The sequence below is a fragment of the Dapis hubbardiae BLCC-M172 genome (assembly GCF_050016015.1).
Classification (GTDB): domain Bacteria; phylum Cyanobacteriota; class Cyanobacteriia; order Cyanobacteriales; family Microcoleaceae; genus Trichodesmium.
Genome location: NZ_JBNHEQ010000158.1, coordinates 39996 through 95643, shown reverse-complemented (window position 1 = coordinate 95643; position 55648 = coordinate 39996). Strand labels below are relative to the sequence as shown.

Annotated in this window: 42 protein-coding genes; 6 read left to right on the top strand and 36 right to left on the bottom strand. The window is 38.1% G+C overall.

What is annotated here, in order from left to right; all coding sequences use genetic code 11:
- Positions 1-183: hypothetical protein (locus ACP6PK_RS14030; protein ID WP_426560130.1), on the top strand; the 183-nt coding region annotated here is incomplete at its 5' end.
- A 57-nt stretch (positions 184-240) separates the two neighbouring features.
- On the opposite strand, the gene chlP is transcribed toward ACP6PK_RS14030, so the two are convergent.
- From chlP to ACP6PK_RS13965, 13 genes are all read right to left on the bottom strand, one after another.
- Positions 241-1461, bottom strand: a complete 1221-nt coding sequence (gene chlP, locus ACP6PK_RS14025; RefSeq protein WP_426560129.1) for a geranylgeranyl reductase — start codon at positions 1459-1461, stop codon at positions 241-243.
- A gap of 795 nt (positions 1462-2256) precedes the next feature.
- A complete protein-coding gene (locus tag ACP6PK_RS14020) occupies positions 2257-3420 on the bottom strand; it encodes a SpoIIE family protein phosphatase (RefSeq protein WP_426560128.1) in 1164 nt (387 codons plus the stop codon).
- Positions 3421-3948 (bottom strand): PAS domain-containing protein, encoded by a 528-nt coding sequence (locus ACP6PK_RS14015; protein WP_371357642.1) that lies wholly within the window; start codon positions 3946-3948, stop codon positions 3421-3423.
- Positions 3949-4304: 356 nt separating this feature from the next.
- Entirely contained in the window at positions 4305-4571 is a 267-nt protein-coding gene (locus ACP6PK_RS14010) for a (2Fe-2S) ferredoxin domain-containing protein (protein ID WP_094677739.1), read from the bottom strand.
- A gap of 586 nt (positions 4572-5157) precedes the next feature.
- Positions 5158-6585 carry a Ni/Fe hydrogenase subunit alpha gene (locus tag ACP6PK_RS14005; protein WP_426560127.1) on the bottom strand — a complete coding sequence of 476 codons (1428 nt, stop codon included), beginning with the start codon at positions 6583-6585 and terminating at the stop codon, positions 5158-5160.
- Between the two features lie 491 nt (positions 6586-7076).
- Entirely contained in the window at positions 7077-7616 is a 540-nt protein-coding gene (locus ACP6PK_RS14000; RefSeq protein ID WP_426560126.1) for a thermonuclease family protein, read from the bottom strand.
- A gap of 535 nt (positions 7617-8151) precedes the next feature.
- Entirely contained in the window at positions 8152-8703 is a 552-nt protein-coding gene (locus ACP6PK_RS13995) for an NADH-quinone oxidoreductase subunit B family protein (protein ID WP_426560125.1), read from the bottom strand.
- Positions 8704-8951: 248 nt separating this feature from the next.
- Entirely contained in the window at positions 8952-9668 is a 717-nt protein-coding gene (gene hoxU / locus ACP6PK_RS13990) for a bidirectional hydrogenase complex protein HoxU (RefSeq protein WP_426560124.1), read from the bottom strand.
- Positions 9669-9940: 272 nt separating this feature from the next.
- On the bottom strand, positions 9941-11566 hold the full coding sequence (locus ACP6PK_RS13985) for a NuoF family protein (protein ID WP_426560123.1): 1626 nt from the start codon (positions 11564-11566) through the stop codon (positions 9941-9943).
- A gap of 679 nt (positions 11567-12245) precedes the next feature.
- Positions 12246-12776 carry a bidirectional hydrogenase complex protein HoxE gene (hoxE, locus tag ACP6PK_RS13980; protein ID WP_094677727.1) on the bottom strand — a complete coding sequence of 177 codons (531 nt, stop codon included), beginning with the start codon at positions 12774-12776 and terminating at the stop codon, positions 12246-12248.
- Positions 12777-13411: 635 nt separating this feature from the next.
- Positions 13412-13846 (bottom strand): hypothetical protein, encoded by a 435-nt coding sequence (locus ACP6PK_RS13975; protein WP_094677725.1) that lies wholly within the window; start codon positions 13844-13846, stop codon positions 13412-13414.
- Positions 13836-14162, bottom strand: a complete 327-nt coding sequence (locus ACP6PK_RS13970) for a 2Fe-2S iron-sulfur cluster-binding protein (RefSeq protein WP_426560122.1) — start codon at positions 14160-14162, stop codon at positions 13836-13838. Before ACP6PK_RS13970 ends, ACP6PK_RS13975 begins: the two co-directional genes overlap by 11 nt.
- 295 nt (positions 14163-14457) lie before the next feature.
- Positions 14458-15009: a DUF1499 domain-containing protein gene (locus ACP6PK_RS13965; protein ID WP_426560121.1), complete on the bottom strand. Its 552-nt coding sequence runs from the start codon at positions 15007-15009 to the stop codon at positions 14458-14460.
- Positions 15010-15100: 91 nt separating this feature from the next.
- Here ACP6PK_RS13965 and ACP6PK_RS13960 point away from each other — a divergent pair, with 91 nt between their 5' ends.
- The gene (locus ACP6PK_RS13960; RefSeq protein WP_094677741.1) at positions 15101-15490 is read left to right on the top strand and encodes a nuclear transport factor 2 family protein; all 390 of its coding nucleotides are present in this window, start codon (positions 15101-15103) and stop codon (positions 15488-15490) included.
- Between the two features lie 400 nt (positions 15491-15890).
- Here ACP6PK_RS13960 and ACP6PK_RS13955 read toward each other — a convergent pair whose 3' ends face one another.
- A complete protein-coding gene (locus ACP6PK_RS13955; protein ID WP_246844561.1) occupies positions 15891-16160 on the bottom strand; it encodes a cupin domain-containing protein in 270 nt (89 codons plus the stop codon).
- 139 nt (positions 16161-16299) lie between these two features.
- Between ACP6PK_RS13955 and ACP6PK_RS13950 the strand changes: the two genes are divergently transcribed.
- Positions 16300-17184 (top strand): alpha/beta fold hydrolase, encoded by an 885-nt coding sequence (locus ACP6PK_RS13950; RefSeq protein ID WP_426560120.1) that lies wholly within the window; start codon positions 16300-16302, stop codon positions 17182-17184.
- Between the two features lie 587 nt (positions 17185-17771).
- Here the strand turns inward: ACP6PK_RS13950 and ACP6PK_RS13945 are convergent.
- From ACP6PK_RS13945 to ACP6PK_RS13860, 18 genes are all read right to left on the bottom strand, one after another.
- Complete coding sequence (locus tag ACP6PK_RS13945) at positions 17772-18509, bottom strand: alpha/beta hydrolase (RefSeq protein ID WP_426560119.1); 738 nt, start codon at positions 18507-18509, stop codon at positions 17772-17774.
- Positions 18510-18595: 86 nt separating this feature from the next.
- Positions 18596-18862, bottom strand: coding sequence for a hypothetical protein (locus ACP6PK_RS13940; protein ID WP_426560118.1), 267 nt, complete (start codon positions 18860-18862; stop codon positions 18596-18598).
- A 209-nt stretch (positions 18863-19071) separates the two neighbouring features.
- Positions 19072-20244 (bottom strand): FAD-dependent oxidoreductase, encoded by a 1173-nt coding sequence (locus tag ACP6PK_RS13935; protein WP_426560117.1) that lies wholly within the window; start codon positions 20242-20244, stop codon positions 19072-19074.
- Between the two features lie 32 nt (positions 20245-20276).
- Positions 20277-21473, bottom strand: a complete 1197-nt coding sequence (locus ACP6PK_RS13930; protein WP_426560116.1) for an FAD-dependent monooxygenase — start codon at positions 21471-21473, stop codon at positions 20277-20279.
- A 31-nt stretch (positions 21474-21504) separates the two neighbouring features.
- On the bottom strand, positions 21505-22707 hold the full coding sequence (locus tag ACP6PK_RS13925; RefSeq protein ID WP_426560115.1) for an FAD-dependent oxidoreductase: 1203 nt from the start codon (positions 22705-22707) through the stop codon (positions 21505-21507).
- 31 nt (positions 22708-22738) lie between these two features.
- Complete coding sequence (locus ACP6PK_RS13920) at positions 22739-23866, bottom strand: FAD-dependent oxidoreductase (RefSeq protein ID WP_426560114.1); 1128 nt, start codon at positions 23864-23866, stop codon at positions 22739-22741.
- A gap of 13 nt (positions 23867-23879) precedes the next feature.
- Positions 23880-24149, bottom strand: coding sequence for a hypothetical protein (locus tag ACP6PK_RS13915; protein WP_426560113.1), 270 nt, complete (start codon positions 24147-24149; stop codon positions 23880-23882).
- A gap of 193 nt (positions 24150-24342) precedes the next feature.
- The gene (locus tag ACP6PK_RS13910; protein WP_426560112.1) at positions 24343-25449 is read right to left on the bottom strand and encodes a class I SAM-dependent methyltransferase; all 1107 of its coding nucleotides are present in this window, start codon (positions 25447-25449) and stop codon (positions 24343-24345) included.
- 217 nt (positions 25450-25666) lie between these two features.
- A complete protein-coding gene (locus ACP6PK_RS13905) occupies positions 25667-32647 on the bottom strand; it encodes a translocation/assembly module TamB domain-containing protein (RefSeq protein WP_426560111.1) in 6981 nt (2326 codons plus the stop codon).
- A 212-nt stretch (positions 32648-32859) separates the two neighbouring features.
- Positions 32860-33003: a hypothetical protein gene (locus tag ACP6PK_RS13900; RefSeq protein ID WP_426560110.1), complete on the bottom strand. Its 144-nt coding sequence runs from the start codon at positions 33001-33003 to the stop codon at positions 32860-32862.
- A gap of 266 nt (positions 33004-33269) precedes the next feature.
- Entirely contained in the window at positions 33270-34418 is a 1149-nt protein-coding gene (locus tag ACP6PK_RS13895) for a mechanosensitive ion channel family protein (RefSeq protein ID WP_426560109.1), read from the bottom strand.
- Between the two features lie 270 nt (positions 34419-34688).
- A complete protein-coding gene (locus tag ACP6PK_RS13890; RefSeq protein WP_426560108.1) occupies positions 34689-35087 on the bottom strand; it encodes a VOC family protein in 399 nt (132 codons plus the stop codon).
- 24 nt (positions 35088-35111) lie between these two features.
- Positions 35112-35840 carry an SDR family oxidoreductase gene (locus ACP6PK_RS13885; protein WP_426560107.1) on the bottom strand — a complete coding sequence of 243 codons (729 nt, stop codon included), beginning with the start codon at positions 35838-35840 and terminating at the stop codon, positions 35112-35114.
- An 855-nt stretch (positions 35841-36695) separates the two neighbouring features.
- Positions 36696-38093 carry an alpha-amylase family glycosyl hydrolase gene (locus tag ACP6PK_RS13880; RefSeq protein WP_426560106.1) on the bottom strand — a complete coding sequence of 466 codons (1398 nt, stop codon included), beginning with the start codon at positions 38091-38093 and terminating at the stop codon, positions 36696-36698.
- Positions 38094-38275: 182 nt separating this feature from the next.
- Complete coding sequence (locus ACP6PK_RS13875) at positions 38276-40477, bottom strand: DUF3604 domain-containing protein (RefSeq protein ID WP_426560105.1); 2202 nt, start codon at positions 40475-40477, stop codon at positions 38276-38278.
- Between the two features lie 528 nt (positions 40478-41005).
- Positions 41006-41995, bottom strand: coding sequence for a HupE/UreJ family protein (locus tag ACP6PK_RS13870; protein ID WP_426560104.1), 990 nt, complete (start codon positions 41993-41995; stop codon positions 41006-41008).
- A gap of 194 nt (positions 41996-42189) precedes the next feature.
- Positions 42190-43140, bottom strand: coding sequence for a peptidyl-prolyl cis-trans isomerase (locus ACP6PK_RS13865; RefSeq protein WP_426560103.1), 951 nt, complete (start codon positions 43138-43140; stop codon positions 42190-42192).
- 209 nt (positions 43141-43349) lie between these two features.
- Positions 43350-44363, bottom strand: coding sequence for a cation diffusion facilitator family transporter (locus ACP6PK_RS13860; RefSeq protein WP_426560102.1), 1014 nt, complete (start codon positions 44361-44363; stop codon positions 43350-43352).
- A 307-nt stretch (positions 44364-44670) separates the two neighbouring features.
- Here ACP6PK_RS13860 and ACP6PK_RS13855 point away from each other — a divergent pair, with 307 nt between their 5' ends.
- Entirely contained in the window at positions 44671-45666 is a 996-nt protein-coding gene (locus ACP6PK_RS13855; RefSeq protein ID WP_426560101.1) for a helix-turn-helix domain-containing protein, read from the top strand.
- A gap of 463 nt (positions 45667-46129) precedes the next feature.
- Here the strand turns inward: ACP6PK_RS13855 and ACP6PK_RS13850 are convergent, their stop codons facing one another.
- Entirely contained in the window at positions 46130-47743 is a 1614-nt protein-coding gene (locus ACP6PK_RS13850; protein WP_426560100.1) for a DUF3352 domain-containing protein, read from the bottom strand.
- 734 nt (positions 47744-48477) lie between these two features.
- On the opposite strand from ACP6PK_RS13850, the gene thyD reads away from it, so the two are divergent.
- Positions 48478-49401 (top strand): thylakoid membrane protein ThyD, encoded by a 924-nt coding sequence (thyD, locus tag ACP6PK_RS13845; RefSeq protein ID WP_426560099.1) that lies wholly within the window; start codon positions 48478-48480, stop codon positions 49399-49401.
- Between the two features lie 98 nt (positions 49402-49499).
- On the opposite strand, the gene ACP6PK_RS13840 is transcribed toward thyD, so the two are convergent.
- From ACP6PK_RS13840 to ACP6PK_RS13830, 3 genes are all read right to left on the bottom strand, one after another.
- Positions 49500-49727: a hypothetical protein gene (locus tag ACP6PK_RS13840; RefSeq protein ID WP_094672803.1), complete on the bottom strand. Its 228-nt coding sequence runs from the start codon at positions 49725-49727 to the stop codon at positions 49500-49502.
- A 766-nt stretch (positions 49728-50493) separates the two neighbouring features.
- A complete protein-coding gene (locus tag ACP6PK_RS13835) occupies positions 50494-50916 on the bottom strand; it encodes a tetratricopeptide repeat protein (protein ID WP_426560098.1) in 423 nt (140 codons plus the stop codon).
- A 668-nt stretch (positions 50917-51584) separates the two neighbouring features.
- Positions 51585-51941, bottom strand: a complete 357-nt coding sequence (locus tag ACP6PK_RS13830; protein WP_426560097.1) for a HesB/IscA family protein — start codon at positions 51939-51941, stop codon at positions 51585-51587.
- A 726-nt stretch (positions 51942-52667) separates the two neighbouring features.
- Between ACP6PK_RS13830 and ACP6PK_RS13825 the strand changes: the two genes are divergently transcribed.
- Complete coding sequence (locus ACP6PK_RS13825; RefSeq protein WP_426560096.1) at positions 52668-54302, top strand: DUF6930 domain-containing protein; 1635 nt, start codon at positions 52668-52670, stop codon at positions 54300-54302.
- Positions 54303-55648 lie beyond the last annotated feature (1346 nt).

Below are 55648 nucleotides of genomic sequence, written 5' to 3'. Positions count from 1 at the left end.
CTTGGGTTTGGAGACCATCCTTGGGTTTGGAGACCATCCTTGGGTTTGGAGACCAGCCTTGGGTTTGGAGACCAGCCTTGGGTTTGGAGACCAGCCTTGGGTTTGGAGACCATTCTTGGGTTTGGAGACCATCCTTGGGTTTGGAGACCATCCTTGGGTTTGGAGACCAAACCCCTACTATAATTACGGCTTAAAAGAGGAGCATTCCGTCAGGAAATGCTAAAAGCTGATAGCTACTAATTAAGGTGCTAAAGCATGACCCCGGAGCATACTACCAATAGTTTTAGCAGTAATCTTCATTTGAACTAAAGGATTAGCAGGTACGACAGTCTTGTACAAATAACTATCAAAAGTTAATTTCTGTACATCCCGGTCAGCACACATTTCTACAAATGCTTCGCGAGTAGCATCAGAACGATAGAATACTGTCTGTAAAATATCCAAGACTTTGTAAGTCATGCCATACTTTTTATCCCACCGCTTCAGATAAAGTTTCAAATCTGCTTCAGTCGGGATAATAGCACCATTATTAGAAGTCTCGACAATAGTTTCGGCACACATCCGAGCAGACTTAGCTGCAAAATAGATACCTTCACCAGAAGACTTAGTAACAGTACCCGCAGCATCTCCTACTAAAGCAACTCTACCACGAACCCGACGAGGGCGAGGATGTTCGGGAATGGGATGAGCTTCTACCTTGATAATTTCCCCACCTTCAAGACGTTTAGCAGCACGAGCGCGAATACCTGCTTGTAACTGTTTAATTCTGGCCTGGTTAGGTTTCATTGTACCAGTACCCACAGCAACATGGTCATATTTAGGGAATACCCAAGCGTAGAAGTCTGGGGACACATCATCCCCCACATACATTTCTGCTAGGTCTTCATAATATGCCATGAGATGGTCAGGGAGACGAATACGTTCTTGGAAGGCGATCGCGTAATTATAATCTCCAGCATCAATAGCTTTAGCTACACGGGAATTTGCCCCATCTGCTCCAATAACTAAATCTACTTTTAAGGTTTTGGCTGTTCCTTGGACTTCTCCTTCTGAATGGTCAGAGTAATGGATAGTATAGGGGTCTCTATCATTAGTAGGGATATCCAGTTTATAAACTGTACCATTAATTAGGTTAGCTCCTAAAGAAGCTGCGCGGTCTCTCAGGAAGCCATCTAATACTTCCCGACGGCACATACCTATATATTCATGTTCTTTTTCTATATGGATATCTACCTCAACATTGGAGGGAGATATCATTTTCATTTTTCTAACCCGGCGATCGATAATTTCTGATGGTAGGTCAAATTCGCTGACCATACATAGGGGAATAGCTCCACCACAAGGTTTGGCGTTATCTAATTTACGTTCAAATAAATAAGTTTCAATGCCTGCTTTTACTAAAGTCTCGGCAGCAGAGGAACCTGCTGGACCTGAACCAACAACAGCAACCCTTAAAGTCAAAGGTCTTCTCCTTAATCTTTTTTCTATATACAAGTATGGGATGGTATCACGGACTGAGGTTTCGTGGGTGGTTTTGTCGGGGTATGTGAAGAAAATGCAATAGACCTTAATATTTTGATACTAAATTAGCAGGAGTCAGGAGTCAGGAGTCAGGAGTCAGGAGAAAATCATGGTGGTTAATAGGAGTCAAGTAATGGCGAGAAAATCTTGTAGTATTGTCCGGTTTGTCTTGTCCGGTTGAATAGTTATTTAATGCTATAGGAGAATCTATTAAGGTTTGTTAGTCCACTACAACTTTTGCTCATGATGAATCTTAGACTAGAAAAATGTTTTTCCAACTGTTCCCTATTCCCTATTAGACATCTCCAATAATAAAAGTAAAATCAATTATCATACATAAATTATCAATTATTTATTCTTCTTCCCTGCTCCCTGATCTCTACTCTGTCTTTTCTGGAGAGTTATATTCCCTATTCCCTGCTATATAACGTAAGCATTCAGCTATTAGCTGTCAGCCATCAGCAATAAGACTAGGATGAGTGTAGTTAAGATTAATTCTGGCTCAATAGAACTCTGGTCTTACAGCCGTTTTCCTGCACAGTAGACCACAGTAGGGGCGTTTGCGGAGCATGACCTTAGGAAATGGCATTACTCCTTACAGGGTTTTGGTTATGACGGTGTGGTTGATCAATCAGCAAAAGCGCTGTAAGGGCTGGGGTTTAAATAAAGCTTTTATGTAAAATGAAAAGCAATAGTTGATAGCTAACGGCTGACGGCTGAATGGTTACTATATAACTAACAATATTCTATATTTGCTTCTTTCTGTTTTTCCCGCAAATATTGAACTAAATCTTCTATCAAATTGCGACGAATGGAAATATTTTTTGGTAATAAAGGGTTTTGATAAAATTCATTAATTTTCTGCCCTACCAAAAATAAAATAGAATCAGCTTCCAATATTTCTTTTGCCAACATTACAGCGCCATTTTTATCTGAAGGCAACCTACCAATATCGCAATGACACTTTTGCAAAATTTCTGTACATTTGGAAATAGTTAAAATTCCTTCCGTTACTAAATCTATTCCACTTAACTTACCGATAGGTGGCATTTCTTTTGTCATTGTAGTAACATCCATTTCAATAGTTTCCCCCAGAAAACTTGCCACAATATTTCCTGTTGTGCCGCCACAAACTACTCTCCGACCACGAAAATCTAATAATTTTTCTACATATTCAAAATCTCTATTTTCATCTAGAGGCGGACCTGTAAATATCATTACTGGATTTCTCTTCCTGACATAAATTCCAACAAAAGAGGCATCATCCCCAATTTTGCCTCCATAGAGATTATGAGTTTTTTTAATTACATTTTGAACAATATTTCTCGCAGTATGAGTATGATTAATAAATAAACCTTCGATATGTTTCGCTATATTATCCCAACCCCAACCAAAATTTAAACTAACTCCCAAACCTGCATATAAAACTCCATCACTAATAGCTCCCAAAAAATCACCTTTTTCTAACTTCCCTTGAGAAAAAGTTATTTTCTTATCTAATATTTTTTCTGTTCTAGCCTCTAATTTAATTAACTTACCTTTTTTTAAATAGAAAACGGGAGGATTATCAAAATTTATAACTAAAAATTTATTATTCTTGGGATTAATTTGAATAACTGTAAAAGTCGCATAGGCAATTTTTCTAACTTGACAAATAGGCAAAGTTCCGATGACAGTTTCTATCACTTCTTCCAAGGAAATATCTTCGGTATTCAACATATTAATCAAAATTTCTGTAGTTAAAGTAGCCAAAATATTCGCTTTAACTCCACTACCCAAACCATCAGACAAGACAACAATATTTTTATTCTCTGCTTTGCGAAATTTAACTTGGTCTCCACATAATTCTTCGCCTTTTTTATTTAAACTAAGGTTGTAAATGTCTAAAAAATTTTCCATCTAGACAGTCTCCTGATTTACCATTTTGATTATTTTTAATAAACTAACCTTCGTTTCTGCAGTTGTTTCTCCTAATAATCCGGCTATTTCTTGCACTACTTTCATTTGATGGTCTACTACTTCATTGACTTTACTAACTGTTTCGTTTCTTAAATTAATCATTTCTTGTTTTCGTTGCCATTCATGGGTAATATCAACCATGATACAAGCAATTAAATTTTGGTCGCGAATCGGAAATATGACTTCTTTGACATACAAAATATCAGTTTCTGAATTTTTATGATGTTCCAGGTCATATCTTTTTTCTCTACCCCGAATTACTTCATCTTTTTCCCACACTTTTTGGAAATCTTTTAAATCTTCTAAAATGGTAGATGCAGGTTGACCAATGGTCTCATTTTGGTTAACATTAAACATCTTACAAAATGCGGGATTAACCAAAGTAATATTCATCTGAGTGTCAACAACAATTAAACCATTAGGGTCATATTCCCAGATAATTTGCCAGATATTTTTTTCGTTAGTCAAAATAATTTACTCCCCTGATTTATTAGTTATCAGTTGATTGTTTGTTATAATAGTATAGCAAGTAACATGGAATAGTTGGGAAAATATTTCCGCTGTCTAAATTTATCATCAGTCCTTGATTTTTCTATTTCATTAAACTTCCTTCACTACAACTTTTTAAACAGTTAGTTATTAGTTAACTGTTTTATTAATACTAGGTAAAATTTCGTCTTTGAATTTTTGTTCGATATTGTCAGAATTAATTTTAAGAAATAGTTGATTTTTGTATTTCATCAAAATTCCATCACTACAACTTTCTCAAAAAAAGTAACCTTTTAATTCTATTGTGTCTTCTCAGTTATCAGTTTTATCAGTTATTAGTTGACTGTTTTGATAATACTAGGTAAGATTTCTTCTTGGAATTTTTGTTCGATATTTTCAGAATTAATTTTGAGAAATACTTGATTTTTGTATTTCATCACAATTCCATCACTACAACTTTCTAAACAAAAGGAACCTTTTAATTCTATTGTGTCTTCTAGTTTATATTCACTTATCATACTTTGGAGTTTTGGCAATACTTCATAAACTCCTAGTTGATGACAAGCAGAACCCATACAAAGGTATAAGTTTTCTTTTTTCATCGTTCTTTTTTTTGTAGGCGATGGAGAACAGGAGAGATTTTTCATACTTGTATTTTTTCTTCTAGTAGAGAGCCTAAAAATAGTTAGCAATTAAAGATTCAAGAGGATAAAGACAAAAATTTAACAGCTCATACTAAATCCGATTTTCATAGAAGATTTATTCAAATGATGATTTTTTTATTCCTGACAGTCAAACTATTTAAATTTGCCGATCCTAGCTCTCAATAAAAAAGAAAAAGGAAGATATTTTTGGAGATGGGGAGTGATAATTTTTTACTTATACTTAGAGGGTGAATCTCATATAGCAATCCTATTTTATTTGTGTATAAAAACCTTAATTTTTTGGGTTTATTCAAATTTGAGATGCACCCTACTTAGACTTCTATAACTTTCATTTTCTATTGATATAGCAATTCCCATACTCGTGAGGTACGAAATTTTTTGGCTTTGGTAACCAGAAAATTTATAGGAGTATGAAGATAAGAAAAATAACTTTACTTCATAACTGTGGGAATTGCTATAACTTTCTTCTCTTCTCCTTCTTCCTTCTTCCTTCTTCCTTCTTCCTTCTTCCTTCTTACTTCTTTTAATTCCGATAAACCTCATCTAAAAGATTCCCATTTGCTGAAATTAATTGAATATGTAATGGCATTTGACCTGCTGCATGAGTCGAACAACTTAAACAAGGATCGTAAGCACGAATACCAGCTTCAACTCTGTTCAACATTCCCTCTGGAATTTGATTATTGTGAATATAATGTTTAGCTATTTGAGTGACAGTTTGATTCATTGCCAGATTATTTTGACCAGTGGCAATAATCATATTTACTTTCTGAATAATGCCATTTTCATCTACTTTATAATGATGGAATAAAGTACCCCTTGGCGCTTCACTAACTCCCACTCCTTCTAAACAGTTAATACCAGCAGTAGCGCGGGTGCGTGGGGAAACAATATCAGGGTCGTCTATCAGTTGTTCAATTTTTTCTAAACAAGCAAGAATTTCTATCAAACGAGCAGAATGATAGAAGAAAGAAGAAGTCGGAACGCCACCTGCCCGCTCTCGAAGTTCTTTTAATTCTTGGTCTGCTTTTTCTGTACCAACTTGTGAACAAACATTTAAGCGAGCAAGAGGTCCGACTCGATAAATACCATTAGGATAACCCATTGGTTTGTAATAAGGAAATTTCAAATAAGACCAAGTTTCTACTGCTTCTCCTAAAAATTCCTCATAATTATCTTCGCTCAAATTATCAGCAACAATATTACCTTCACCATCAGTAAACCGTAACTTTCCGCCGTAATGTTCCCAGTCACCATTTGCTCCAACTAATCCCAGAAATAATGATGGAAACTTACCAAAAACTTCAGCTTCAGTTTTCAATTGTTCATCTAATAAATCGTTAAACAAATTAAGAGCAATATTGATAGTTTCAAAAGATTCTGGCAGACGATTTTTTATCCATTCTCGTCCTTCTTCAGAAAGTGGAGTTCGGACACCACCTGGTACTGCCCAAGCAGCATGAATTTTTCTAGCTCCTAACAATTCAATCACAGTTTGACCGAACTGCCGGAGTCTAATTCCTGCCCTTGCTAAATCAGGATTTTCTACCATTAAACCAAAGACATTTCGTGTGGCAGGGTCGCTATCCCAACCTAATAGAAAATCAGGACTACTAAGATGGAAAAAACTTAAAGCATGAGACTGAATTATCTGCCCTAAATTCATCATTCTACGCAATTTTTCTCCGGCGGGAGGAACTTGCACTGCGAGAATTTTATCTCCTGTTTTAGCAGCTGCTAATAAATGACTTACAGGGCAAATTCCACAAATTCTTGCTGTTATTCCTGCCATTTCTGTAAAGGGTCGTCCTTCACAAAATTTTTCAAACCCGCGATATTCTACGACATGAAACCGACAGTCGGATACTTCTCCAGCATCGTCTAATATAACGGATATTTTGGCATGACCTTCGATTCTAGTTACGGGGTCGATGACTACTGTTTTAGACATGGTTTATTTTCTCCTTAGTTGAATAAAATTATGATTTTTGTTGATTAAGTTTAGGTAAGCATTTCCTGTGGAATGCTGCGCAAACAGCTATTAGCACTCAGCTTTCAGCTTTAGCCAAAAAATTAGTTAATAACTCGCATTTGTGTTGTGTATCTAGATTGTGTATTCCCTATTGCCTTTGACAAAAATTGAGTATACAGTCTAAATACTAAACACCTTAGCTGATAGCTCTTAGCTGACGGCTGAATGCTTACAAGTTTAGAGGTAAATTTAATAAACTTAAGCATTTAATTATTAGCAGTAAATTGTAATTCTTTCTCAATTTCTCAATTGCTTTTACTTCCTCCAAAATCAATAGCTAATAACTGACAACTAAATGCTTACTCTAATATGATGTCTCAATTGAATTATATGTTTGTAGTAAAGCTATAGCCCTATCTAAAGTTTGGTCTAGAGCAAAACTACAAGCTTGAATTATAACTACTTAAATCCTAATTACAAACACGGGCTTTTCCCCAATATTGTTTAGAATTCCAGACACCTAAACCTGCTTGTCTAGCAGAATTTTGAGCATTTAAGTAAGCACTTTTTGAACTAGGGCAAGTATCATTTAGATGTTTACAAAAAAGAGAAGCTTTTCCTTCTCGAACCAGTTGTAAATTAATAGAAGTATTATCTTTAAATACTTCTGCAACTATCCGTTTACGACTACTTTTTCCTGTATCACTAACTGATACTATTGTACCTCTAGGAATTAATGTTTCAAGTCTACTTTTAGCATCCTCAAAAAACGGACTATCTCCATAATCAGGACCATCAATACAGGCAAGTTGTAGCCGACATAATTGTGAATTTCCTTCCCAAGGAATTCGACATTCTGACATAGTAATTTCTAAAGTATCTCCATCAAGAATCCGAGAAATTCTTGCCTGTTGAGTAGCCAAAGACTGGGGAGTATTTAATAGAGATAATTTTATTAAAACTCCACAGGATATGACAGCTAAAATTAGATGAATTTTTTGTCTTTTCATCAGATTTTGTTAGTGACTTATTAGTAGGTTTGGTTAAGCGACAGCGCAACCCAACAGAAATATGTATACCAATCCTAAATATTGAACAATCCAGGCATTAGATAAAAAGGCAGCACAACCAAACAAAAAAGATGTGTAGGTTAGGGTTGAAATTGTCGTTATTAGACAGTAAAAGGAAAGGTATTTTTTATATATGTTGGGTTTCGTTTCCTCAACCCAACCTACTAAAACTCCTTCTTTATTTACCCAAACTTAATCATTTTTCGACCTTCCATTTCAGGAAAGGTATTTTTTGTATATTTTGGGTTTCTTTTAGTCAATCCAACCTACTAAAATTCACCCAAACTTAATCATTTTTCGACCTTCCATTTCAGGAAAGGTATTTTTTGTATATTTTGGGTTTCGTTTACTCAACCCAACCTACTCAAACTCACCCAAACTTAATCATTTTTCGACCTTCCATTTCAGGAAAGCTATTTTGTGTATATGTTGGGTTTCGTTTACTCAACCCAACCTACTAAAAATCCTTCTTTCTTTACCCAAATTTAATCATTTTTCGACCTTCCATTTTTGGCTTTTCACCCTTTAATAAAGGCTCTAAAGTTGCCTGAATTCTATCAGCAGAAGGCGGACATCCAGGCATAAAAATATCTACAGGTACAATTTCATGTACAGGTCGAACTTTATCCAGTAATTCTGGTACAATTCCCGGTTCGTATGGTAATTTTTTAGTTTCATCTGCCAATTCTAAATAACTTCGTTCTAAAACAGGACTTGTACCACCTAACATATTTCGCATAGCTGGCACATTAGCAGTAACAGCACAATCTCCAAAAGAAATTAACGTTTTAGTCTTTTTCCTCACCTCAAGAATTATTTCTAAATTATCTTGATTAGCGATGCCTCCTTCCACTAAACAAACATCAACATTTTCTGGATATTCTTTAATATCGCTGCCAACCGGACTATAAACAACATCAACATGACTTGCTAGTTCAAACAACCATTCATCTAAGTCGAGAAACGACATATGACAACCAGAACATCCAGCTAACCAAACTGTGGCAAATTTAATTTTATTTGACATAATAAATACCTTTAATTAGGGAGTAGGGAGTAGGGAGTAGGGAACAGGGAACAGGGAATAGAGAATGGAAAATAACTCTATTTTTTTGTTTCAGAAATATCGCTCACCCACGGGAGCAAGATGCTCCCACTGAATAATTTTCATATTTTTGACTCCTGTAGGGGCGAATGGCCATATAGCCTAACGGCATGGGCTTCGCCTTTTAATGTCGGCGACAGCCGAAACGCCCCTACGACTTCTGACTTCATTCACCTTGTCCACTGGTGATTTTCCCTCGCATTGACCAAAAATTCCAACTTAGAGCGATCGCGCTCCTTCTCAGCTACAGTTGTCCCCTTACGGAAAATTGCCCCAGTTGGACAAGCATCCACACATTTACCGCAGGAAGTACAAGCATCTACTGTTCCCCAAGATTGATCTAAACCAGAAACAATAAAACAAGCAGCGCCACGACTACCCACATCCCAAACATGGGCACCTTCTATTTCATCACAAACCCGCACACAGCGAGTACACAAAATACAACGATTATGATCTATACCAAACTGTTTGTGAGATAGATCCATTCCTCGGTCTGGAAAACGATAAGTAAACCGAGTATGATCCATCCCTACTTCAATTGCCACATTTTGCAACTCACAGTTTCCATTGGCAACACAAACCGCACAAACATGATTACCCTCAGAAAACAGCAACTCCACCAACATCCGCCGATATTCTTGCAACTTCGGAGTCTGAGTCTGTATTTCCATTCCCTCGGCAACCTGAGTCACGCAAGCAGGTAATAACTTTCTCATCCCAGAAATCTCTACCATACACAACCGACAAGCTCCAATATCGGTGATACCCTCCAAATGACAGAGAGTGGGAATATTAACCCCCGCTTCCTTTGCAGCTTCGAGAACAGTAGTTCCCTCCTCAACTGCAATTTGATTATCATCAATAGTTAACGTTATTACTGACATATTTTCTTCTACTCCTAATCTATTACCGAATTATTAATTATTAATTGTTAATTAAATAATTGTGGTTTAAAGCCTCCCCTTGGATAGGGGAAAAAAAGTGCTAGGATATTTCCCAATCTTCAATTCCCGTGCGGTTTTAACCAGAGGTAATTATCAATTATCCATTATCAATTATCAATTAATGAACATACCTAATTCAAAAAAATAAGAATATTTACCTTCGTAGGGGCAAATCGCCATTCGCCCCTATATTTGGCCATTCGCCCCTACATTTAATGAGCGGCACTGACAACTTTACCGTTACTAAATTCTGATTCCTGCAACAAATCTAGATATTCTTCTTTAAAATAGTGCAACGTACTCAAAACCGGATTAGGTGCAGTCATTCCCAAACCACATAAGCTAGTATCTTTCACCAAATATGACAACTCTTCTAATTTTTCCAAATCAAGAGAAGTCGCCTTTTTGTTCAGTATCTTAGTCAGCAAAGAATACAATTGCACAGTACCCGTGCGACAAGGAACACATTTTCCGCAAGTTTCACCACGACAAAATTCCATGTAAAACTGCGCTACCTCTACCATACTCGTTTCCTTATCCATGACAACCATGCCACCAGAACCCATCATGGAACCCACACTACTGAGAGATTTGTAGTCTACAGGAGTATCAAGCATGGAAGCAGGAATACAACCACCAGAAGGCCCGCCTGTTTGCACTGCTTTCACTTCTCCACCAGGAACGCCACCGCCCATTTCTTCTACTATTTCTCGTAAGGTAATTCCCATCGGTACTTCAATTAAACCATTATTCCTGACTTTACCTGTGAGAGCAAAGATTTTTGTACCTTTGCTATCTTCGGTGCCAATACTAGCATACCAGTCTGCACCTTTTTTGATAATAGGAGCAATGTTGGCAAAGCTTTCCACATTATTAATTAGAGTTGGGCAACCCCAAATACCAGACTGAGCAGGATATGGAGGACGAGGAACTGGGTTGCCACGTTTGCCTTCTACTGATTGAATGAGGGCAGTTTCTTCTCCACAAACGAATGCACCTGCACCGATGCGGATATCAATTTTAAAGTCAAAAGGACATTCAAATATTTGACTACCTAATAGTCCGTATTTTTTAGCTTGTTGAATAGCTTTTTTTAAGCGTTGGATAGCGAGGGGATATTCGGCGCGAACGTAGATAAAACCATGATTTGCTCCCACAGCATAAGCAGCGATCGCCATTCCTTCTAATACTAAATGGGGGTCACTTTCCAATACACTCCGATCCATAAATGCACCGGGGTCTCCTTCATCACCGTTGCAGATAATATATTTCTGACCTTCTGGCATTTTGGCAACTGTTGCCCATTTTAAACCAGTGGGATAACCGCCACCGCCCCTACCTCGCAACCCACTGCGAGTAATTTCGTCTACTACTTCAGTAGGAGACATTTCATGTATAGCGTGATATAGAGATTGATATCCACCCACAGCTATGTATTCTTCTATGCGTTCGGGGTCAATTTTCCCTGTATTTTCCCTAACTATGCGGAGTTGGCGAGAAAAGAATGGATGTTGGGAGTCACCTTTGATAACTTCAGTTGTACCGCCATTGAGTGCCTCAATAATGCTAGCTGCGTTTTCAGGTTCTACTTCTTCGTAGAGGGTGTCATCAGGATCTATTTGTACTAGAGGTCCACGTCCGCAAGCTCCCATGCAGCCGACTCCTACTACTTGGACGCGCTCTTCTAGACCAAGTTTTTTGACTGCATTCTTCATATTTTTCATCACGTCTACAGAGTTAGAAGCTTGACAACCTGTAGATGTGCAACAGTGAACCCGAATGGTTTTTTGCTTGTTTTGTTCTGTTTCGGCAATGTCGAGCAATTCTTGATAGTCCATATTTTGTTCTCCTATATTAATTTATAGGTAGTCAGCTTGTTTTTGCTGATGTTAGGTTTTGCTTCCTCAAACTAATCTACCCTTATGACAAACTTTTAGCTGTGCCATACCACTTTGAATTATCAGTACCGAGAGAAAGTTTAATAGTTATTAGATGAGATTATTTCTTTTAGTTTCCAAGCCCAAAATTTACTGAAAAATTACTGGATGAGATGTGAAAAAAACTGTAGGGGTTTGGTTTCCAAATCCCATTATTTTGACTAGGGTTTGGAGACAAAATCCCTAGGATAAAATCTTACAACCTATTTTAGGATTGCTATATTTAAGATTATAGCAAGAAAACGGCATTTTTTTTCTGACTTATAAGAATTTATACAATCAAAAAATATCAACTTTCAACCAGATAAAACTTTCCCTAATTTTCTAATTATTTTTGACAACTGATAACTGATTTACCGACAATTTAAGGTATAAAGCCTCTTCATTCATGCAGAAAAAATTTCCTTTTAGGCAATCCTTCTATTACAAAAGAGTTAATTATTAATTATTAATTGTTTACCGAATAATTAAGGTATAAAGCCTCTTCTTTAAAGGAGAAACAATGAATTTATTTTTCTTTTATTCAATCCTCTTCCTTTGAGGGAGAGGTAATTATCAATTATCCATTATCCATTATCAATTATTGATCTTGCCAACCTTTAATTTTTTCCATCACCATTTCAGGAGTTTGTTTACCTGCAACAGTACCATCAAATACTACTGCTGGTGCAATTCCACAAGCCCCTATACAACGGGCAGCCATCAGAGAAATTTGATTATCTGGCGTTGTTTCTCCTACTTTAATTTCTAATTCTTTTTCTAATGATTTAACTACTTCTCCACCACCTTTTACATAACAAGCAGTACCCATACATACTACACAAGTATGAGCGCCATTAGGCTTCAGTGAAAAAAGATGGTAAAAAGTTGCTACTCCATAAACTCTACTTAATGGTAACTTTAAACCCCGTGCTACATAGGTCAAAACATCTGCTTCTAAATAGCCAAATGTTTCTTGGGCTTTATGTAATACCTCAATCAAAGAATCTTGACGATATTGATTCCGCTTCATTGTCATATCTAACTGTTTGAAGCGTTTATCGCCACTAGGATGACCCTTTTTTACTTGTTGAGAATCTTTGCTTTTAGTATCTTTTGTGGCAGTTTCCATATATGAATCTCCCTAAGCTTACTTTTATTGGTATTTGCTTCTAAATAATAACCAATATTTACTTTATTTTTACTGTCTGTTTCTTTCTAGCTAAGTTAGAATTTTACTTTCTCTATATTCTTGCATATTGCTGTTTTCTAGGAGAGCTTAATTTACATTTTATTACAATCTTGTTTATCTTATTTAATAAACAACTTCTTGATTGTTTAACTAAACTTAAGAAAAAGCTAAATATTCAACAATTATTCAATAAATTTGATAATATAAATTATTTGTTTTTATAATTAGGAGGTATTGTAGGGGCGGGTTTAGCCGAAAGCCTTGATATTTACAATTTAATCTTCAAAACCCGCCCTACACTTTCTTAGTATAAAGAGGGTGAATATATATAATTCATATGGTAAGCATTCAGCCGTCAGCTATAAATTATTAACTTAAGTAGGTAGGCAAAAAAAAGTTATAAAATGCCTAAGATGCGCATAGTCGCGAAAACTTAAACTTTATAGCAAAGAATTATTAATTATTTGCTGTTAACGCAGCAGTTACGACCCAGGAGGCTTGCGGACCGCTAATAGCTGTTAGCTCCGCATTCCACAGGAAATGCTTACTTCATAATCTAGATTATGCAAAGCTAATTAACCTTTTGTTTTAGCTCTATCGAGTCCAGCTTTTACCCAGTTAATACATTCATATTCAGACTGAAAAATTTTCGGAGCAGCAACATTAGTTAAACTATCAGGTTTATAATGGTCGTAAAAAAACTTATCAGCCTCTTGATGAATAATAATTAAATCATCATTATAAACGTATCTCAACTTAAAATAATCACCATGAGATTCTACATCAGAATTTTCAGACAAATGCGATTGAGCAACTTTAATTATTTTCTCAATGCTATTAGTATAAAAACCTGTATAATTTTCCCCTAGATGAAAATTTCCCTTATGTCCTAACTCAGATAATAACTTATATGAATAAATAGGATTATCGTTGGCGATCGCTAAGACATAAGGAATAATCAAATAACCTTGATAGGAAACTGAATTTTCATAAAGAAATCTATTTATCATGCTTGTAAAGAGAAGATTTATATAAAACCTGTTCTTGATGAGTATAAACAGTACAATCAGACAAAGGAATAGCTACACAAGTAAGAATATAACCAGCTTCTTTTTCCTCAGAACGCAAAAACTTTTGCTCACTTTGGTCAACTTCACCACTTACCAATTTGCCCAAACAACCAGAACAATTTCCTTGCCTACATCCATAAGGCAAAATAATCCCATAATCTTCAGCAATATCTAATATATACTCATCTTCTGGCACTTCAATAGTCCGATCTAAACCAATTTCTGCGTTGAGCAAACGAACTTGATAAATAGTCATTTCAGTTATCAGTTAATAGTTAACACTTAACAGTACCTCCTAGTGAAGGAGAAGACTTGAGACCTTATTTGATGGTCATTTTTTCACTCTAATTGTAGACTAACTTAATCCGAAAACACCGACTTATTAAAATCAATTATATCAAATCTGCTTGCTTTGGAGAATAAGCTTCTACTATCAGTTTTGGTAAAAACTCGTAGTTTGCTAGGGGTTGGGTGACCAAACCCCTACAGTATTGAATTGTACCTATATTACTTGCAGGAAAGATCCCGCACTACAGAGATTTAAAAAATTCCTAAGTATTTGTTTTAAGTTCGTTTAATTTTTCCCTAATAGTTTCGACTCGTTCGCGGTTAACACCTAAATCTGATTCTCCCAGACGGGAAGCGGAACGTACTTGAATAGCATTAGCATCTTCATCTACATAAAATTCCACATCATCCACATATCCCATAATTTTACTGGTAAACTCAGCATACAAATAATTTTCCTCTTCTTTAACAATATTAGTACGAGGCATTGATTCAATTATTTGTTTGATATTAGCGATCGCGGAGCGTGGTGTCAACCGTATCGCTATTTCTGGTTCAGAGTCATAACTCAGAGAAGCAATACCATGTTGTGCATCCTGACTGTAACTACTGACACAATTTGGACTACTCGGACAAGGTGCAAGTCGTCCAGAATATAAACCAAGATTATCTGGTCTGGTGCCGGCAAATAAAGTCAATTTACCAGCAGTAGCAATATTGATGCCGACAACAATGGCAACAACTACCAATAAAACTATGGTAATGTTAAACATTTTCTGAAATATGTTAGAAGATTTTTTTTCTGTTGTTTCCATAGTCTATTAGGGAAATAATTTGATTGAATTTACCACATATTATTTTATCCTGATAATAACAATTATTGTCTATCTTAAAGTCAAAAATTATATGAGTGACGAAAACCAAGCAATTTTAGCAGCAAATCAAGCATTTTATCGAGCTTTCGAGAAACGGGACATTGCAGCTTTGGATGGCATTTTGTCCAAGGGTATTAACACGGTTTGTATCCATCCAGGTCGTGCTGCCATTCGTGGTTTTGATAAGATTCGTAGTTCGTGGGATTTAATCTTTAAAAATATCGATTATATTGAAATCGATCTTGATGTTATTACAACGGAAATTAATGGAGATATTGGTTATGTTATTTTGGTGGAAAATTTAATGCAAGTGAATGGAGGGAGGAGAATAAAAGCTCAATCTATGGCAACAAATATTTTTGAAAGAATGGGTGGAAATTGGTATATGATTCATCATCATGGTAGTCCGTTGATTAAGTAGGGGAGTAGGGGAGTAGGGGAGTAGGGGAGCGGGGGAGTGGGGGAGTAGGTAGGGACGTTGCACAGGCAAAAATGCGTTTTCCGTTCCGGAATGCTCCGCAAACATGTCGCGTAGCGTTAACGCGCGTTGTGCGCCAGCTAAACGTCCGTACGGGAGTAATTTTTGGGCTACTCTCTTGCACAAAATGCTAACTTTTTGATTTTTCGGGAACCGTGCATAAAGAGCTGAAAAATAGGTACTTTTTCCAGTTCTAAAAATACTAAAACCTTTATCTGTAAATGCTTTTATATTTAATCAACAAGCCCTAATTAGTGTAGCGATCGCTCTTTCTGCTCAGGTGGACAAATATCAAAAAGTTGATGATTAATCTAGAGTAATTATTATTTGTCCATCCTACAGATTAATAAATATGAATTGCCAGCCAAATTGTTTCTATATTTGCATCGGTTGATATGATTTTATGTGGAGTTTTTGCCGGGATAAAAATATAGCTATCTTTGAATAATTTTGTTGTTGTTTGATTGATTTCTAATACAGCAGAACCTTGCAGCAAGATTACCCATTCATCTTCTTCTTGAATAAACTCTTCACTGACAAAATTCGGCGGTGAAATTATTTTGTTAATTTTGACATTTTTATGGGATAATAGATGATTAAATATCTCTTCCATGATTTTTGTAAAATTCAGTATAATAATGATAATTATAGAACTAATCCGTAAGATTCCCATTCTACAAAACTCTTAAAATTGTCCCGCATTTATACAATGCCATAGAAAAATCACTATTTACCCACCAGACTAAATTCTTATGTTTGAACAATTTACCTACCACAAAATCACCACTTCCAATGTCACCATTAATTTAGCAAAAGCCGGAGACGGCCCCCCACTACTACTATTACACGGCTATCCTCAAACCCACATTATGTGGCACAAAGTCGCCCCTACCCTTGCCCAACATTTCACTGTCATTTGTACAGACTTGCGGGGTTACGGCGACAGCGACAAACCACCCTCGGACCCCCAACATCTCACCTATTCCAAAAGAGTCACTGCCCAAGACCAAGTAGAAGTAATGGCAGCTCTGGGTTTCCCAAAATTCTTAGCAGCAGGTCACGATCGCGGCGGTAGAGTTCTCCATCGCCTCTTACTTGATCGCCCCGACTGTGTGGAAAAAGCAGCAGTGCTAGACATTGTACCTACTAGAAAAATTTTTCAAACTGTCAACCAACAACTAGCTACTGCTTACTCCCACTGGTTTTTTCTCCTCGAACCTAACAATATTCCCGAACGCCTCATCGGTTCCGATCCTGCATTTTATCTAGAGAGCAAACTAAAACAGTGGAGTGCTAACCAAGCAGGTTTTACTGAAACTGCCATAGCAGAATATGTTCGTTGTTTTAGCGACCCCGCGAGTATTCATGCTACTTGTGAAGACTATCGTGCTGCTGCTTCTATTGACTTAGAACATGATGAAGGAGATATTGACAGGAAAATACAATGTCCGTTATTGGTATTGTGGGGAGGGTTGGGAGTCATGGAAAAATGTTATGATGTATTAGAAACCTGGCGAGAAAGGGCGGTAGATGTGCGCGGTCAAGCTTTGCCTTGCGGTCATTTTGTGCCAGAGGAAGCGCCAGAGGAAACAACTCAAGCATTGCTTGATTTTTTTAGAGTACGGACTAGGGAGTAGGGAGTAGAGAGTACGGAGTAAGGCTAACGGGACTTTAGTGAAAACAAGGTAAAAAAAGGTTATAATATATACCTGACAAGTATTTGACGTTTATGAATCCCTGGAAAAAGTCCAATGAAAGAAACAATTTCAGTGGCCATGCCCTCTTGTTTCCATCGATGGTGCGTTCGCGGTAGCGTTGCGTAAGCAAATCGCTTTAATATCATGTCCGCTGGTATCGGAGCGTGTAAAAGTTTGGGAAAGAGCTACCATTAGTAAGGTTTTTCTTTCTTCCTTCTTCCTTCTTCCTTCTTCCTTACCGAATTATTAATTATTAATTGTTAATTAAATAATTTTGGTTTAAAGCCTCCCCTTTGAAGGGGAAAAAAAGAAATGATATTTCCCAATCTTCAATTCCGTAAAGGTTTTAACCAGAGGTAATTATCAATTATCCATTATCAATTATCAATTATTGAACTTCCCTATACAAGACCTATGCTACCGGACATGATATAACGAGGAGACGCGCTCGGAGTCCCACCAACCTTCAGCGCCAGGAGTGAATATAAGACCGGGTTGATTAATTTGTGTTGATTTCATCTCAGACATTATTTGCGTTCCAATGATTTAATTAAGGGATGACCGTTATTAAGTAGTTCCTTCAGTTGATCAAATGCTGTTGACTTTTGACGAACATGAGCATCAATAAATAAACCTATTGTTTCTGCCATGAGAGAACGAATTTCATCTTCTGGTTGAGTTGCAGGAAAGTCGAGAAAAGATGTACCAGTGGTAGAGTCAAATGGATAAGCAAAAGAAAAGTGGTTAGCTCCCTCGACTAACATCAAATAGCTATCATTTCTTCCTCCTGAAATTGCTTCGTGAAATGTCCGCGATACTGGTGTTGTGGCTTCTTGCCAAATAGTATCATAAAGGTTACTACTATTAGCAATGACTCCATCGCGAGTACCACCTATTAACAATACTGGTAGCAAGTCAGGGAGAGGTAAAATTGTTGCTGCTTCATATCCCATCATTGTACCTGCTGCTGTATGTACACCATAACCAAAAGCAGCTACCACTTGCGAGAAAAAGTTAGGACTAGCACTTTCTATTGCCACCCTGCCACCAGCAGAATGTCCACCCAAAATAATTTTTTGTAGGTCAAGCATACCAGCTAGGATGCTTTCTGAGTTTATGCGTTCCAACTCTGTTAGCAGTGCTGGTAAAGCTGAAGCAGTGGGAGCAGTACCATAAGTATCAGGAGCTAACATTGCAATATCAATGCCTGGTGTCAAACTAATTGTACCAGGAAAGTTTTCTGCAACCCAGGCAAATGTTACCACTACCATTCCCCGTTCAGACAACTTACAGCACTTTTGAGGATGGTGAGGTACACTTTATTAATACTCTATTGGCTGTTGCTTGTTACTTAAAGTCCTAAAAATTTGTACCTCACTAACTCCGAAACTGCTGTAATAGCTAGCCATTTGTAAAGTTCGGGGTTGGTGTTAAAGCCATTGAATAATATCACTACTGGAAAAGGAGCTTGTTGGCGATCAGCAGGTACAATACCCTGATTTTGTTCTTGTTCACCACCTGAAATTTTGCCTGGGTAAAAGACTTTTAGGTGAATAGTGTCGTATGGTGGTTGAGCGTTCTTAACTTTGGTCGCTCGGTAAAAGGCTCGAATGTTCATGTTACAATTGTTCAATGTTTTTCTACTATTTATGAAAATTTCTCATCGTGCGTTACGCTATTGTTAACACACTATACGAGACTGTTTCATCTTAAATGGTGCAATAGATGTAGGTTGGGTTGAGGAATGAAACCCAACAACTATCTTTCTCCCCTCCGACCGTACGGACGTTGCATGCAACGTCCCTACCTACTCCCTAATGCACTATTTTAGTTGAAACAGTCCACTACTGGATCGTATTTATGAAGCCAGTCTTCAAACTCCTCATTACTTCTGAATATCTCCTGAAGATATTTTTCGCTGTCAGGTTCATACGATCGCCTCCCCGTAAAAGCACTACGAGCTTGAATAATATGTGTGCGTTCTATGCGATGTTTATCATAGAGAGCTAATGCTGCTTCAAGGTTAGGAGCTTTTGCCAGGTACTCGGAGAGTTCGTAGCCATCTTCAAAAGCCGTACTTGCTCCCTGTCCAATAGATGGACTCATGGGATGAGCAGCATCTCCTAAAAGCGTAACTCTCCCCTTGGTCCAACTGGACAATGGTTCTCTATCCCATATCGGTCCTTCTACAATGATTTCTGCATCTGTTGCTTCCATAATTTCAGGCACAGGAGATGCCCACTCACCAAATTCTTTGAGCAGCCGAGATTTAATATCAGCAGCATTCCCTGAACTAGAATCATCTACACACAGCATTGTTGCTCCCCAAAATATATATCCGTCACCCACATCCATCAGCAAGATGGTCTTGGGTGTGGCTATCATTGTAGTCACTTCATTAGCACCAAGCAGTTCGTGACTATACTTGAGAAGACCACGCCAAGACATTCTACCTAAATAGCGAGGTTCGCCATCACCAATTAGTATTTGTCTGACAGCAGATTTAATTCCATCTGCTCCTACCACTAAGTCTACCTCTACTGTTTTTTTGCCCTCAAATTCTACTGTCACACTGTTATGGTTTTGAGTGAAGCCAACACAACGATGATTTAGGTGAATTATCTCTGGTGGAAGTGCCGATGCCAGAATTTCCTGTAATTTAGACCAGCGGATACTCAACAAAGGTTGTCCGTATTTTTCCATTAGAGTGATTTTTGTTTCCTGAGTTATCTCCCCAGTATTTTTCCGCAAACTTATGACTTTGAGTATGCTACCTGCTTGTTTCAATTGTTCTACTATAGTTGGTTCTATCGCCTCTAGTGCTTTTAAACCATTAGGGTTGATGGATAAACCTGCACCGACTGGGCGCAACTCTCTAGCTTTCTCATAGACATGAGCATCAATGCCTTGTTTTCTCAGAGCGATCGCTGTTGCCAAACCACCAATACCTCCACCGATAATGGCGACTTTCTCGACAACAGGTTTTGACGTTTCTATCATTTTGCTTGTTTCCTGCGTATTGGTATTTGTTATTATACTGTAACTGTTTTTTTCCAAGGTTTTAGACGGGACTCTGATTTTGGATCGTAATCATACACCCAATGTCGAAACTCATCAAAATTCTGCTGTGACTGTTGATTTGTTTGTTGAGTAGGTTGATAATAGCGTTTTTCACCCTCTGCACTACGGGTTTGAATAATTGCTGTACGCTGAATGCGTCGGTTGTCGTAGTTAGCAAGAGCAGTTTGTAAGTCTGGGAAATTACGCAAACACTCAGCAAGTTCATAAGCGTCTTCAAAAGTAGTATTAGCTCCTTGTCCTGCTGCTGGGGTCATTGGATGAGCAGCATCTCCCAATAACGTCACCCTACCATAACTCCATTGCTTCAATGGCAGTCTGTCACATATCGGCCCCTCCAAAATGCGTTCAGGAACTGTCTGTGCTATCAGTTCTCTTACTGGTTCCATCCAATTTGCAAATTCCTGGAGAACGCGAGACTTTGCTTCAGCAGCAGTAGAAGAAAGGGAGGAGTCTGGTAATAGTTTTCGAGCCAGCCAACTTATATTTCCTTCCCCAACATTGAGTAGGTAAACTATACTTTTTTCTCCTTTCATCAAAATGACTTCATCTGGTGGCAGTAGCTGATATTTGCGTTCGAGAACAGCTCGCCAAGACATACTACCAACATATCGAGGTTGCCCGTCACCAATTAATGTTTGTCTCACTGCGGAGTTTACCCCATCCGCTCCAATAAGTAAATCTGCTTGAGCGGTTTTTCCATTGTCAAAATGTGTAACGACATTGTTTTCATTTTGTTCAAAGCCAATACAACGATGATTCAGATGAATGACTTCTGATGGTAGTTCTGATGCCAGAATTTGTTGCAACCGCCACCACCAAATAATTAACAGTGGATGCCCATATTTTTCCATCATGGTACTTTCGTTAGTCCTAATTGTTTCTCCAGCACTTGTTTTTACAGTCACTCTCTCTACTTGACAACCGGAACGTTTTAGTGTATCTACTATACCAAGTTTAATCGCATCTAGGCATCTTAAACCATTAGGTTGCAAACCTAAACCTGCTCCCACTGGACAAAATTCTCTCGCCTTTTCATAGACATGGGCATCAATACCTTGTTTTCTCAGAGCGATCGCTGTTGCTAAACCACCAATACCTCCACCGATAATGGCGACTTTCTCCACAACAGGTTTTGACGTTTCTCTCATTTTGCTTGTTTCTTTTTTTTAGTATTTGTTGTTATATTACGACTTTTTCTTTCCAAGGTTTCAGACGCGACTCTGATTTTGGATCGTAATCATACAGCCAATGTCGAAACTCATCAAAATTCTGCTGTGACTGTTGATTTGTTTGCTGAGTAGGTTTATCTAAGCCTTTCTCACCCTCTCCTGTACGAGTTTGAATAATTGCTGTACGATGGATGCGACGGTTGTCATAGTTGGTAAGAACAGTTTGTAGGTCTGGGAAGTTACGCAAACACTCAGCAAGTTCATAAGCATCTTCAAAAGTAGTATTAGCTCCTTGTCCTACCAGTGGTGACATGGGATGAGCTGCATCACCCAATAACGTCACCCTACCATAACTCCATTGTTTTAATGGCAGTCTGTCGCAGATCGGCCCTTCTAATATCCGTTCAGCATCGGTTGCTTCCATCAGTTTCCGCACCGGCTCGATCCAATCAGCAAATTCTTTGAGGACACGAGATTTTACCTCAGCAGCAGTGCTGGAAACAGAGGAATCTGACAATACCTTCCGAGCGCCCCAGTACATATTTCCCTCCCCTAAGTTAAGCAGGAATAATATGCTTTTTTCTCCCCTCATAAGTATGACTTCATTTGGTGGTAGTAGATTGTTGTTCTTGTTATAATTAATCACAGTACGCCAAGACATACTACCAAGATATTGAGGTTCCCCATCACCAATCAATATTTCTCTAACTCTAGAGTTTACCCCATCAGCTCCAATGAGCAAATCTGCTGCGACAGTTTTTCCATTTTCAAAATGGGTGATGACCGTGTTTTCATTTTGTTCAAAACCAATACAACGATGATTCAGATGAATGACTTCTGGTGGCAGTGCGGATGCTAAAATCTGTTGCAAACGCCACCACCAAATAGTCAAAAATGGTTGTCCGTATTTTGCCATCATGGTAGTTTCGGTAGTTCTAATTGTTTCTCCGGTGCTTGTTTTCACAGTCACTCTCTTGACTTGACAACCTGAACATTTTAGTGTATCAGCTATCTCTGGTTCAATGGCATCCAGACATCTCAAACCATTAGACTGCAAACCTAGACCACCTCCCACTGGACGAAATTCCCTCGCCTTTTCATAAACATGGGCATCAATACCTTGTTTTCTCAGAGCGATCGCTGTTGCTAGACCACCAGGACCCGCACCAATAATGGCAACTTTCTCCACAACAGGTTTAGAAGTTTCTCTCATTTTGCTTGTTTCCTTTTTTTTGTATTTATGATTATACTGTAACTGTTTCTTGCCAAGGTTTTAGACGGGACTCTGATTTTGGATCGTAATCATACAGCCAATTTTGAAACTCTTCTTCTTTAGCACTACGGGTTTGAATAATCGCTGTGCGCTGAATGCGACGTTTGTCGTAGGTACTGAGAGCAGTTTCTAGGTCTGGACAATTGCCCAGACACTCAGCAAGTTCATAAGCATCTTCAAAAGTGGTATTAGTACCTTGCCCTGATGATGGTGGCATCAGATGAGCAGCATCTCCCAATAGAGTCACCCTACCATAACTCCATTGCTTTAATGGTAGCCTCTGGCAGATCGGAGTTTCTAAGATGCGTTCAGCATTGGTTACTTCGATCACTTTCTGTACTAATTCGTTCCAATTAGCATATTCTTTGAAAACACGAGACTTTGTTTCAGCAGGAGTAGAGGAAAAAGATGCTTCTGACAATACCTTCTGAGCAATCCAGTTCATATTTCCCTCCCCTAAATTGAAGATAAAAAATAGACTTTTTTCTCCCTTCATTATAATGGCTTCATCAGGTGGCAGTAGCTCCTCTTTATAGTCAAGAACAGCACGCCAAGACATACTACCAAGATATTGAGGTTCCCCATCACCAATCAATTTTTGTCTGACTACAGAATTTGCACCATCTGCTCCAATGAGTAGATCGGCTTGGGCAGTTTTTCCATTTTCAAAGTAGGTAACAACATTGTTTTCATTTTGTTCAAAGTCAATGCAACGATGATTCAGATGAATAACATCTGGTGGAAGAAATGATGCCAGAATCTGTTGCAACCGCCACCACCAAATAGTTACTGTTGGTTGTCCGTATTTAGCCATCGTGGTACTTTCGTTAGTTCTAATTGTTTCTCCACTGATTGTTTTCAAGGTAGTTTTCTGGAGTTGACAACCTGAATTTTTTAGAGTATTCAATATGCTTGGTTGAATAGCATCCAGGCATCTTAGACCATTGGGCATTAAACCTAAACCTGCTCCGACTGGACGCAAATCTCTGGCTTTCTCATAGACATGGGCATCAATACCTTGTTTTCTCAGAGCGATCGCTGTTGCTAGACCACCAGGGCCGGCACCAATAATGGTAACTTTTTCAGCTGTTTTTTTCATTGTCTTACACCAATTAACTATTTTGCACGACTCGGAGTATTCTAGCAATATACTCAGCCCTCCATTGCTCCCTTTCCTCATTTACTTGTGCATCTGGCTGATAATTTTCAATGTCTTCGGAGGAAATAATACCTTTAGCTATTACTAATTTTTCAATTGTATCTAGGCGTTCCCGCAATACAGAAACTTCTCCTGCTAATGCCATTATTATTGCCAGTAATTTATCGTTATCTGTGTTATCTAAATAAACTGGTCGTTTACCTTTTGCTTGTTTAGGAATCATCTTTTTTTTTGTTTGTCTTTTCGCTCTAAATCTTACCAGAATTATGAATTATGAATTGAAATAGAAAGTTTAATAATTCTCAATTCTACATTTTCAATTCTCATATAGGAATCATCTTTTTTTTGTTTGTCTTTTCGCTCTAAATGTTACCAGAATTTATAATTTAAATACAAAAGTTAATAATTATCAATTCTCAAATATTAGTACCAACAATAATGAATGACTGTCTGCCATTATTTTGTTCGAGCAGTGTTTCAATGAGACTATCTCTGGAAAAACCTGCTTCTCGTGCGACAGCTACTAAATCTAAATCTCGCATCGCACTCCAGAATGGTTCATTATTATTAGTTGTTTCTTCATCGTAGAGGAAGGCAGTATATAAATCTAGATGACGATATAAACGCGCATCTTGATGTATCATTATTCCACCTGGAGCTAACAAACGATAACTTTCGCGGAAAACATTTCTAATTGCTGGCACAGGTATTTCATGTAGGAAAATATGACTTACTACCAAATCAAATGATTCATCTGGGAAGTTAGTCTTCTCGGCATTCTGTTGGCTAAAATGCACTCGTTTTCCTAAAGATTCTGCTCGTGCATGACCATAGCGTAATATAGCAGGAGCTAGATCGATACCATAAACTTCAGCATTTGGGTAAGCATCTACATAAGGCAAAGTGTTAGCACCTACTGTACAACCCATGTCTAGAATTTTGGTAGGCTGAAAATTTGGGTATTGCTGCTTCAAGAATTTATGGATAACTGTCTGACCTCTGACATCGCGAAGAGACTCAGGGTTTCTCATGGCAATATGAACTCCAAAATCATAGATAGCACCAGCAGATATATCATCTTGAGTGTATTCGCCGTTATATCCTCCTGGCATACAATGAGTATCTACAGCAGTTTGATAGGTAGGAATTTTTAATTCCGGGTTTAGGGTAAGTGTTCCCAAGGGTACTGCTTCATCCTTTGCTCGTTCTACTAATTCTGGTAATTGACGTTCGACTGTAGTAACTGCTGATTCCCACATCATTTCTTGGGTAGTACGTTTGCAGCTACTGTACCACTTATAGTATTGTTGTTGCTGCATCCCCTGCCGAATTTCATAACGATTTTTAGGGGAACGTTGATTTTCTTTTTCAAATTGGGGTTTGACAGTCTCTTCGTAAACCAACTTTAAGTCATGTCGCATTTTGCTAGACAGATAGTTTCTTAAACTTCTGACAAAGTTTTGTCTTGCTAACTCATCGTGATTTGCTTGTGGAAGCATAGAATGAGTCAATTTTGTGTTCATAATTTTGTCTTACTAAAACGCTGACGAATATTTTACCGACATCCTTGCAGTTAGTCAATAAACATTTCCCGAAAAGAATGTAAGGATGTTCTCAAAGTATAGAAACCGGGTTTATTGCCCTGATTATTTAAACCACGAAATTTCCTAAATCAACCCGGTTTCTATGTAGTCTAAATTTACTCCTTTTCCCTTCTTCCTTCTTCCCTAATTAAGAAATTCAGAATCTAGTTTCATACTGAATTGACAACACAGCATTATCATCAAAATTACTACCTCCACGGAGGCGCACTTTATCATTAATTTCATAATCCAAAGACAACTCTGTTGCATCAAGTATAGTCGCGGATACTCCAAATTTATCAGTTACGTCAATACCAACTTCTAAACCCCAACCCAAACTAGAAGCACGTTGCGAGCCACTTTTAGGAATAGTCGCAGGAAAGATCCGAAATTCACTTAATCCCGTGGCTTCAATAATATCTTGTTGGATGTTACTAAATAGAGCAACACTTGCTACATTTGCTAATGCTAAATTTCTGCCCGCACTAAGAGTATCAACAATATTACCTCCTAACAAACTAACTATTTGTGTTTCCGAGCGTTCCGGAGAACTGGTCAACTCTAGGTTATCTTCTAATTCTGACAGGGGTCCTTTTGCTGTTGCCATAATCTCGACTTTTCGGCTACTATTCAATGTTCCGGGTGATGGAGCATCTATTGTTTCAGCCGAAAATGCCGACGCATTTCTTGGTGCTGATGAGCCACTAGTTTCAAAAGCTGATGCTAATAACTGTATATCTAAAATGGGGTCAAGTCCGTTATCTGGTATGAATTTAGCTGTATTGTTATAGTTGCGATCTAAACGTAAATCTGTACTAAATAAATTAATTGTACCTGCTTCTAAGTTAATTGTACCACTGGGACGAATATCGCTAAGGGTGCCATTTATTTTTAAATCACCTATAGCTTGAAAATTCGCTAGTCCTGGACTAATCATTTGTAGGCTATCTGTTAAAGTTACTTGGAAATTATTCAGACCGATCTCAAATTCTCCCAAGCCAAAGCTTGCTCCATCTGTTTGATTTTCTCCAGTAGCAGCAAACTCACTAGCTAAACCTGCTGCTTCATTTAAAAATACCTTACCTTGGGATACTTCTACGTTACCACCAACGTCTGGTTGCAAACCTGCACCTGTAATTACTACTTTGCCATCAATACCAGCTTGAATGGCTTTTTGAAAGTTTACGTTAAGTTTGTTTAAGGTAATTGTCAGAGGGTTATTGATATCTGGGTCTTCGCTACTAAAAGGTTCCAATAGTGGTAAAGCACCAACAACTTCAACTACACCATCACTAATATTTCCTTTAATTTGTTCGACTTTAACGCGATCGCCATTAAATAAAACTGTCCCTCCTAAGTCTGTTAAAGCTTCAGGAAATGCTGCTGCAGTGATACTAACATCTACAAATTTGGCATATCCCTCTGCTTGTGGTTGTTGTAATGTTCCTTTTAGCTTCAACAACACATCTCCTTTTCCTGAGTCTACAGTTACCTGATCAGTCAAAATATTTACTATTTGAAAGGCATCATCTTTGACATTTACGCTAACGTTAATTATATCGCTGCCTGCGGAAACTGTAGCGAAGGGTAATTCAATGGGTACATCACCTCTATATAAAATGGGGTCTCCAATTATAGAAAGACCGCCACCAAAACGCAGTCGTCCAGCTCTGTAACTAAAATCTGTTTTGGCGTTTTCAATAGGTTTTTCGTTTAAGGTTCCATCTATTATATTGATGTCACCTATAGCTCTGGGGTCTTGATAATTTCCGCCTAATTCTGTTTCTAAATTTAACTTTCCTGTAATATTGATATTTGGCGGTACATAGCTCTGAGCAAACTTTTGTATTTCTGCTAAGTCTACATTTTTGAGTTGTAATTTCCCAGTTTGATTTTCTAGACTCAAGTCTCCATTAAAAGCTAAGAATGCTTCTCCTGCTTTCACTTCTAAAGGTTTGACTGTCAAAATATCATTTTCATACTTACCCTGTACGAGAAAATTATCTATTTTGTAAATTCCCCAATTCCAACCACTACCTTTGATATCAAATTTCCCATCAATACCAGACTGCAAAGATCCTTCTGCCATTACTTCTCCCGAAAAAGTGACATCTAGATCGGCAAGAGGTGGTATTGGTATGGGGGAGTTTGGTTGTTCACTTTCTTGCTGTTGTTTGAGCAACGCTTGAATTTCGGCAAACCGACGCAACTGCATAATTACAGACGTATTTTCTGGAAAACCTGCTGCTGATGTTTGTACATCTGCTGCACTAGCATAATTTGGAGTTGCTATACCTCGCCCAATATCTTCTAAGTCAAACCATTGGAGCGCAGTCAAAATATCTTGCGCTTCTCCTTTTTCTATATTGAGAGTCGCTGCAAATTTGGGGTTGGTGGGTGAATTAATATCAACCATTGCTTGCAAGACATATCGACTTTCACCTAATAACAATGTGCCGTCATTAAGATTTGCTTTCCCTTCTCCATAATTTATTTTGGCGGTGAAACTTTCAGCATCTATGTAACCAATGCTAGGTTTTGCTACCTCTAAATTTCCATCTGCTTTAATAGAGTTAATATCGAATGTTCTCAAATTAGATAGAGCTATTTTTGCTGATGTTTCTCCAGAAACTGCACCGATACCAAATTGCTCTGCTGGTGCTATACCTAATAAACCAAGAGGGAATTTTTCTAATGTTACTAAAAAGTTTTCTCCTTCGGTAACTCCTGCAAGTTTTGCTTGGTCGCGTTTAACTAAGAAAGCAGTGGGAAAATATGTCTCATCTAACACCAATTCCAGACGGTCATTATTACCAGCAATTTTAACATTTACTCCCTGAGTAATTCCAGCATTCAAAGTACCTGATAATTCTGAATCGAAATCTACTGCATTTACTGCTAAATTTCTTAAAGCTACATCACCAACTAAGTTTAAATCCGCAATAGATTCACCGATAATTTTACCATCAAAATTGACTCTACCTGTTAATAATTCCTCGGAGGGCTTGGAGACCAAGCCCCTACGGGATAAATCTTCTGTCAACTTGTCTATTGGCAGAGACGCTAAATTAAAATCCGACAAATTAACGTTAATATTAATTCCAGAAATAGCTGGAGGTTTTTGTGCTGGAAAATCTACACCTACTATTCCATCAGCACTAACTTCTGGCGGAATAGTAACTTTTTCTATTTCTATTTGTTTCTGATTCCAACTAAATAAACCATTGAAAGATTTTTGAATAATTGGTAATTCTGAAAGTGTTAATTTTGCTTGGGCTTGAATTGCTTCTGGAGTTAAATTTGCTAGACTTCCTGATAAGTCAATCTTGCTATTAAATAATCCTCCAATTACAGGTAAATTTTCGGCTTGACCTAATAATTGTTGAGCCTGTCTAATCGCAGCAACCGCTGGTTTTGCCTCTTCTTGTTTTTCTATTGCTGCGGAAAACTGCTCTAAAGGAATTTCGTCTCCTACTACAACAGCTTGCCATTTTTGACCAACTAATTCCCCATTAATATTTACTGCTCCACCCTCAGCAAAAATTAGTTTTCCTTCTGCTTCAGCAGCTATAGCTTCTGGGTTTAAATTATCTAAATTTCCAGCTACTTTCGCATTACCAAGAATATTCCCATTTATTGTGTCTAAAGAACTTAAAATTTCTGGGGAAACTACTCCTATTTCTTTAGCTATTTTTTTGACAAAACTTAGAGGGATAGGGTCAGCGATCGCTACTCCTTCAAAATTTCCTTTATCTAATTTACCAGTAGCATTAATTGTGTTATTTCCAATTATTAATTTTCCACTTCCATCAGCAGCAATAGCTTTAGGATTCAAATTATTTAAGTTGGCAAATATGCTGAGATTACCAAAAAGTTCTCCTTCTATTCCTGGTGGTAAAGTTGCGCTAGGGGGAATGGCAACTAAACCAGTTTTTCTGATTGTTTGTTCTAGACGACGTAAACCAATTTTGTCTGTTTCTACATCAGCAAAAAAGTTTCCTCGATTCAGTCTTCCATCAATATCAATTTCATTACCATCAATAAATATCTTACTTTTAGTATTTGCGGTTATTGCTTCTGGAGATAAATTTGTTAAACTTCCAGACAAATTAGCATTGAAATTTACTTGACTATTTAAAGATTTAACAGTCGGAATTTGAGTTTGTATAGTTTGGATTTGATTAGGTTCTACTGGTATTAAACCTGATGTTAAAATTGACTCACCTAAATCTAAAAGAGGATTTACTGCTAATTTACTGCTATTCACTGAGGCTTGAAAATTTCCTTGATTTAATCTTCCTTCAGCGTTAATTGTTCCTCCAGCAATAATAACTTTGCCATCTCCATTAATAGTAATTCCTTCAGGAGTTAAATTATTAATATTTCCAGATACCGTCGCTCCACCTTGAACTTTTCCATCAGTATTTCTTGGTAAAATATTGCTTCTGAGAGAAACTATTCCTGTTTGTGCAAATAATTTTTCTACGGCAGTTAGAGCTATTTGATTTGTGTTAACTGTGGTTTGGAAATTTCCTCTATTTAAGTTACCTGTGGCGTTAATTGTTCCTGCTTCAATTTTCAGATTTCCGGTTAAATCTCCTGTGAGATTTTCTTTTAAAAATTCTGGGTCAAGGTTCGTTAAATTTCCTGATAAGTTAACCTTGCCATTTAGCAGACCGTTGAGAGATTTTACTCGTGGAATATTTGTCTTAATTAGATTTAATTGTTGCTGGTCAGTGATGATTCCTGAATTTACCGCAGATAAGCCTAAATCTAGTAAAGGATTAATTGGCAATTCTTCAGTATTTACTAATGCTTGGAAACCACCATTATTAACTTTGCCACTAGCATTAATTATGCCATTAGCAAGATTAACATTCCCGTCAAAATTACCTGTTACTCCTGCCAAACTTAAATTATTTAGATTCCCAGATACAGTTCCTTCACCATTAATTCTGCCATCAGTTTGACCAGATAATATTGGATTAGGACTTATCAGAATATCTGAATTTCTGGCAATTCTTTCTAAAGAACTTAAACTGAGTTGAGTAGCTGTTCCCTTTCCTTGCCAATTACCATTATTTACTTCACCATTCAGATTAATTTGACCACCAGCAATATTAGCTAGCCCGCTCGCATTTCCATTAATACTATTAATTGAAAACTTACTTGTCAGACCAGAAAAATTTGCTTTACCATTAACAAGACCTTCTAATCCTGATGGTAAACCCAAAGGTTGTAAAGGTTCTAAATTATCTAAATTAATTTGATTAGCAGTAGCGTTAATTTGCCAATTTTCCAAGTTAGCATTGCCATTAATATTAACCGTTCCGCCACCAATTCTGACAATAGTATTTTTAATATTTGCCTGACTATTAATAATATCAACTGCACCACTCAAAGGATAAACCGCTTTTGGTAACTGCCATTGAATTTGCCCTTTAATAGTTTCTAGCGGACCAGCAATTTTAACATCCGTAGAAAAGTCACCTATGGGAAGAGGTGAAGTAAAACCATATTGTTGAGCGATCGCTTCCACTGGTAAATTTTGCACCCGCAAGTCTAAGTCAACTATTGGGTTAAATTTCGTTTCTTGTTCCTGATTCTGTGTAGATGCTGAATACAAATGTAGGGACGTTGCATGCAACGTCCCTACGTCCTGACTTTTAACTTCCTCCGACTCCTGACTCCTGACTCCTTCTTCCAGAATAACAACTCCTTTTCCACTAATTTTACCTCCCACTACTGGATTAATTTGTAAGTCGGAGAAACCAGCAGTCACATCAACAAGTTGAAAATCTTGATTTAACTCAGGACTAATAGTAAACTTCGTAGCGATATCTTTAAATCTTAACCTGTCAACTCTTGTAATTTCCGTACTCTCTATTTTTCCTGACACCACTGGTTTGAGTAAACTTCCAGAAAGGTTAACATCAGTTTTTACTTCTCCTTCTACCAAAGGTCTGAATTCTTGAATTTGACTACGAATTTGTTGAAGTTGCTTTCTCGTTTCTGCTGATGTAGTGTTATTCGAGAGTAAATTAATTTCTCTTGTCGCAGTATTAAACAGAGTGTCGAAAGTAACAGGCAAAACTTCCGCCTGCAAATCAAGTTTAATATTTTCTAAGTCTAAGTCTCTTGCTGTTTCCGCTGCACCTCGAACTTTTAACCCAATGTTCCCGTAGTTCGCATTTAAGTTTTCGACATTAACTTTTGGCCAAGCAATATTAGCAACCGTATTTAGGTTAACTGAGTTGCTCAAAATATCAGTATTAGCTTTCAACCGCTGTAAGCTAACCTTTCCTCTAGCATCCTGCAAAATATCTGCAATATTTTCAGATATTTTAACCTGAGCGCGGAGGTTCGCATCTAACTCCCCACTTTCTACATATATATCAGGAATATTTTCTATAGCTAATGCTAAAGGAGCAAATATTGGCAATTGCAGTTTTTTTGCTACAACATCAGCATCAATAACGGAAGTTTTAAGATTAGCATGAGCATTAACTTTAAAATTACCACCATTTAAAACCTTGCCATTAAGATTTATTAACCAACGTTCTTCTTCATCTTCAGCGAGAACTTCGCTTTTGCTTAAATCTAACAGAATGGGAGTAGCAGATTTTCCCTTTGCCGACGGCTCAATAGTAACATTTAGTTTGGGGAAACTTAGCTTTTCAATGTCAATATCTAATGGTGGAGGAGGTAACTGTGCTAATTGTGGTATGGCAAATGAACCATTAGCTTCTTGCTGTACAATTGCTTGAGATTCTCCGAATGTAATATCCAGTTTTACGGTTTTGAATAAAATTGGTCCAAGAGGAAATGTGACTTTGACTACTTCTGTAGAGGCACTAATTGAGTCAGTTGAGGTCGCAGGTAGGGACGAAGGGCCAAATTCTATGTAACCGAGGCCAAACTTTCTGAGTTCTCCCACTTGGACTGGTCTTTGCATTAGTCTGGTTAGACTGTCACTGACCATTGGAGCTAATCCTTCTTTGACCCACCAACTTACTGCTATTCCCCCTGCTACTGAAACAGTAACTAATCCCAGACCACTAATAATTATTATTCGTCTCCATTTTCTGGGGGTGGAAAGGTCTGTTTGGTCATTGGGATTTTCTGGGGTGCTTGTCATAAGTAATTCAAAAGTTAAAAGCTATAGTTAAAAGTTTAAAATTTCTTTTAACTATAGCTGCTAGATTCTATCAATTTTAGTCATAGCTAGAATTTAACTTTTGAATCGTTACTTATTACTTTAAATTTTTAATTTTTAATTTGGAAATAGCATCTTGTTATTTTAATCAGGACTAAAGCCAAGCGTATTAAACTATACATCATTTATAGAGATTAACAGCCGTTGACAGATCGATAACTTGTATTTCTGCAAAGCTGAACTACGCGATCGCCTACCAGTTTGCCGATAGTTTTCTTCAAAACAAGTTGGCTTTCGCTGGCATAGTCGGCAGGTAGTTTAGAACATAGTTGGGTCATTTCAGTTATCAGTTATCAGAAGCGTAACGCACCATAACCTTTCGTTGAATAAATGCACAACCACCAAAATGATAATTTCAAGAATTAAGAATGCGCGAATTACCTCTCCTTGAAAAGAAGAGGATTGACGAACAGGAAAATTTTTATTTATTATCCCCTTAAAAGGGGAGGCTTTAAACCACAATATTTCGGTAATCAAATTCCTCTAATGTCACTAGAGAACTCGATCATCTTTTCCGATCAAAACTAGGAATAATTAGTGAAAGTTAATTATTAGCAGATTGTTCCTGTCGCTTGTTTCTCACGGGATCGGTTTCTAATTTTACATACAAAGAATCAATTCCCTCCTTTTCTAAGAGTTCTAATATTGCTAAGTTTAATTTTCTTTCAGCAGCAAAATAAAACCTAAGAGATTCGACATGAGCCCTGATTTCGATGACACGGGCATTTTGTTCAAATTTTTTAAACCTGACTAAACATTTTTCATAACACCCTTCAATCAATGCTGGCAATTTCTCAATTTCCTCACAAACCCGACTGGTTTTCTGAGCTGAAATCCCATCAATTTGTAGGTGCAAATTAATCCCACATTTCCCTTCTTCAGAAGCATTTTGTGACCAGTTGGCAACGATTCCAGAAATCATTTTGGAATTGGGCATTTTCGTAATAGAACCCCAGACAGGATCGTGAAGGGTTGTGGTTCTAAAACCAATACTTAAGACTTGTACCATGTTTTGGAATCCTGTAATGACCAGGGAATCGCCTTCTTGATAAATAGCATCAGAGTAAATAACAACTGTACAAAACCAATCATAAAGTAGGTCTTTAAAAAGCAAACCCAAGGTGATTCCTGCCCCTCCAAGTAAACCAACAAGGGCAGCAGCAGATTGTCCTAAAAATAGCTCACTAATCTTCAAAGCTAGTACAATAATTGTGATAGCTTGAAAAATCTTTGGCAAGAAAGGTTTTAGTAAGTGATCTAGTTCAGTATCAGTCCGGAGTATATAATTAGCAATAATTTGAGCTAGCAGTGAAGATGCTCTATAAAAAACATAAGCTACAATAAAAATAGTGATAATATTGATAAATCCATCCAAAGCTTTCGTTACTTGAGGACTTAAATCTTCTTCTACAATAACTTTTGCTAACCATAATCCACCAAAAAGAATTAACAAACTGATAGAAGGCTTGAGGATGGCAACTAAGTCGTCATCTAAAGATGTCTTGCTTTTGCTCACAACTCTTTCAATGCGCTTAATAATAACTGTGGCAAAAAATTTTCTTAATATCTGTGTGAAGGCTAAAATAACAATAACAGCAACAATTTTCAGAATAACAATGGTCAAACCAGAGTAATCAATGTTTTGAAGACTGTTTTGAAGACTGTTTTGAATGCTCTTCCAAATTTGTTCCATAATTAATATCTTCTCAAATTGATTTTTTTAAGACACGACTTATGCAAAACCTAAGTCATTAAGTCATTGCGACGATAGGAAGCAATATCACTATTTGCTGTAATAATTTGTTCATTTTCTTGATTAAAAAATATATTTTTCTTTCCCACTCACTTTCTAATTAAAAATTCATGTAGTTAGTACAAAACAAGGACTTTGCTGTATAGCACAGGTATTGATATCGATCGCTGCTCCATTGTCCAAGCAGAGTCCTTATTTATGCCCTCGGTTCTAAGCCATCGGAGCAAGCAACGGCTTAGTCGTGTTTATTTGGGCATATTCAAATAAATCTATGATATTACCATCAGGATCAATAAGACTCATTTTTGGTCCCCATTGAGTTTCTTCTGGTAGTTTGTAAAGGTATTGTCTAAAAAACTCAGTTTGATTCAAAATAGTTGCATGGGAAGGTACCTTGAGTCCGATTTTAATATTCTTTGTTGGATTTTGGCTGCCAGAATCTGGAAGAGGATATATTTCAAGTAATACATCTCTACTTTTACAGACAAGGTGTTCATCCCCATCTCCATGTTTATGTTTTTCAACATTAAAGCCTATTTTGGAATAGAACTTATCTAATTCAACTAGATTGCGTGAATATATCACAATATAAAAAATCAATGGTTCCATTATCATCACTTTTACTCTAACTATTTACTGGAGTGCAATTCCTTGTCTAGGTGCAATATCAAGCTCATCAATAGTACAATTTGTTGAATTTTTTAGCATAAACAACACGCTATCAGCAACTTCATCACTTGAAACCATTTTTTTATGGTTGTAGTCTCCTTCTATATAATTCCAGATATCAGTATCTACAGACGAAGGATTGAGAATCATAACCTGAATGTTATACTTTCTGAGTTCTTCTTTGACAGCTAAAGACATTCCTCGCAAGGCAAACTTTGATGCACAATGAATACTAAAATTTGGATATGCTTTCTTACTTAAACCTGAACAAATATTGATAATTGAACCTGAAGAGTTTTGTTTCATATAAGGAATAACATACTTCATGGTTAGGAATGAACCCTTTAAATTTGTATCAATCAAAAGCTCCCAATCTTCTTCCGTCATTTCTTCAAGTAATCCAGTTCGGATTGTCGCTGCGTTGTTGATCAGGATATCAATCTTTCCAAAGCAGCGGTAAACGTCTTGAATAAATGAGGAAACAGCGATTCCGTTCCTAATATCCACAGCACGGCAAAGTGGAGAATTATTTGCAACTATTTTCAATTCCTTTTCAAGTAAGTCTAAATCTTCTTCATTTTTTGAACACATTGCTAAATTTACTCCTTCCTTTAGCAACATTTTACTAATCGCTTTTCCTATGCCTCGTTTTCCGCCAGTTACTATGGCAACCTTTCCATTTAAATCCATCATTCTCCTTTGATACAGCACTTTCCGTTGTTATGATTACCTGGACTGACTTGGACTTCTTTGAATTTATTAATCAAAAATCGAATTAAGATATCTCATACCCATTCCGTAGCACAACAGAGTAATCCAAAGACTCCATAACAAGTTTAGTGGTAATCTCTCTCTGTGGATAATCGAAAATTATAACTTTCTAAGTTATATAAATTTATAATTAATTGTTTTATTTTTATTAGTTTTGTTTATAAAGCGTTCAATTACTTTTTAACTTCCCTGGCGGGAAGTCCCGCGCTCTCCCGGAGGGGAGCGTCGTATGGGAAAGCCAGGGCCAAGATTCGGATATCTCCACAAATAAAATGTTCCGATCCCCTTGACAAGTAGGAGGCATTTTGTTGTGATGGTTATAGTTGATATAAGGTCAACGAACACAGGGGGAGGACATCACCTCTGTCAAAACAGCGGTCAGTTTTTTTCCTGACTGAAGAATCCCTCGTTCGTCATGTCGCGTAAGCGCAACGTCGGGAGTATGTCAAGGATTTGCAGCGATTTTTATTTTGGTAGACCACAAGTAGGGAAGTTCCATGGAACTTCCCTACTGGATTTTGGTTGTGACAATGTTGATTGTTTAAATTTTTTGAATCCTTTATTTGATTGTGTCTTCAACTATTTAGTCTAAACTCTATGTAAGGAGCAAAAGGATAGTGACAGTTGAAATCATTATTCCACAAAACTTTCGCTCTTAACGTCACTGTTGTCACAGTTGCTACTCAAATGCCAGTTATCAGTACCTCTGGCTAAAGTCAGAGGTAGATAGTCATTTCAGTTTAGATTCAGACAAGTTTTTCTTGCTGTGAAAAGGTTTCATTCTTGATTTTTGACAAAGAACAATGCAGTCCGAGGACCGATTTCAATCCCACCACGATTGGGAGAACCCCATTTGTTAATGTACTTTTGACCGTCATCACCGTAGTCTACACACATTTCAAAGTCGTATTGAAGTTCGTCGTAACAACCTACTGCTAAACCAGGCATTTTGGCTGCTGTAACATCAAATGTTTCGCCAGATTTATTAATAATGGCTAAACCTTTGTCTCCACGTTCGATAAATAGCAAATTAGGACTATCTGCACTGTCAGCAATTTCGTTACCATTGCGATAGTATTGAGATTCTCCCATCATTTCTTCGTGAAATTTTGTGCCAGCAACAATTGTAGGCTCAAAAGCGTCAAAAGTTAAAATCAAGGGTGTTCCTTCTTTTCTCCCTAAAACGTAAGCTGTTGCTAAAACTAAATCGTTCTTGTCAAATTTCCAATTATCAAACTGTCCTATTGCCCAAGTGTCGTGGTTACGAGCAAAGGTAACAGCATTGTCTCCAGGTACAGCACGCTGAGTATCTGCTGGATTAACTAAAGAGCGCAAGTCTCCCCCGTAAGTAAAAGCACTTTTCAAGGTATTAACCAGTTGAAAATCCGTTACTTTGGGAAACACTGGAATATATTTCATGCTCTCGTCATAGTTGCGCCCAATAGCTTCACCATAGTAAAACTTATCTTCAGGGATAACTTCGACGATCTTCTCTAAATCTTCAACAGAAATATGTTTGACAGCATCAAAGCGGAAACCGTCAATTCCCATATCCATCAGTTTTTGCATATACTCATGCTGTTGCTGTTGCACATAAGGTAAGTCTGTCCTCAAATCTGGCAATCCTTCCTGATCATTAGGACTGCATAACCAATTATTTTCAACTTCGTAGGGATTATTATAGTCGCCGATACATTTTGCCTCGCGGAAATATTCCTTTTTTGGGTAGAGCGGATATGCTTCAGGGAAAGGTGCAACATCTTTATAGAAACGATAATTAGCCATGTGATTAAATACCACATCAGCAATAACTTTAATTCCCCGTTCGTGAGCAGCGTCAATCAAATCCTTTAAATCTTGCTCCGAACCTAGATTTCCCTCTAGAACGTAATCAAATGGCTGATACTGAAAGTACCAATATTTGTCTGAAGTGCAGGCATCATCTTCCCGTCCTGGTGTTTGATTGGGAGGGGAAATTTGAATATAGTTATATCCTGCTGCTTCAACTTCAGGCAGTTTTGCTGTGACGTTGGCAAAACATTCGTCGAAAGCATGGTAGATAACATCTGCTTTAGCAGGAGCAGCATTGGAGGTTATTCCAATAGTTACTGCTAGGAAGCAGGTACAAACCCAGGTTATGAGAAAACTGAAAGCTAAACGATTTTTGGTCTTCATAAATACGATTCCTGTTTCTATTTTAATTGCTGGACTTACACTCATTTAATACATTGGTAATTGTAAGATGCCAGGAGCGGATAGTTGAGAATAGCGATCGCTCACTTACTGGATTTACACTCAATCAATGGGTTGGGAAATTTCCCAACCCATTGTCAGATGCCAGGGTAGATTTATTTCATCTACTTAGTTGAATAACGTTTCTCAACCTGCTGAATAATTGTCTCCCAAAAATCTTCTTGAGCCACATTTTCAATAGGTTGGGCAGGCAAGGGTGTGGGTTTGATCGCCTTTTCCACAGCGTTGACAGGCATGATTTCGGATTCCATCGCTACTGTAGCTGGAGAATACCAAATCGGAGAGGTATACGCCCGCTCTTGTAAGGTGAGGGGAATATCATCACAAACGATGTCTATTTCCGGGTCTGCTTCCGCAGCGGCACAAGCGGCATCCCACTCATCGCCATAAAACGCCTTGTCGTAACCCGTCCAACGAGGAGTTGGAACTTCCAACACCCGCGCGTAATAAAACGCCCGTTGGGAGTCATCGAAGTGGGGGTCTGTCCAGACCGTTTCGAGGTAGTCAGCACCGCTGGTGGTGTCCCAGGTTGCCGTTTCTGTGTCTACTGTGTTTTCGATCGCGGGAACTTTGCCGAGGCTATCAGCGATGCGTTCCCCAGACCAAGCCACGTCGAAAACTTCCTCCTGGGGTTCGCCAGAGTCATCGAGCCAGCCTTTGATGATTTGAATCCGGTCTAGATTTGCGCCATAGGAATCCGAATCTTTCATCGCTGCCACCATAAACGTTGGAGACGTAATCGGCGGTGCTGGAGGTAAATCGCTACCCATAGGAACTCCTTTGTCGTAGCCCTCTTCAGCCAGATCATCTAGATCGGAGTCAGTGAAGTTCCAACCACCAAAGAAGCGAACTTTCATGCGCGGTCCGGTGGAGGCATACACTTCGCGCCGTTCCATAGCATCGAATAGAGCTTTACGGGTATTTTCGGTAGCCCAAACTCCCATAAAGCCAGAAGACCCATACTGCCATCCAAAACGACCAGTACCATGAGTCTCTGATGCCCGTTCGGCACTAGGAGCTTCATTGGGGAACTTACCCATGTAACTATTCTCTTCTACTGCTGACACAGCAATATGAGAATCTGTAGAACCTGCCAGACCAAATTTGAAGGGGTTCGCACCCAGGCTGGCTTCAAGTTTGAGCCCATTTTTCAGAGCCGGACGAGCATACTCATGCTCAAACATCGCTTTGCGGGCCTCGGGATCGGTTTCAGGGGGTTTTGGGAAGCTCATATCCAGGTTGCCTTCTTCCCAACCTGCAATCTCAAAGTCCGCAAATTCATCTTGATCGGATATTTCTGGATGAGTCTCACTGGTACCTTTAATCTGCGTGACTTCGTAGATTGGTTCCCAAAGCTGTCGCCGTTTAGCGTAGTCTTCAGTTAAGGGATTACCATTATGATCGATTTCCGCAAACATCAAACCGTTGCTAATATTACCATTGTGAGGAATCGCTAGCACATCACCACCTGTTTTATCCTCATAGTTTTGCATCCAAGCCCAAAGGTATTCTGGATTAGTGCTTTGGTCTGTGGTGAAAGGAACTAACTGCTTGGCTTTGTCCCCATTATCTCGGTAGATGATGTTGCGGTGTAAGTTGTTGCCACCCAGCAACGAGGTCCACTCATAACCAATGACTGCGGTAAAGTTGCCCGGATCGTTATAAGCTTCTGCTGCATCAATTATTTCCTGCCAAGCTGTTTGGAACTCTTCAGCAGAGGGAAACATACATAAGGGTGCTTTCCCTGCGGCAAAGGCTGTGCTAATTTCTGATTGAGCTTGAGCAGCCTCATCTCCACCTGCGATAGTCATATCATACCAGGTATTGACCTGCTCTTGATCGGAGCCACAGTCTGTGGGAGGATTGAACAAAAACTGCCCAAAAGCTCCTAATCCGTCCGTGTGATCGGTAACAACCAAAAAATCTAAGGGACGAGAAAGCTTTACGGGTTGTCCTGCATCAATCGTGACTTCATTGCCTTTAGCAAATTCATAGGACTCTGCTGGTGTCAAAAGAGTTCCAGCAGCTCCTGCATCAAAGGAATAAATAGTGTGCAGGTGGGTATCGCCCCAAAGGACATCTTGAGGATGCTTCACATTGGGAGAGTAGCACTCCGCATTGGGGTCGAAGCGGCAATCTACTTCAGGCACAGAGTGTGAGGTTTCTTTCCCAAATATAAAGTCGTATTCTCCTGGGATCGAGGGAGTTGCCAGGGCGCTGTTGGCACCGAGGAAGATGCTACCAAGGAAGAGGAGAGAGCAAAGTCCGGCCAAAAGCCGTTTGACTTGCGAAAATATTCGATTCATTTTTTGATAACTCCTATAGGAATTGTTTTTTTTGGGATTTTTGAACCCTGGACTAGATATCCATAGGTTCAGTTTTTTGGCGGTAGCTTCTGGTTAGGCAGCGTTCAGCTCCGCTGGTGTTGGAGGCGATCGCTCTATTGCTGGACTTACACTCAATCAATGGAGGTGGAAATTACCAAGCCATTGCGAGATGCCAGAATTGTAGCCAGTGAGTAGGGTGTGTTAGCGGAGCGTAACGCACCATAACCTGTCGTTGGATAAGGGATGGTGCCCTGCGACGGATTGAGAATTCTCGGATGAGAACATGAGATTTGTGGCGTCTAACGCACCCCCTACTAGACCGAAACTGTTTTTAGTACCGCTCTAAAAATGTAGGTTGGGTTGAGGTCGGAAACCCAACAAAAATCTTGGTAATGTTGGGTTTTTCCGTTGGAAATGCTCCGCAAACGTGTCCTCAACCCAACCTACGAATAATGGACTCAATCAATACAGTCTTGATATTGCGAACCTTGTCATTGATAGATTGCCTTACCCCCAAAACGCCACAATTCGCTGAATACACCAGAACGATGCCATCGTCCCAATACCATAAGTAGGCATCCATCCCAACCAGCGAGGATAGTTCTCTGAACCCAACCGTTTCAGACTTTCCATCACCGCAATAACCCCCAACACAAACGCTAGTTGTCCTAATTCCACCCCAACATTGAAAAACAACAAAGCCGGAGGAATATCTTGCGGAGGCAAACCTACCTCAGTCAACGCTCCCGCAAAGCCAAAGCCATGCAGCAGGCCAAACGTCAGAGCCACCAACCAGGGATATTGTTCAGTCAGTCCGGGTTTTCCCATCCGACTATGAGCCAGTTCCGAGGCCAAAAATAAAATACTTAGAGCAATAACAGCTTCTACTGGAGCTTGAGGCACATTCACAAAACCCAAAGTAGCCGCCCCCAGGGTGACACTGTGGGCTAGGGTAAAAGCAGTAATGGTCTTGACCAAACGCCAAGAGGGGCCAACGATTAACACCAGTCCCAAAACAAATAACAAATGGTCAATACCGCTGAAAATATGTTCGACTCCCAATTTCAGATAGGTTTGCCCAACAGCAAACACAGTCGTTTTTTCTGGAATCACAAACGTTTCTTGTCCAGTGGGCAACATGGTAGTTTGGGAGTGCCCATCGGCCCATTCCACTCGCAACAGCACTTCCACAAAATTTTTCACCAGTCCAGGAAAAGCAATAGTTGACTGAGCCAATCCTTTTTCACCACAATCTAATGTCCATCGAGAAACAGAAGTAGCGATCGCTTCCGGAGTAATGGCTACATTACAGTGTTTGGGAAAAACGGGGCGAATAGCGATTGGTGGTCCATAGCCATCATCCCCAGAACCAAAGCTTGGAGGTGTTTTCCAGAGGACATTGATTTGACCAGATGGTTGTTCTCGTAATTCCAGGTAGGCGGTTTGAAAGCCGTGAGCTTCAGCCGGAGTAGGAGAAAATCCTAGAGTTATACCCACCAGGAGTATTAGACAAAGCCAACGTAGTAGCGGGTTCAAACTAAAATTGTGGATCGGGAGCGAGACCTCTCCCCCAGCCCCTCTCCTGCAAGGAGAGGGGAGAATTTCTCCCCCAACGCTAGCAGGGAAAGGGGTTGGGGGATTAGGTTTTTTCAACTGACATTTTAAAGCTAGACGCCCTAGTAGTATCAAGTTCATGCGTCGCCCTCCTGAAGTTCTTGATTTAGAGCCTCCTCATCAATAGAAACTGTGTAGCGATCGCGCAATTTTTGATAAAATAGTTCATCCTGTTTTTGCTTCTGGTCTCTGAGGTAGTCTAAACGGACATTCTTTCTCACCTCTGCCAAAGTTGCTGGATGACCAGGTTCAATTTGAGTGACATTGACCAAATGACTGCCATAAGCTGAATGAAACGGGCCTTGCCAACCTTTCTCTGTCACCTCTGCCATCTCCCGAGCCAAAGTTCCCCCAAAAGTATTGTTGAGGGTTTTAGCTGAAGCCAAAGTATAGGTTTTCGGCAACATCGAGCGATCGCCTCTGGGTTGGGCCCGGTTAGGTTCATTCTGTAGTTGAGTTAGGAGATTTTGAGCGTCTGTATCAGTTTCATCTCCATGTAGTTCTTGGCTAAAATAGACTTGGTTAAAGCTAAACCGTCCGGGTATGGTGTAGCGTTCTGCATGAGCATCTAAATAACTTTGCAACTCTTCATCCGATGGTTCTTTGATACCTGCCACATCTTGGACCAGGAACTGCATCTTTTGAATTAGCCGTCGCCTCACAATAATGTCCTTGTCATCTAACCCCAAGGCTAGAGCTTCCTGATACAAGACCTCATCGTGAACATAGTTATCTACTAATTTTTGCAACTGTTGGGGAGTTGGCTTTCTGCCCCACTGCAACTTCCAGGTTGCTTGCAAAGAATTAATTACAGGACTAGAAACTTCAATTTGTTTGGCAGAAGTAGATGTTATCGAAGGACTACCCACCCAAAAATACAGCCCAAAGAGCAAAGCTCCCAAAACCAAGAAGTGTAGCAATGGTTCTCGTAAAATGCGAATCAGTAGTTCAGGTTTATTATTGGTTTGAATTGATATTTGAGACGTTAGGGTTTCTTGATTTATCGGTTTTTCTGCTGTTTTCTGCATAAACTGTCACACATTGAAATTGCTTTTTTGCATTAGTCAAAAAGCTGAATGCTTATTTTGACTTTTAACTTTTACAGGACTTACCAACGGACACTAAATAGACAGAGGGCGTTTTGCTCCGCAACATATAAAGCGGAGCTTTGCCTTAGCAAATGCCATTCGCCCTTACATATGGTGTTTTCAAGGGAGTTGCATGGGTAAGTTCTGTTTTAAATTTTGAGTTGTGAATCAGGTACGGCTCGAAGTACAATCAAGCCTATGTAGGATAGTTGGGCTTTTAATTGCTCCTCAATAGTATTAGTAATCCCTTGGCTCTCCTGAAGAGATAAAGTGGGTGGTAGCATGATGTCCATTTCCACATGGAGGCGATGTCCTAGCCAGCGAGTCCGCAGGTTGGCTATGCTATTGGGGTCTATTTCAGCCACATGACTGACTGCATGGTTGAGGGATTCAAGTATCTCTGGTTCCACTCCATCCAGCAGACGACTAAAAATGGTCTGTCCTGACTCCCAAACGATTTTGAGTAATACTAAGGTTATGACTAAACCCATGACTGGATCTGCCCAGGAATAGCCTAACCAAACACCTACAGCACTAAGTAACACTGCCAGACTAACCAAACCATCAGCCAAAGCATGATACCCATCGGCAACAAGGGCAGCACTATTAATTTCGCGACCAACTCGAATGCGAAAAACGGCCACTATTTCGTTGCCGATAAAGCCGACAATAGCAGCGATCGCTAATGCCCCCAAATGATGTAGGGGTTGGGGATGGTAAAATCGATCCACAGATTCATAGGCGGTAATCATGGCACTTAACAAGACAATGACCACAATCATTACCCCTGCCAAATCTTCCAATCGCGCAAAGCCATAGGAAAATCTGGCTGTTGGCTTGCGTCGTGAAACGAGAAACGCCACGCCCAAAGGCACGGCAGTCATGGCATCCCCGATGTTGTGAATTAGATCCGCCAGGAGAGCCACACTACCAGAAAGCCAGAACACTATCGCCTGTAAGACAGCAGTAATGAGTAAGCCCACCAGGGACCATTTCACAGCCCAGATGCCTCGTTCCGAGCTAGCGATTTCGGGGTCTATTATCCCGTGGGTGTGGGTATGACCATCATGGTGGTGGTGATGATGATGGTGGTGCTGTTTTACCTTGGGTTGGGTAATTTGAGGTACATCATCAGTCAGGATAGATGTAGGAAGTTGGGTCATTTCAGTTATTAGTTATTCAGTTATCAGGACCGACCAATGTTTGCACAGCATGACCTAGGAAAGCCAGAGGCTGCAAATATTGAATTTTCTTTGATCTAATCAAGGTAAGTAATGACCACTCTGTTGTGCTATGGGGTAGGCCAAAACTCTAACTTCACATTAGTGGTAATCTATCTCTGTGGATAATCAAAAATTATAACTTTCTCAGTTATACAAATTAAATAACTAAGTTTAAATTAACATTAGTTGTACTTATAGCTTGTTTGATTATTTTTTTTGATGTGCTGGTGTAAAAGTAAGTTGATTGATGAATATAAACAATACTCAAACTACCCAAGCTAAAGATGAGCTGGGGATAAGCAATCCGAAGATTATCTCCAAATCATTTACAGATGTGGAGCATTTCAAAGAGTTTTATCGTAGGCACGAAATAATACAACTTACTCCTGGTTCTCTTCAAGGCAGTTTTTTGTCAATTCAGCTTGGCAACTTATATTTCGTAGGTCATCACACTAACCAAGGAGTTCAATCTTTCGGTGAGCCGAGAAAGGAATACATAGCTTTTGGGGTACTTTGGTCTGAGAATGAAAAGGAATATTACTCCCTCCGTCACCCTGTCAAGCCTCAAAGGACTCTTTTTGGTTTCAATAATAGGGAAGCAGACTTAATATGTCCTCAAGGTGGAAGGATGACAAATATTTTAATCCCTGTTAAAACTTTTGATGCTTATGCAAACCAACTACAACGTCACGATCTAGACGATAATTTCCGGAGTAAAAATCATGTAAATTTGCTCCCAACAGGGATGAAAGAAATTAAAGATTATCTGAAACAACTATTTTGGTTAGCACTACACCAACCGACTTGGTTTCAAAACCCTCATATTGAGAAACTCGTTGCTGATGATTTAGTTCCTTTGTTGATTAGTCAGATTCCCATCAAGTTAAATTCTAAGTCTTTTCTCAAGCCTTCCCGAAGAGCAAAGTTGATTGCCCAAGCAGAGAAAAAAATGTTCGCACACTTAGAACAACCTCTGACTTTAAAACAACTAGCTGAAAATTTAGGCTGCAGCAGTTGTGCGTTATCTTTTGGTTTTAAAGACTTATTTGGCGTGAGTCCCATGCGTTATCTCAAGGTGCAACGACTTCATGCAGTGCGACAACACCTGAAAGCAAGCCAACCGGAAAATTGTACCATCGCCATCCTCGCCAGTGAATTTGGGTTTTACAGTCCGTGTCATTTTACTAGCGATTACAAAGCCATGTTTGGGGAGTTGCCTTCAGAGACGTTGTTAAATAATTGATAATTGATAATGGATAATTGATAATTACCTCTCCCTAAAACGGATAGGATTGAATAAAAGGAAATTTTTTTTTGTTTCTCCTATGGGGAGAGGCTTTATACCTTGATTTTTCGGTAAAGAAGACATAGGAGGCGATCGCTAATATTATCTACTAGATATAGCAATCCTAAATAGGTTGTAATATAGAATCCGGTTGAACAGTTGTCATTGCGAGGATAGGAAGCAATCTCATTGATTTGGGAGATTGCGTCCTTCCACTCCGTTACAGTCGCAATGACGCAGGCTATAGTAATTATCCGGATTCTATATCATATAAAATCCTGCTGAAAAGTTGAAAAGTGCTTATTCCAGGATAGAAAGCAATCTCGCGTACTTATGAAATTGCTTCCTTCCAATTCTTTTCAGTCGCAATGACTTACAATCTAATCATCTTGATTTGATATCAAATCTTTTCATCTAAATGCTACAATGCCAACAAAATCTCCATCTCATTCGTCAACCCATCCGACCAACTTGCCGTTACCCCAATACCACGAATGGAATCCAAAATCGCCTTTATCTCCGATGGCATCACCGCATTTACAAACGGATAACGATTCACCCAAACCATCGCCCGCTCCATATCCAAATACAAATACCCCTGATTCGACTTTGGCAAAGACCCCAGAATTTCCTCAAAACCTTCACTACCAATCAAACCATCATCAGGGATATTCATCATTACATCTATTAAAGGTCTTCCTATCGCCACAAACAACTTACTATCATCCAACCACCCATATCCAAAAAATGTACCAATACCAACCATCTGCCATTCCGTCAATGACTGCACTCCCATCTGTTTCTCCTTAACTGCCACACCCCCATTTTTAATCGCCATCTGATTTAACTTTTTCAACGTTACCTCAGCAGCAGAGCGATCGCTTGTCTCAAAAACCATCGCTCCACCAACTCCAGTTGTAGCTAAGATTCCCTGATTTGATGCAATCAAACCAAGAGCAAATTCTCCATCCATCCAACTAAACACTTCTTTATCCACATCCAAATCTACTTCCTCAAAAGTCTTCCTCACCATATCCAAACCATTCTGCAAATCTTCATTTTCCTCTGCTTGAGTCACAAGTTGCGACCAACTTTGACTAATACCCATGCCACTGATAAACATTATTGTCTGCGCTGGAAACCGTTGCAAAATTTCACCCGATACAGGTTGAGTTAACTCTGGAGACAATGGAGAAACCAACTTAGTAACTGCTCGCAACCGTACACCCGCATCATCAACTCCTATTCCCATCACCATCGAATCTATTTGCTCAAACTGCTCTAAACTAGCAGCAGATAACTTTTGCTCCTCCGGCAAATCATCTGCAAATTCTGTGACAAACTGACTATAGTTAGGAATAAAAATAGTAGCAATAGCATTCTCAACCCCCACATTCTGCTGTAAAGTTTCAGTAGCATTTTTACTCATAGAAACACTTTTACCCTGAAAGGTATCAATAGCATCTTCCACTGCTGCTGCTATAGGAGCGATCGCTAAATAATCTCCCAAAATTGCTAAATTAAAAGTTTTCCCAGTATCGTCAGTAACTTCTCGAATAGTCACCCCTTGATATTCTCTCTTTATTACCTTGCTCTCATCTTCCCCTTTCAACTTACTCACAAATCTCAAAGCTTCTAATTTATTTTTAATTCCCACTACCATCAAAATATTTACAGGATCGGTATTTTGCCCCTCTTCAGCAGGTACAAAAGCCAACATTACTCCTCCCAACCAAGGTTTAATATCTTTTTCCCAATCAATATTAGTCTCGGCCAAATTTTCTTGCTGAAATTCTGCATAACTCTGACCAATCAACTTTTTTGCTTCAGGAGTACCAAATTGTTCTAATTTAGTTATAGCTTCTTGATTAGGATGGAAAAAAGTGGCCATAATTGCCGATTCTGGCACAACTTGGGCGCTATTGAGAGGACTAGATACCTTGATTGCTATATTTTTAAAGTAAAGATATGTCGCAATACTGCCTGCTGCAATGACACTGACACCAGCAATTAAAAAGTTTAATTTTTTCACCATGGATTTTTTTGTGACCTAATATTTAAGTAAGTAGGTAGGCAAAACTATCTTAAATTATGACTACTAATTTATATTTTCCGTTTCCTGTTTCCCACTCAATAAATGTTCAATTAATCCAGATTAAGTAGGTTGAGTTTAACAAGTTAAACTCAATATTATCTACATTTTTGTTGGGCTTCTTTGTGGCTTGACCTAAGCTACTACCAATATTGATAGTCAGTAAATATTCTGCAGGTTGAGTTTAGAGTAATATAATTCCTATTATCAGTAGGAGCCAAAAGTTGTTCATTGCTGGAAGATAGAGTTATTATTCCTTAATACTAAATTATACTAATGCTACCTGATTTAATATTATTTAGGTTTTTGTTGAGTTGTGCTAGCACTTTTCATATTGCGTAGCAAAACCCAACCTATGACTAATATTTATAGTTAGCAAATATTCGGTAGTAGGCCGACACACTTAAAATTTTGCAATAGTAGGGGGAGTTACAGTTGAAATTAATACATCATATTTCAATGATATAGCAATTCTAAATGATTTGTGAGAATTTTTATAATAGTTAAGATTGATGAAAAACCTTCAAAATTCTGACTTCTGATTCCTGACTCCTAACTACAAAAAAAATATTACAATTGAAATAGGATTGCTATAAATCCTACCCTAATAGACAAAATTAGCTGTCTCATTCCACTACTATATAAAGATAAAAGTATCGTGAATAGATTTTTGAGTAATGAAAGTAGCTATTACAGGAGCAACAGGGTTTGTCGGTAGTCGCTTGGTCGAGCGTCTACATTCAGAGGGAGAACAAATATTAGTTTTGACCCGCAACCTAGAAAAAGCTAAACGAATTTTTCCTAACTCAGCCTATCCTAATTTAGAAATAGTTGCCTACCAGCCAAAACAGTCTGGTGGTTGGCAAAAATCTATAGATGGCTGCGACGGTGTAGTTAATCTGGCGGGTGCTGGTATTGCCGATGAGCGTTGGAATACCAGTCGGAAGCAAGAAATTATGGATAGTCGGAAGGTAACTACGGAAAAATTGGTCGAGGCCATCGCCCAAGCTAATTCTAAACCATCGGTATTGGTCAGTGGGTCGGCTGTGGGATATTATGGCACGAGTGAAACGGCGACTTTTGATGAAACTAGCAATAGTGGCAATGACTTTCTGGCGGAAGTTTGTCGGGAGTGGGAAACTGCTGCCCAACCTGTTAAGGATATAGGGGTAAGGTTGGTTATTTTGCGAATTGGTATTGTATTGGGTATGGGGGGTACTGTGTCGAAAATGTTAACTCCCTTCCAGTTATTTGCTGGTGGACCTATTGGTAGTGGTAGGCAATGGTTTTCTTGGGTGCATATTGATGATTTGGTAGGTTTAATTTTACATTCTCTACGCCACCCAGAAATGGCAGGAGTATTTAATGCTACTGCTCCTAATCCTATACGAATGGGAGAATTTTGTCAAGATTTAGGGGCTGCTTTAAATAGACCTTCTTGGATACCTGTACCTAATTTTGCCATTGAATTGTTATTGGGAGATGGTGCTGTAGTTGTATTGGAAGGTCAAAAAGTTTTACCAAAACAAACTCAAGCTTCTGGCTTTGAGTATCAGTATCCTAATGTTAAGCCTGCTCTAAAAAATATTTTGGCTTCTTGAAAGTTGTCAAATTTATCAAAAAGAATCAAGCTGCCATAATTAGGAAGGCAGCTTGCCCAAATCATTTTTCTATCTAAATCTATAGGTAGTTCAAACTTTTATTTTTGAACAGTTGCTGATTCTTCGATTAATTCTTTTGTTTCTTGCAAATTATCTGGATCTACATAATGACATACTGCATCATCTAGACAAATTAAAGCCCAACCAGACTCATCAATACTCATTAGTTTATAATCGCCTTCCTGAACAAAAAATCCTTTGTGGTTACGAGTTTCAGGCTTTACATTAACGTCATCTAGATTATTAACTTGATTATTAAATGTCATTGTACTTCAACTCCTTAGTATTATCTAAAATTAGGTTTGACTCTCTTAATTGAGATTTATACAAGAGACTGTTTAGTTCTCTAACTCAGCTTACTAACTACTAAAAAACTGTTTTAGTATCCCTAGGCTTACTTTGTATTTTGGGTACTTTGAGTACCAACCTCACATCCTAAAAAAAACATTTTTGACTGATTTGTGTTTAGTTAACCTACTTTTATTCTTGCCTAGTCAGTTTTTTTTGACTTTGAGCAATTTTTTTTCGGTTTTCATAGAATATTACTAATGCACTTCATCTTCACCTGGAATTGTGCAAATAATTTCTCTTAGCTAGCCTGACTTTATAGAATATTGATTGACTTAAATTTAAGTTTTATACTTAAATATTTGTAAGTTAATCCTCTTGTTCAGCTTTAACTAGAAAATTGCTGCCAAATTAGCATTTTTCAAGTTTTTGATCGATTATTATCTAGATAGTTAGTAGAGCTATTAAGCTCTTAGGGATTTTCTACTTTATGGTGATTAAGTAATCTCTGAAGTTCTACAAATAATAACATGATTTTTTCTGGTTTGACGTAAAGTTTTTATATGAATTATGAAGTTTTTTTAAAGGCTATACATTTGTCATTTCAGTCATTAGTTATAAATACCTATGACTGATTGAAGTTGGAAGCAATAAAATTCCTAATTTCCTTTTTTATCCCCTGAAAAGGGGAAGCTATTGACTTTATTTTTTAGTCAATTTTTTAATTTAGCCAAAAAATTTAGTTTAAACATCAAATAACCAACTGTTAACTCGACTAAGGCTAGGCCATTCACCTCTTCTATTGAAACCATCCTGAATATTATTTTTAATTTCTTCGAGCCAATCTTTATCAGCCATAATCATTTGCTGGGCTATCTCTACATGAGGTCTAACACCCTTTTCTCCTATTTCCAGCATTGCTAAAGCTAAATTAATTCTGCCTTGTGGATCGTCTGGATTAAGTTTAACTCCTGTTTTAGCTGCTTTATGGGCTGATTTAGGTTTTTTCTCTAATAGATATAACCATGATAAGCTAATCCAACTAGTACTACTTTTAGGAGAAAGGTTAGTAATTTCTTTAAATAATGGAATTAAAGTCTTTGGGTCTTCTCCAGCCTTATATCTTTCTAATCCTTCTTTATATAATTCTTCTGGTGTTTGAGTCATTTCAGTTATCAGTTATTAGTTAATAGTATCTCCTACTGAAAAGAAAGCAAGAAAATTTTCATCCTTTTTATCCCATTCAAACAGGAGGTTTGAGACCTTATTTCTAGATGGTAATACTCTAGGTTTTCTAGTTTAAAAAATTAATCACAAAAAGTTAAAAAGCAGTCAGTAGTCAGCAGTCAGCGGTCAGGATGATTGACTTTTTTTTAGGCCCTAGTCAGGTATTTCAACAGTAAGCAAGAGGTAGTTCCTCTGCAAGAGGCTAGGTGAAATGCTGATAGCTGATAGCTAGTTAAATTAGGGTTTGCTGATTAAACATCAAAGCATTGACATATAAAGGTTTGAGAATTTTAGGTCTGGAAAAAGTACCAGATTTTCAGTTGATGGAGCTGAAAAAGTGAGCATTTTAAGGTAATGTAAGGCAGAAAAATTAAGGGACTATTTTCTGACTACCTACTTTATAATTCCCATTCCTCCTGACTCCTGACTCCTTCTGGCTATTAAAAGACTTATTCAGCCAGCCCAGATTAAAGATTTGACACTAGAAAAATCAATTTACACAATATTTAGGGGCACAGTAAATACTGTACCCCTACCTTTCTAGAAGGAAAATATACCACATCTATCTATCTAGTTTATCTAAAGATGTAGTTTAATTTAATTAATATTTAAGCTGAAAAGGAATTACCACAACCACAGGTTTGAGTTGCATTAGGATTAGTAAACTGGAACCCACCGCCAATCAAAGCGTCACTATAGTCAAGCATCAAACCATAGAGATAAAGGATACTTTTGCGGTCGCAAACAACCTTAAACCCATCATAATCGAAAACTTCATCATCATCTCTAATTGTGCTAGGATCTGCAAAATCCATCATATAAGACATTCCAGAACATCCACCTTGACGTACCCCTACTCGTAGGCAAAGGTCTTTTCCTTGTTTCTCTCTCAAAGATAGAACCTGCTTTACAGCAGCTTCGCTCATCATAATCCCTTTTTGTTGAGACTGAGTAGTTTGTGTCATTTGTTTCTAGCTCCTTAACTGCTATAGCTGTCTATATAGTATAGTTATTTCTAACTACTTAGATATATTTTATATATATTCCTGAAAATCTAACTTATAACTACCTTGAATAATGATCATCAATCAAAATTTTTTGTTCAATATTAGGAACATTTTGGTTGAAAACCTGAGATTTAGGGAAAAATAACTTAAAATAGTATATAGCAATCCTCAACAGGTTGTAACAATTTAAAAACTAGAAATAAACTCCAAAACCCTTGCATATCAACTATTGCCTGTTACCTATTTCCCAAAATTGACAATATTTTGGACACAAATAAAATAGGATTGGTATAGTTTTTCTTCTTTTATTGTCTCTTTACCCTGCAACCAAGAACCCATAGTTTTGTACCTGAATTCTGATTGGAATTACAAGCAATAAATATTTAGTCCCTAAAAAATCCCATATACTGATTATACTTGTCTATAGTTGTTTTAAAGACTATCCTTACTAATGCTAGAATCATTGAAAGATGGGTATAAATATGTATCAAATCTCGGACACTTTTGTATGATTATATCACCCACTCGCTCCTAGCAATAGTTCAGTATCGTCAAAGAGACAATTCTCCTCATGCTAGCAAGACCGTTCCAGAAAAATGTATATAAAAATACATTGATAAAAATATGGTTTAAGGTCAAAGGAAAAAATATCCAGCAATTGCTTCACTTTCACAGGCTTAGTATATGGTAGCTCTCAATCCTTCAACAATTCGTAGGTTACAAAAATTACAACAAGTTCCTAGTGTATGGGAAGGCGATCGCCGTCCTATATATTCAGACTCCAGCTCTAACCCAGAATTAGAGTCAGAAAAAACAAACGAATGTATTATCTGGGTAGATGGCTCCCATGGCATGGTCAGAGCAATGGATATGGTAACGCCAGATACTGGCCCCGAAGCAATTGTTCGGACATTACTGAGAGCTATGGAAAATCCTCAAAGTCCAGCCCCAGCAATTAGGCCACAAAAAATAGTTGTCAAAGACCGAGAAATTCAATTTTTTCTCAGAGGGGTCTTACAAAACTTAGGAATTACAATTGATTATGTTCCAGATTTACCTCTGATTGATGAAATATTTCGGGGACTACAGGAAGTATCAGATAATCGTCCGCCTCAATTACCTCCGGAATATGCAGAAGCTTTAGTGGAAAAAGCAGATCAAATTTGGGATGATGCTCCTTGGGAAATGTTAGGAGAGCATCAAATTATCTCTATAGAACTTAATCAATGGGATATTGAAAATCTATATATCTGTGTTTTGGGTAAATTGGGCATGGATTATGGAATTTTGTTGTATCGTTCTTTAGATTCTCTGAAAAGGTTTAGAGAAAGAGTAGCTTATGAAAAATCTTATGAAAATTTAGAAGAAGCTTTTTTAGGGCAAGATTGCCTTTTTATTACTTACGATAGTTTTCAGGAGGAGGATGAAGATAATGAGAATGGGGATACAAATCTAGAAAATTTATCAATATCAGAAATTCAGGCCAATTTTGGTAATTTACATCCTTTAGAAGGTTTAAGGTCTATTCTCTATGAAGAGGAAGCACTTACAACATTAGTTACTTTAGAAGCACTACATCGCTTTTTGCGAGCCTCCCGCAAGAAAATGATGGGTAATAAATTCCCTAGCATTAGTAGTCGCTACCGCATTCCCATACCTCAATCAGACGAGGTAGTATCAGTTAAAGTCACAACTATGCCAGAAGTAGCAGAAGAATTATATGAAATGGCTGTGGAGTCTGACGCGGAAGGAGATGAAGAATTAGAAATTGAAATGCCTATGCTTAAAGATGATTTGGTTCCACCAAATTCTTTCTTGAGTTTGGGAGTAGTGCCTTGGGAGACAGTGGAATATTTAAGGGATAATACTAAACAATATCAGCCAGCCGAGGAAGATATTGAAACATCAGGAGAAGGTCTACCTATAATTTTAATTCAAACTTCTCTGCCAAAAGCAACTAAGTTGATAACAGATTTAGAAGAAGCTCAGGGACTTCATGGTATAGGATTTAATCCAGGGGAAGACCCTATGGAGGAAAAAAATTATGATTTGGGCATATTGAAAACTTATGATGGTGTACTGCATTTATTTGGTGAATTTATGCAAAATGACCCTGTACACCAGGAAGCTAGAGAAAAATGGGACGAGCGTTGCATTGCTACTCGTGGTTGGTGTGGTTTGATTATTGCTAGAGGTATTACAGGTGCTTCCCGTGGTCAACCTGAATTTAAGGATATGATGGCTTTGTTTGAGGTTCGATCGCTGTCATCTCAAGAATTGGGGGTTGGACCTTTGAAGTTGGTGCCAGTTTCTTTTTAAATAGGGAGTAGGGAGTAGGGGAGGGAGGGAGGACTCAAAACTGAGGAAGAGAAACTATATATAGTATGGGAAAACTATAACGTTATAGATATGTAGTGTTTAGAACTGAAAAATGCGTAAATCCTATTATTGATACAAAGGAACAGGAAAGAGGAAAGAAGAAATCACCTATGACTTAGGCAGAAACACTATATATAGCATTTAAAAACTATAACGTTATAGATAGGTAGTGTTTAGGGAAAATAGTAGAAAATAAATTATTCCAATTGTTATACTCTATCGTTACTGGTTACTCCTTACTCCCTTACTTTGAGACAATTTTGGCAGTTGAAGTCCCTAGAACTGAAAAATGCCTAACTCCTGTGAATCATACAAAGGAGGAAGGAAAAAGAAATTACCCATGACTTAGGGAGAAACACTATATATAGCATTTAAAAACTATAACGTTATAGATAGGTAGTGTTTAGGGAAAATAGTAGAAAATAAATTATTCCAATTGTTATACTCTATCGTTACTGGTTACTCCTTACTCCCTTACTTTGAGACAATTTTGGCAGTTGAAGTCCCTAGAACTGAAAAATGCCTAATACCAATTACCAAAATAAATGCTATACTTGGGTAACACTTCAATTATTAAATAATTAATACAGGCAACCAGGAATTATTCCCTAATTATTAACCAGTTGATGTTAATTATTATTATGTGTACGGACGTTGCATGCAACGTCCGTACCCCACCCAATCAAATATAGCAATATTTTTGAGAAATGGTATAACTCCTGTGAATCATACAAAGGAGGAAGGAAAGAAGAAATCACCTATGACTTAGGCAGAAACACTATATATAGCATTTAAAAACTATAACGTTATAGATATGTAGTGTTTAGGGAAAATAGTAGAAAATAAATTATTCCAATTGTTATACTCTATCGTTACTGGTTACTCCTTACTCCCTTACTTTGAGACAATTTTGGCAGTTGAAGTCCCTAGAACTGAAAAATGCCTAACTCCTGTGAATCATACAAAGGAGGAAGGAAAAAGAAATTACCCATGACTTAGGGAGAAACACTATATATAGCATTTAAAAACTATAACGTTATAGATATGTAGTGTTTAGGGAAAATAGTAGAAAATAAATTATTCCAATTGTTATACTCTATCGTTACTGGTTACTCCTTACTCCCTTACTTTGAGACAATTTTGGCAGTTGAAGTCCCTAGAACTGAAAAATGCCTAACTCCTGTGAATCATACAAAGGAGGAAGGAAAAAGAAATTACCCATGACTTAGGGAGAAACACTATATATAGCATTTAAAAACTATAACGTTATAGATATGTAGTGTTTA

What these genes read in the sequence shown, in the direction of transcription:
- ACP6PK_RS14020 (WP_426560128.1), bottom strand. Translation starts at nt 3,420, where the DNA reads ATGGAAAATTTTTTAGACATTTACAACCTTAGTTTAAATAAAAAAGGC.
- ACP6PK_RS14010 (WP_094677739.1), bottom strand. Translation starts at nt 4,571, where the DNA reads ATGAAAAAAGAAAACTTATACCTTTGTATGGGTTCTGCTTGTCATCAA.
- ACP6PK_RS14005 (WP_426560127.1), bottom strand. Translation starts at nt 6,585, where the DNA reads ATGTCTAAAACAGTAGTCATCGACCCCGTAACTAGAATCGAAGGTCAT.
- ACP6PK_RS14000 (WP_426560126.1), bottom strand. Translation starts at nt 7,616, where the DNA reads ATGAAAAGACAAAAAATTCATCTAATTTTAGCTGTCATATCCTGTGGA.
- ACP6PK_RS13995 (WP_426560125.1), bottom strand. Translation starts at nt 8,703, where the DNA reads ATGTCAAATAAAATTAAATTTGCCACAGTTTGGTTAGCTGGATGTTCT.
- hoxU (WP_426560124.1), bottom strand. Translation starts at nt 9,668, where the DNA reads ATGTCAGTAATAACGTTAACTATTGATGATAATCAAATTGCAGTTGAG.
- ACP6PK_RS13985 (WP_426560123.1), bottom strand. Translation starts at nt 11,566, where the DNA reads ATGGACTATCAAGAATTGCTCGACATTGCCGAAACAGAACAAAACAAG.
- hoxE (WP_094677727.1), bottom strand. Translation starts at nt 12,776, where the DNA reads ATGGAAACTGCCACAAAAGATACTAAAAGCAAAGATTCTCAACAAGTA.
- ACP6PK_RS13975 (WP_094677725.1), bottom strand. Translation starts at nt 13,846, where the DNA reads ATGATAAATAGATTTCTTTATGAAAATTCAGTTTCCTATCAAGGTTAT.
- ACP6PK_RS13970 (WP_426560122.1), bottom strand. Translation starts at nt 14,162, where the DNA reads ATGACTATTTATCAAGTTCGTTTGCTCAACGCAGAAATTGGTTTAGAT.
- ACP6PK_RS13965 (WP_426560121.1), bottom strand. Translation starts at nt 15,009, where the DNA reads ATGGAAACAACAGAAAAAAAATCTTCTAACATATTTCAGAAAATGTTT.
- ACP6PK_RS13960 (WP_094677741.1), top strand. Translation starts at nt 15,101, where the DNA reads ATGAGTGACGAAAACCAAGCAATTTTAGCAGCAAATCAAGCATTTTAT.
- ACP6PK_RS13955 (WP_246844561.1), bottom strand. Translation starts at nt 16,160, where the DNA reads ATGGAAGAGATATTTAATCATCTATTATCCCATAAAAATGTCAAAATT.
- ACP6PK_RS13950 (WP_426560120.1), top strand. Translation starts at nt 16,300, where the DNA reads ATGTTTGAACAATTTACCTACCACAAAATCACCACTTCCAATGTCACC.
- ACP6PK_RS13940 (WP_426560118.1), bottom strand. Translation starts at nt 18,862, where the DNA reads ATGAACATTCGAGCCTTTTACCGAGCGACCAAAGTTAAGAACGCTCAA.
- ACP6PK_RS13935 (WP_426560117.1), bottom strand. Translation starts at nt 20,244, where the DNA reads ATGATAGAAACGTCAAAACCTGTTGTCGAGAAAGTCGCCATTATCGGT.
- ACP6PK_RS13930 (WP_426560116.1), bottom strand. Translation starts at nt 21,473, where the DNA reads ATGAGAGAAACGTCAAAACCTGTTGTGGAGAAAGTCGCCATTATCGGT.
- ACP6PK_RS13925 (WP_426560115.1), bottom strand. Translation starts at nt 22,707, where the DNA reads ATGAGAGAAACTTCTAAACCTGTTGTGGAGAAAGTTGCCATTATTGGT.
- ACP6PK_RS13920 (WP_426560114.1), bottom strand. Translation starts at nt 23,866, where the DNA reads ATGAAAAAAACAGCTGAAAAAGTTACCATTATTGGTGCCGGCCCTGGT.
- ACP6PK_RS13915 (WP_426560113.1), bottom strand. Translation starts at nt 24,149, where the DNA reads ATGATTCCTAAACAAGCAAAAGGTAAACGACCAGTTTATTTAGATAAC.
- ACP6PK_RS13910 (WP_426560112.1), bottom strand. Translation starts at nt 25,449, where the DNA reads ATGAACACAAAATTGACTCATTCTATGCTTCCACAAGCAAATCACGAT.
- ACP6PK_RS13905 (WP_426560111.1), bottom strand. Translation starts at nt 32,647, where the DNA reads ATGACAAGCACCCCAGAAAATCCCAATGACCAAACAGACCTTTCCACC.
- ACP6PK_RS13900 (WP_426560110.1), bottom strand. Translation starts at nt 33,003, where the DNA reads ATGACCCAACTATGTTCTAAACTACCTGCCGACTATGCCAGCGAAAGC.
- ACP6PK_RS13895 (WP_426560109.1), bottom strand. Translation starts at nt 34,418, where the DNA reads ATGGAACAAATTTGGAAGAGCATTCAAAACAGTCTTCAAAACAGTCTT.
- ACP6PK_RS13890 (WP_426560108.1), bottom strand. Translation starts at nt 35,087, where the DNA reads ATGGAACCATTGATTTTTTATATTGTGATATATTCACGCAATCTAGTT.
- ACP6PK_RS13885 (WP_426560107.1), bottom strand. Translation starts at nt 35,840, where the DNA reads ATGATGGATTTAAATGGAAAGGTTGCCATAGTAACTGGCGGAAAACGA.
- ACP6PK_RS13880 (WP_426560106.1), bottom strand. Translation starts at nt 38,093, where the DNA reads ATGAAGACCAAAAATCGTTTAGCTTTCAGTTTTCTCATAACCTGGGTT.
- ACP6PK_RS13875 (WP_426560105.1), bottom strand. Translation starts at nt 40,477, where the DNA reads ATGAATCGAATATTTTCGCAAGTCAAACGGCTTTTGGCCGGACTTTGC.
- ACP6PK_RS13865 (WP_426560103.1), bottom strand. Translation starts at nt 43,140, where the DNA reads ATGCAGAAAACAGCAGAAAAACCGATAAATCAAGAAACCCTAACGTCT.
- ACP6PK_RS13860 (WP_426560102.1), bottom strand. Translation starts at nt 44,363, where the DNA reads ATGACCCAACTTCCTACATCTATCCTGACTGATGATGTACCTCAAATT.
- ACP6PK_RS13855 (WP_426560101.1), top strand. Translation starts at nt 44,671, where the DNA reads ATGAATATAAACAATACTCAAACTACCCAAGCTAAAGATGAGCTGGGG.
- ACP6PK_RS13850 (WP_426560100.1), bottom strand. Translation starts at nt 47,743, where the DNA reads ATGGTGAAAAAATTAAACTTTTTAATTGCTGGTGTCAGTGTCATTGCA.
- thyD (WP_426560099.1), top strand. Translation starts at nt 48,478, where the DNA reads ATGAAAGTAGCTATTACAGGAGCAACAGGGTTTGTCGGTAGTCGCTTG.
- ACP6PK_RS13840 (WP_094672803.1), bottom strand. Translation starts at nt 49,727, where the DNA reads ATGACATTTAATAATCAAGTTAATAATCTAGATGACGTTAATGTAAAG.
- ACP6PK_RS13835 (WP_426560098.1), bottom strand. Translation starts at nt 50,916, where the DNA reads ATGACTCAAACACCAGAAGAATTATATAAAGAAGGATTAGAAAGATAT.
- ACP6PK_RS13830 (WP_426560097.1), bottom strand. Translation starts at nt 51,941, where the DNA reads ATGACACAAACTACTCAGTCTCAACAAAAAGGGATTATGATGAGCGAA.
- ACP6PK_RS13825 (WP_426560096.1), top strand. Translation starts at nt 52,668, where the DNA reads ATGGTAGCTCTCAATCCTTCAACAATTCGTAGGTTACAAAAATTACAA.